Raw genomic sequence first — 56,374 nt, 5'->3', positions numbered from 1 at the left:
CCGACTCGTCCCGCGATTGCGCTTAGAGGGCCTTCTCGAAGATCTTCGAGTTGCGCTGATAGTTGTACAGCGATGCCCGCGCCGCCGGCAGCCGCTCGACCCCGCTCGGGGCAAAGCCGCGCTCACGGAACCAGTGTGCTGTACGCGTCGTCAACACGAACAAGGTGTTCAAGCCCATCTGCCGGGCCCGCGTCTCGATGCGCTCCAGCAGTTCGTCGCCACGCCCGCCATGACGGTACTCCGGGTTCACCGCCAGACACGCCAGCTCCCCCGCCTCCGAATCGGCAATCGGATACAGCGCCGCACAGGCGATGATCATCCCCTCGCGCTCGACCACACTGAACTGCTCGATCTCGCGCTCCAGCACCTCACGCGAACGCCGCACCAGGATGCCCTGCTCTTCCAGCGGCCGAATCAGCTCCAGCAGGCCACCGACATCCTCGATGCCCGCCTCGCGGACCTTCTCGAACTGCTCCTGGGCCACCAGCGTGCCGCCACCGTCGCGGGTGAACAGCTCGGTGAGCAGCGCGCCGTCTTCGCCATAGCTGACGATATGGCTGCGCGCCACCCCGCCACGGCAGGCTTCGGCCGCCGCATCGAGCAGCTCGCCCTGGTAATCCTTGCCCAGGCGCTCCAGGTGTGCCGGCACCTGCTGCGGACGCAGCTCGCGCACCAGTTTGCCATCGGCGTCGATCAGCCCGCGTTCGGCGCCGAACAGCAGCAGTTTGTCGGCGTTCAGCTCGATTGCCGCGCGGGTGGCGACGTCTTCGCAGGCCAGGTTGAAGATCTCGCCGGTCGGCGAATAGCCCAGCGGCGACAGCAGCACGATGGAGCGCTCGTCGAGCAGCCGATTGATGCCCTTGCGGTCGACCCGGCGCACTTCGCCGGTGTGGTGATAGTCGACGCCTTCGACCACGCCGATCGGCCGCGCCGTGACCAGGTTGCCCGAAGCCACGCGCAAGCGCGAACCCTGCATCGGCGAGGCGGCCAGGTCCATCGACAGGCGCGCCTCGATGGCGATGCGCAAGGCGCCAACCGCGTCGATCACGCACTCCAGGGTGGCCGCATCGGTGATACGCAGGCCGTGATGGTAGTGCGCACTGAGGCCGCGGGCGCTCAGCCGGCTTTCGATCTGCGGGCGCGAGCCATGGACCAGCACCAGGCGCACGCCGAGGCTGTGCAGCAGCACCAGGTCGTGGACGATATTGCCGAAGTTGGGATGCTCGACCCCATCGCCGGGCAGCATGACCACAAAGGTGCAGTCGCGGTGGGCGTTGATGTAAGGCGAAGCGTGACGCAGCCAGTTGACGTATTCGGGCATAACCAGAGCCTGTAGAGAAAGGGACAAGAACGGAACAGCACACAGCGCTCGAAGGGTTATCGTCGGTACAGGCTTGGCGTCACGCGCATGCTCCTCTTGGAAAAACGGATGGTCTCAGCGGGCACTTACCGGGCTGAGGCAATAATGTTCGATCAGGCCACGCACTAGACGCACGGTAGGCTCCAGACGTGACATTTCGAGGTACTCGCCCGGCTGGTGGGCACAGGCGATGTCGCCGGGGCCGAGGACCACGGTCTCGCAGCCCAGGCGCTGAAGATAAGGCGCTTCGGTGCCGAAGGCTACTGCTTCGGCGCGATACCCGCTAAGACGCTCGGCCACCCGCACCAGTTCGGCGTCGGCGGCCTGCTCGAACGGCGGCACTTCGGGGAACAACGGCTTATAGTCGATCTGCACCTGATGCTGCTCGGCAATCGGCACCAGCTTGCTGCGGATCGCCGCGCGCAGGGCCTCGCTGTCCATCCCCGGCAACGGGCGCAGGTCGAACTCCAGCGCGCACTGGCCGCAGATGCGGTTGGGGTTGTCGCCACCATGAATGCAGCCAAAGTTCATCGTCGGCTGCGGCACGCTGAACTGCGGGTTGTTGTACTGCTGCTGCCACTGCCGACGCAAGCCCATCATCTCGCCCATCACCTGGTGCATGGCTTCCATGGCGCTATGGCCCAGGCGCGGATCGGACGAGTGGCCGCTGCGCCCGAGGATATCGATGCGCTCCATGAGGATGCCCTTGTGCATGCGGATCGGCTTGAGCCCGGTCGGCTCGCCGATCACCGCCGCGCGACCCAGCGGACGGCCGGCCTCGGCCAGGGCGCGGGCGCCGGACATCGAGCTTTCCTCGTCGCAGGTGGCCAGGATCAGCAGCGGCTGCTTGAACGGTTGTGCCAGCAGCGGCCGTACCGCCTCGATCACCAGGGCAAAAAACCCCTTCATGTCGCAACTGCCCAGGCCCACCCAGCGGCCATCGACTTCGGTGAGCTTGAGCGGGTCGGTTTGCCACAGTTGCGGGTCGTACGGCACGGTGTCGCTGTGCCCGGCCAGCACCAGGCCACCAGGGCCGCTGCCGAAGGTGGCGAGCAGGTTGAACTTGCCGGGGCTGACTTGCTGGATATCGCAGCTGAAGCCCAGGTCGTCGAGCCAACTGGCCAGCAGGTCGATCACGGCGCGGTTGGACTGGTCCAGGCGCGGTTGAGTGCAACTGACCGATGGCGCCGCGATCAGGGCGGCAAACTGGTCTTTGAGCGACGGCAAGGGCATGCGCTTTCTCCTCGGTTCGAGGCCCATCATAGGGCCATCGGGCACCTGGAATAAACCGTCGGCGGCCGAGTCCTGTACACTGCACGGCCAAGACGCTCCCTGTCATCCGAGCCTGGATTACCCAGCAATGCACAAAGAAACCGAAATCAAACTGCGGGTCAGCCGCGAGACCCTCGCCGCGCTGCGCGACCACCCATTGCTGAAGAAGCGCAACAAGTCCGGCTGGCAGCAGCGCGAGCTGCTCAATCAGTACTTCGATACCCCGGAGCGCGATCTGGCGGCGGCCAAGGTCGCGCTGCGCCTGCGCCGCGACGGCGACGTGGTCATCCAGACCCTCAAGGCGCGCGGCCAGAGCGTCGCCGGCCTGTCACAGCGCAACGAGCACGAATGGCAGCTGGCCAAAGCCAAGCTCGACCTGAAGAAGCTCGACGACACCTGCTGGCCGGCGGAACTGGCCGAGCTGGACAAAAAAACCATCAAGCCGCTGTTCACCACCGATTTCACCCGCGAGTACGCGGAAATCGCCTGGGGCCGTGGCAAAGCCAAAGTGGTCATCGAAGCAGCCCTCGACCTCGGTCACGTGGTCGCCGGCAAGCAGAAGGAAGAAATCTGCGAGCTGGAGCTGGAACTGCGCGAAGGCGAACCTGAAGCCCTGCTGGAACTGGCTGCCGAGCTGTCCGCCAGCCTGCCGCTGATGCCGTGCGACATCAGCAAGGCCGAGCGCGGCTACCGCCTGCTCGACCCGGCCAGCTACGCCGTGAGCCTGCCGGCAGCGGAACTGAGCGCTGAGATGTCGCTGGACGACGCCTTCAACGCCCTCGCCTGGCAACTGCTCGGCGCCAGCCAACGCTTGGCCGAACAGTACCGTTTCAACGGCCACTGGCGCCTGCTGCAGGACTGGGTGCAAGCCCTCGCCGAACTGCGCGCCCTGGCCAGCAGCCTCGGCCAGGCCGCCCCGCGCAGCACGACCGCCGCCCTGCGCGCCAGCCTCGACGCACTGCTGGAAGACTGGCGCCCACTGGTGCTGGCCGGTAACGACGACGAAGACGTACGCCGCGCCGCGCCGGAGCAATTTGCCGAAGAGCTGCTCGACACCCGCTGGGGTCAATTCTCGCTGGAAACCTCGCGCTGGCTGCTGGCCCGCGGCTGGACCGCCGAACGCAACAAGCGGGGCGACCGCCAGGGCGCAGCACAGCTGAGCAACTGGCTCACGGTGCTGCTCGCCGACGAAGCCAAGGCCCTGCAACTGCCGCTGTACCAGCAGCAGCCGGAAGACCTGGCCGAACAACTGCCGCGCATCGAGCGCCTGCTGGCCTGGCTGCACCATGCCCGTCAGGTCCTCGAAAGCCCGGACCTCGACCGCCTGTTCGGCGAGCTGAACAAGTTGCACCAGCTGGCTAACCTGCCGCTTGGCGACGAAGTGCTTGAAGCCCGCGTGCAACATGCCATGGCCGTATTCCAGAGCCGCGGCTGGAAGCACCTGCTGCGCAAGTAAGGCCTAGCGCAGCACCGGTAGACTCGTCGTGGACTTGATTTCGGACAAGGCCACGATCGAGTTGACCTCCTGGATCCCCGGCACCATCGACAGCTTTTCGAAGAAGAATCGCTCGTAGGCTTCGATGTCCGGGGTGACGATGCGCAGCAGAAAGTCCACTGCGCCCATCAGCACATAACACTCCAGCACCTCGGGAAACTCGCGGATCGCCTCGGTGAACTCGGCGAAGTTGGTCCGGCCGTGGGCATTGAGTTTCACCTCGGCGAATATCTGCGTGTTCAGGCCGATCTTCTTGCGGTCGAGCAAGGTCACCTGAGCACGAATCACCCCCTCCTCCTTGAGCCGCTGAATCCGTCGCCAACACGGCGACTGCGACAGGCCCACCCGCTCGGCTACCTGTGCGCTGGACAGCGAGGCGTCCTCTTGCAGCAGGGCCAGAATGCGGCGGTCGTAGGCGTCCAGCTCGCTTTGCATGATCAATCCCCTATTTGCCACGTTGGCGAATTGTTTTATTCGAATGTTCGGCATATTGCCTGAACAAAGCGAAAAAATGCCCGCCTGCGCATGTAAAAATTTCTCCACTATTTCTGGAGACTGCCATGAGCGCACTCGAACGCCTGGACCGCCCCGTTACCCCGCTGCGCGCCGATGTCTGGGCCGCCAGCGCCGCGCACAGCCAGGTGCGTTTCAGTCTGATGATCGAAGCCGAACCGGACAGCTTGTGCCGCGTGCTCAACCTGTTCGCCTTGCAGTTCCTCACCCCGCATCAACTGCACATGACCCAGCAGGACGACCTGCTGGCGCTGGAGCTCGCCATTGGCGGCTTGAGTTGGCACCGCGCCGAGCTGATTGCACAAAAAATGCGCAACCTGATCTGTGTATGCGACGTGCGGCTCGACGCGGAAAAGCCCGGTAACCCTTACGGTCACCGTCAGCCCGACGCGGCAACTAGCCTTTGCAGTCCCGAGCCTGATTGCAAGGATGCACCATGCCCAATTCCCGCCCCGAGCGCCGCCTGGCCCTCGACGAGCTGCTGCAGCAACTGATTGCCGACCAACGCATCGGCGCCAGCGACCGCCAGCAGTTCCCGAGCAGCACCGACGACGGCATCCACCCGCTGGAGCGGATCGCCGCGCAGCAGTTGAACGACCTGCAGCACCCCGGCCAGTCGCTCGACCTCGACAGCCTCGGCGAATGGCTGGCGACAAAGGTCGGCCAACCCTATCTGCGCATCGACCCGCTGGCGCTGGACCTGGCCGGGGTCGCCGGGCTGATGTCCGCCGCATTCGCCCGCCGCCACGGCATCCTGGCCATCGCCCAGGATGCCGACAGCGTTACCGTGGCCAGCGCACAACCCTACCTCAGCGGCTGGGAGACCGACCTCGGCCTGGTGCTCAAACGGCGCATCCGACGGGTGCTGGCCAGCCCGCTGCAGATCCGCCAGCTGGGCCAGGAGTACTTTCGCCTGGCGCGTTCGGTAAGCAGCGCCAGCCGCAGCGACAAGCCGGGCGAGACGCAGGCCAGCCTGGAGCAATTGCTCGACCTGGGCAGCGGCGCCGCACAGGCCGACGCCAATGACGCGCATATCGTCAGCATCGTCGACTGGCTGCTACAGCACGCCTTCGAGCAGGGCGCCAGCGATATCCACATCGAACCGCGTCGCGAGCAGGGCCGCCTGCGCTTGCGCATCGACGGCGTGCTGCATGAGGTCTACCAGTTCCCGCCGACGGTGACCCTGGCGGTGGTCAGCCGGCTGAAAAGCCTGGGGCGAATGAATGTGGCAGAGAAACGCCGGCCGCAGGATGGCCGGATCAAGACCAAGGCACCGGACGGCGACGAAGTGGAGCTGCGCCTGTCGACCCTGCCAACCACCTTTGGCGAAAAACTGGTGCTGCGCATCTTCGACCCGCGCCTGCTGCACACCAACTTCGCCGCACTGGGCCTGGACGGCGCCGAGCTGGCCTGCTGGCAGGCGATGCTGCGCCAGCCCCACGGGATCATTCTGGTCAGCGGGCCGACCGGCTCGGGCAAGACCAGCACCCTGTACACCACGCTCAAGCAGTTGGCCACGCCGCAGGTGAACCTGTGCACCCTCGAAGACCCGATTGAAATAGTCGAGCCGGCGTTCAACCAAACCCAGGTACAGCCGGGCATCGACCTCGGCTTTGCCAATGGCGTGCGTGCGCTGCTGCGCCAGGACCCGGACATCATCATGATCGGCGAGATCCGTGATGTGGAAACCGCCCAGGTGGCGATTCAGGCGGCGCTCACCGGGCACCTGGTGCTGTCGACCCTGCACACCAACGACGCCTGTGGCGCCATCGGCCGACTGCTGGAGCTGGGTGTGGCGCATTACCTGATCCGCGCCACGCTGATCGGGGTGATGGCGCAGCGCCTGGTGCGCACCTTGTGCCCGGCGTGCAAGGCCCCGCAGGCAGACGGTGCGATGGCGCCAGTGGGTTGCCGGGCGTGCCGGCAAACCGGCTACCGCGGGCGCACCGGGTTGTACGAGGTGTTGGCGATCAGCGCAGCGCTCAAAGCCCGCCTGAGCGCCGATGTCGACCATCAGGCGCTGCGCCAGCAGGCGCTGGCCGAGGGGCTGCGCAGTTTGCGCGAGAACGGCGCGCAGAAGGTTGCCGCCGGACTGACCACCCTGGGCGAGGTACTGCGGGTGGTTCAGTAGACAGCCCTGGGAACTTGATTGGGGGAATGACGATCCAACTTTGCATATCACCAAACGCGGAGTCACCCACCATGCGCCTCAAACTAGCAGTCGCAACCCTTGCCCTGTTGTCTCTCCCTGTCGGTTCGGCCATGGCCGACAGTTTCTGGCGCAACGTCATTTCCTCCGGTGCCACGACCGCCTCGACCTACCTGACGTTCAAGGACCACAAACTGATTGTGGCGGCACAGGACGATGCCGGCAGCTATGTCGCCAGCGAAGGCGCGATTCGTGGCCCGTACCTGGAGGCAGCGATACAGAAGGTTCGTGCCGACAACCCGGGCTTGAAGGCCAGCGACATGGAGCTGGCGAATGCGATTCTGGCGAAGAATGCCATAGCCGACCCACAGTAAAACGCGCATCGCGGGACGCGTCGGGGCGGCGATGCCGCGACCCGACGCGTCCCGTGATCTGAGCGCAAAGCCCTTAGCGATATTCCCCCACCGGCACACAGGCACAGAACAGGTTGCGGTCGCCGTACACGTTATCCACCCGATTCACCGCCGGCCAATACTTGTGCATCCGCGCATGCGCACTCGGCGCCACCGCCTGCTCGATACTGTACGGGCGCGCCCACCCCCCCAGCACATCCGCCAGCGTATGCGGCGCATGCTTGAGCGGATTGTCTTCCGCCGGCCAGTTACCCTTCTGCACTTCGGCGATCTCGGCCCGGATACTCAGCATGGCCTGTACGAAGCGATCCAGTTCGGCCTTCGACTCGCTCTCGGTCGGCTCCACCATCAATGTCCCCGGCACTGGGAACGACATGGTCGGGGCATGGAAGCCGTAGTCCATCAGGCGCTTGGCGACATCCTCCTCGGTAATCCCGGTCTGCGCCTTCAACGGCCGCAGGTCCAGAATACATTCATGTGCCACCCGCTCGTTGCGCCCGCGATAGAGCACCGGGAAGGCCCCGCTCAGTTGCTGCGCCAGGTAGTTGGCGGAAAGGATCGCCACCTCGCTGGCGTCGGCCAGCTGCGGGCCCATCATCGCGATGTACATCCAGCTGATCGGCAGAATGCTCGCACTGCCCCACGGCGCCGCACTCACGGCGCTGTTCAGCGGGTCCGGTCCGGGCACCGGCACCACCGGGTGGCTGGCCACGAACGGCGCCAGGTGCGCGCGCACGCCTATCGGGCCCATGCCCGGCCCGCCACCGCCATGCGGGATGCAGAAGGTCTTGTGCAGGTTCATGTGCGAGACGTCCGCGCCGATGTCCGCCGGCCGCGTCAGCCCGACCTGGGCATTGAGGTTGGCACCGTCCATGTACACCTGACCGCCATGGCTGTGGATAACTTCGCAGATCTCGCTGATGCCCTCCTCGTACACACCATGCGTCGACGGATAGGTTGCCATCAGGCACGACAGCCGCTCACCGGCGGCCTTGGCCTTGGCCTTGAGGTCGTCGAGGTCGACGTTGCCGTCCTCGTCGCATTCGACGATCACCACATGCATCCCGGCCATCTGTGCCGAGGCCGGGTTGGTGCCGTGCGCCGACGACGGGATCAGGCAGATATCGCGCTGAGCCTGCTTGCGGCTGCGGTGATACCTGGCAATCGCCAGCAACCCGGCGTATTCGCCCTGGGCGCCGGAGTTGGGCTGCATGCAGATCGCATCGAAGCCGGTGATCGCGCACAGCCAGCTTTCCAGCTCGTCGATCATCGCCTTGTAGCCCTGGGCCTGGCCCAGCGGCACAAACGGGTGCATATCGGCAAAGCCCGGCCAGGTGATCGGGATCATCTCGCTGCTGGCGTTGAGTTTCATCGTGCAGGAACCCAGCGGGATCATCGACTGGTTCAGCGCCAGGTCCTTGGTTTCCAGCTGCTTGAGGTAACGCAGCATCTCGGTTTCGCTGTGGTGCAGGTTGAACACCGGGTGGCTGAGGATCGGCGAGGTGCGCAACAGGGTTTCCGGGAGACCGGCCGGCAGGCGCTGGCCGTCGAGTTCGGCGACGTCGAGGCCATGGTCGGCCCCGAGGAATATGTCGAACAGACGTCGCACCGTGCGCTCGTCGCAGGTTTCGTCGAGGCTGACGCCCAACTGGCCACGGCCGAGGATGCGCAGGTTGATCTGCTGCGCTTCGGCGCTCTGGATGATGGCGGTCTGGCTGCCACCGACGTCCAGGGTGAGGGTGTCGAAGAAATGCTGGTTGAGCCGGCGCAGGCCCTTGCTCTGCAAACCGGCAGCGAGGATCGCCGTCAGCCGGTGCACTCGCTGGGCGATCCGACGCAGCCCGTCGGGGCCGTGATACACCGCATAGAACCCGGCGATGTTGGCCAGCAGCACCTGCGCCGTGCAGATGTTCGAGTTGGCCTTCTCGCGGCGGATATGCTGCTCGCGGGTCTGCAGGGCCATGCGCAGCGCCAGGTTGCCGCGAGCGTCCTTGGACACGCCGATGATCCGCCCCGGCATCGCTCGCTTGAACGCGTCGCGGCAGGCAAAGTACGCCGCATGCGGGCCACCGTAGCCCATCGGCACGCCAAAGCGCTGGGTCGAACCCAACACCACGTCGGCACCCTGCTCACCCGGTGGCGTCAGCAACACCAGGCTGAGCAGGTCGGCCGCCACGCAGGCAATCGCCTGCTGCTCGTGCAGTTGGCTGATCGGCAGGCGCAGGTCATGCACCCCACCGTGGGTATTGGGGTAGTGCAGCAAGGCCCCGAACACCTGGTGCTGGGCAAGGTTGGCCAGCGCATCGACCACCAGCTCGATGCCGAAGCCTTCGGCACGGGTCTGCAGCACCGAGAGGGTTTGCGGGTGACAATGCTCGTCGGCGAAGAAGCGATTGCTCTTGGACTTCGACACCCGGCGGGCCAGGGCCATGGCCTCGGCAGCGGCCGTGGCCTCATCGAGCAGCGAGGCGTTGGCCAGGTCCAGGCCGGTCAGGTCGATGACCATCTGCTGGAAGTTCAGCAATGCTTCCAGCCGGCCTTGGGCGATTTCCGGTTGATACGGCGTGTAGGCGGTGTACCAGCCGGGGTTCTCCAGCACGTTGCGCAGGATCACCGTCGGCGTCAGGGTGCCGTGGTAACCCATGCCGATCAGGCTGGTCCAGCGTTGGTTCTGCTCGGCGTAGCCGCGCAGCTTGGCCAGCGCTGCCTGCTCGTCGAGCGCCGGCGGCAAGGCCAGCGGCCGGTTCAGGCGAATGCCTGGCGGGACGGTCTGTTCGATCAGTTCGCTGCGGCTGGCAACGCCGAGGGCGGTGAGCATGGACTGCTGCTCGGCAGCGTCCGGGCCGAGGTGGCGGCGCAGGAACGGGTTGGGGTCGTGCAGTTGGCTCAGGGACGGCAACAAGGACATAGCGGCTCTCTCTTCCTAGACCAAGCCTCGAAAGGTCGAGGCTTATAGAGTCTAGGAAGGGATTGCCGATCGTGTGGGAAAAACTACTCGCCGATGAGCGCGGCGTAGCCGGCGGCGTTCAGCAGCTTGTCGAGTTCGGCAGGGTTGCTTGGCTTGAGTTTGAAGATCCAGTTGACGTACGGATCTTCGTTCAGCAGCTCAGGGCTGTCGGCCAGTTCCTCGTTGACCGCGATCACTTCGCCGCCCACCGGCGCGTAGATGTCGGAGGCAGCCTTGACCGACTCGACCACACCGGCAGCGTCGCCGGCAGCGAACACCTTGCCGACGTCGGCCAGCTCGACGAACACCACATCACCCAGGGCTTCCTGGGCGTGATCGCTGATGCCTACGGTAACGCTGCCATCGGCTTCCAGGCGAGCCCACTCGTGGCTCTCGGCGAAACGCAGGTCGGCGGGGATATTGCTCATTGTGATTGTCCTCAACAGGTCAGCGGTCGGCCCGCCGGAATGGGTTCAGATCAGGGTCTTGCCATGGCGCACAAAGGTCGGTTTGACCACCCGTACCGGGTACCACTTGCCGCGAATTTCCACCTCAGCGCGGTCGGCGGTAGCCACCGGTACACGGGCCAGGGCGATTGCCTTGCTCAGCGTAGGAGAGAAACTACCACTGGTGATCTCCCCTTCGCCAATTTCTGCGATGCGCACCACCTGATGGGCACGCAGCACGCCGCGCTCCTCCAGCACCAACCCCACCAGTTTGAGCTGCACGCCGGCGGCTTTTTCCCTCTCCAGCGCAGGGCGGCCAATGAACTCGCGGTCGGTTGGCTCCCAGGCAATGCTCGACGCCAGGTTGGAGGTGAGGGGCGAATGTGCTTCGTCGGTGTCCTGGCCGTACAGGTTCATCCCAGCCTCCAGGCGCAACGTGTCACGCGCGCCGAGGCCACTTGGGGCGATACCGGCGCCGACCAGGTCGTTGAAGAAATCGGCGACCTGCGCCGCCGGCAGGATGATTTCCAGACCGTCTTCACCGGTGTAGCCGGTACGGGCGACAAACCAGTCGCCGTCGCTGCGCCCGTGGAAAGGCTCCAACTCACGGATCAGCTCGGCGCGGGCCGCGTTGACCAGCTTGGCGACCTTCTGCCGGGCATGCGGGCCCTGGATGGCGAGCTTGGCCAGCTCCGGGCGCTCGCGCACCTGCACCTCGAAGCCGTTGGCGCGGGCGTTTAGCCAGGCCAGGTCCTTGGCCCGGGTAGCGGCGTTGGCAACCAGTCGATAACCGTCTTCACAGCGGTACACCAGCAGGTCGTCGATCACCCCGCCCTGCTCATTGAGCAGGGTGCTGTAGAGGGCCTTGCCGGGTTCGCTCAGGCGCGCCACGTCGTTGGCCAGCAACTGCCGCAGCCAGGGCGTGGCCTGAGCACCGTCGATGTCGATCACGGTCATGTGCGAAACGTCGAACACCCCGCAGTCGCTGCGCACCTGGTGGTGCTCCTCGACTTGCGAGCCGTAATGCAGGGGCATGTCCCAACCGCCAAAATCGACCATTTTGGCGCCCAGCGCCAAATGCAGGTCATACAGAGGCGTACGCTGTCCCATGGGTTTCTCCTTCCGGGCGTGGCGAGGCTACGGCTGTCGGCAGCGATTTCAGCTACCCGGTCAGAGGACCGGCCGCAGAATGCCGCGCATTGTAGCCGCAAGGGCGCAGGCTGGCACCCTCAGTGACGATGACCCGGGTGACGCGCCGAACGCCGTATCAGCCCGATGACCGGCAGCAGGCCGACCAGCACCAGCGTCAGTGCCGGCAGCGAGGCACGTGCCCACTCGCCTTCGCTGGTCATCTCGAACACCCGCACCGCCAGCGTGTCCCAGCCGAACGGGCGCATCAGCAGGGTGGCCGGCATCTCCTTGAGCACGTCGACGAACACCAGCAAGGCGGCGCTGAGAGCACCAGGCACCAGCAATGGCAGATACACCTTGAAAAATAAACGTGGGCCGCCGACCCCAAGGCTGCGCGAAGCCTCCGGCAGCGACGGGCGGATGCGTCCCAGGCTGTTTTCCAGTGGCCCGTAGGCCACCGCAATGAAGCGCACCAGATACGCCAGCAACAGCGCCGCCAGGCTGCCCAGCAGCAGTGGCCGGCCGGCCCCGCCGAGCCAGCTGGACAGCGGCACCACCAGTTCGCGGTCCAGGTAGCTGAAGGCGAGCATGATTGACACCGCCAGCACCGAGCCGGGCAAGGCGTAGCCGAGGTTGGCCAGGCTGACCCCGGCGCGGATCATCGGGGTGGGCGCCTGGCGGCGGGCGAAGGCCAGCAGCAGCGCGGCGGCAACGGTGATCAATGCGGCCATGCTGCCCAAGTACAGCGTGTGCAGGATCAGCCCGGTGTAACGCTCGTCGAGGTCGAAGCGCCCGCGCTGCCAGAACCACACCAGCAGTTGCAGCAGCGGGATGACGAAGGCGCAGGCAAATACCAGCAGGCACCAGCCGCTGGCGGCGAACGCCTTGAGCCCGCGCAGGTGATACAGCGCCTTGCCGCGTGGCCGTTCGTTGCTGGCGCGCACCGCGCCACGGGCACGGCGCTCGCCGTAGAGCACCAGCATCACCGCCAGCAGCAACAGGCTGGCCAGCTGGGTGGCGCTGGCGAGGCTGAAGAAGCCGTACCAGGTCTTGTAGATAGCGGTGGTGAAGGTGTCGAAGTTGAACACCGACACCGCGCCGAAGTCGGCCAGGGTTTCCATCAGTGCCAGCGCCACCCCGGCCCCAATCGCCGGCCGGGCCATCGGCAACGCAACGCGCCAGAACGCTTGCAGCGGGCTTTGCCCGAGGGCCCGGGCGGCTTCCATCAGGCCCTTGCCCTGGGCCAGGAAGGCAGTGCGCGCCAGCAGGTAGACGTAGGGATAGAACACCAGCACCAGCACAGTGATCACCCCGCCGGTGGAGCGTACACGCGGCAGACGCATCGGCCCGAACCATTCGCGCAGTAGGGTTTGCACCGGACCGGAGAAGTCCAACAGGCCGACGAAGACGAAAGCCAGCACGTAGGCAGGAATGGCGAAGGGCAGCATCAACGCCCAGTCGAGCCAACGTCGGCCGGGGAACTCGCAGAGGCTGGTAAGCCAGGCCAGGCTTACCCCGAGCACGGTGACGCCGATGCCGACACCGAGCACCAGGCTCAGGGTGTTGCCGAGCAGGCGGCCCATCTGGGTATCGAGCAGGTGCGACCAGATTTGCCCGTCGATGGTTTGCCAGGACAGCAGCAGCACGCTCAGGGGCAGCAGCACCAGAGCGGCGATGGCGTAAACCAGGGGGTACCAGCGGCGTTGGGCGGGGTGGGCCAAAACGAGGGATCTCTAGGGAAGATTAGGGCCTCATCGCGGGACGAGCCCGCTCCCATAGAAGAGCAACCCGGTCGTCCCGCGATAACGGCCCCCGCAGAATAAGGCCTTGGGCTCAGTTCCAGCCAGCCCGATCCATCAAACGGATAGCCTCGGCCTGACGCTTGCCGGCCAGTTCCACCGGGATGGTGTCGGCCTTGAACGTGCCCCAGGCGGCCACTTCTTCAGACGGCGCGACCTTCGGGTTGGCCGGGAACTCCTGGTTGATACCGGCAAACATCTTCTGCGCCTCTTCGCCGGTCATCCACTCCACCAGCTTCACCGCCGCTTCCGGGTGCGGCGCGTACCGGGTCAGGCCGATGCCCGACAGGTTCACATGCACGCCACGATCAGCCTGGTTCGGCCAGAACAGTTTGACCGGCAACTGCGGGTTGTCCTTGTGCAAGCGGCCGTAGTAGTAGGTGTTGACGATGCCCACGTCGCACTGCCCGGCATTGATCGCCTGCAACAGCGCGGTATCGTCGGAGAACACGTCGGTGGACAGGTTGTTCACCCAGCCCTTGATGATGGCTTCGGTCTTCTCGGCACCGTGGGTTTCGATCAGGGTGGCGGTCAACGACTGGTTGTAGACCTTCTTCGCCGTGCGCAGGCACAGGCGCCCTTCCCACTGTTTGTCGGCCAGCGCCTCATAGGTGCTCAACTCTTCGGGTTTGACCCGCTCGGTGGAGTAGGCGATGGTCCGCGCGCGCAAGCTCAGGCCAGTCCAGTCACCGGACGAAGCACGGTACTGCTTGGGAATGTTGGCATCGATCACCGCCGACTTGATCGGCTTGAGAATGCCCATCTGCTCGGCCTGCCAGAGGTTGCCGGCATCCACGGTCAGCAACAGGTCGGCGGTGGCGTTCTCGCCCTCGGCCTTGATCCGCTGCATCAGCGGCGCTTCCTTGTCGGTGATGAACTTGATCTTCACCCCGGTCTTGGCGGTGTAGGCATCGAACACTGGCTTGATCAGCTCGTCGATACGCGAGGAATACACCACCACCTCGTCCGCCGCCTGGGCGACACCGCCAAACAGCGTGAGTGTCAGGGCGGCCAATAGATGCTTGCGTGACAACATGGGAGCGATCCTCGGTATGCAAGTGAGGTGCAAATGGTAGTGAATGCCATTTGCGCGCTCAACCAAACTCCCAGCGGAACAATTACCAGATGTTGCAGCGCCCTCAGGCGCGCGCCAGCGCCGGTAGATCGCCGCTCAAGCCCAAAGCCTGGCGAACGAACAACGCCTTGGCTTCCGGCAGTTGCTCAACCCACTTCAGGCCGCTGTTGCGCAGCCAGCGCAGGGGCAGCGGATCGGCCTGGAACAGTCGCTCGAAGCCTTCCATCGCGGCCATCAGCGCCAGGTTGTGCGGCATCCGCCGGCGCTCGTAACGGCTCAGCACCCGCACATCGGCCAGGCGTTCGCCGCGCTCGTAGGCGTGCAGCAGCTCTTCGGCCAGCACCGCAGCATCGAGGAACCCCAGGTTGACGCCCTGCCCGGCCAGCGGGTGAATGGTGTGCGCCGCATCGCCGATCAGCGCCAGGCCTTCGGCCACGTAGCGCTTGGCATGACGCTGGCGCAGCGGCACGCAGAGCCGCGGGTCGGCTTCGAGCACCGCGCCCAGGCGGCCTTCGAACGCCCGTTCCAGCGCTGCGCAGAATGCGCTGTCGTCCAACGCCATGAGCCGCTCGGCCTGTTCCGGGGTGGTCGACCAGACAATCGAGCACCAGTCCTGGCCGCCGTCGCGCGCCAGTGGCAGGAAGGCCAGCGGGCCGTCGTCGGTGAAGCGTTGCCAGGCCGTGGCCTGGTGCGGCGCAGCGCAGCGCACACTGGTAACGATGGCGTGATGCAGGTAATCCCACTCACGGGTTTCGCAGCCAGTCAGCCGGCGTACTGCGGAATTGGCCCCATCGGCGGCAATCACCAGCGGCGCGCGCAGGGTGCGGCCGTCGGCCAGGGTCAGCAGCCAGTCGTCGCCGGAGCGGCGCATCTGCTCCAGACGGGCGTTGGCCAGCAAGCCGATTTCGCTGTCGTGCAGGCGTTCCAGCAGGCCGTCCTGAACCACACGGTTCTCGACGATATGGCCGAGCACGTCGGCATGCACGCTGGCCGCCGAGAAGTGGATCTGCCCGGTGCCGCTGCCATCCCACACGTGCATGTCGGAGTAAGCGCTAACCCGCCGCGCGTGCATGCCCGGCCAGGCGCCGAGGCGTTCGAGGATTCGCTGGCTGGCCGCCGACAAGGCGCTGACCCGCGGTTCGAATGGCGCCTGGGCGTCGAACGGCTTGACCGTCAACGGGCTGCCGTCGAGCAGGAGAATTTCCAGGCCGCTGTGCTGCAAGGCCAACGCCAGGGCGCTGCCGACCATACCGGCACCGACAATCAACAGATCTGCGCGCATTTCCATGCTTTACGCCTGTATCGCGGGCGGCCGTGGCCGCCGATGAAGGGAAAAAGGGCTCATGCCTTGCCCTGCAGGTCCGGGCGGGTGCCCAAGCCCATGGCCTGACGGGCAAACCAGCGCTTGGCCGGCGGCAGCAGGTCAAGACCGAGCAGACCGAGGTTACGCCCGGTAGCCAGCAAGGGCTGCGCGGTGCCGAACAGCCGGGTGACCTGGTCGGAGAAGCCGACCGTCAGTTCCTGGTCCAGGCGCTGGCGTTCGCGGTAGCCCTGCAGGGTGGCGAAGTCGCCTGGCTGCTGTGGCCCGGCGAGCAACGCATCGGCCAGCGACTGCACATCGCGCAGCGACAGGTTGAAGCCCTGCCCGGCAATCGGATGCAGGCTGTGCGCGGCATTGCCGAGCACCACCAGGTGCGGACGGACCTGCTCCTGCGCTTCCACCAGGGCCAGCGGATACAGGTGCCGCGCGCCGACCTGACGCAAGGCACCCAGCCGGTAACCGAACACGCCCTGCAATTCCGCCAGGAAGCTACGCTCGTCCAGCGCGGCGAGGCGCTTAGCGTCCATCCCGACGCGGGTCCAGACCAGCGCGCAGCGGTTTTCCGGCAGCGGCAGCAGGGCCATCGGGCCATCGTCGGTGAAGCGCTCGAACGCCTGCCCGCAATGCGCTTCGCTCGGGGTGATGTTGGCGATCAGCGCGCTCTGGTTGTACGGCCGCTCGCGCACGTGAATGCCCAGCTGTTCGCGCAGCCCGGAACGGCCGCCATCGGCGAGCACGGCGAGGTCGCACTCGATGCTGGTGTCGTCGTTCAGGGCCAGCCGGTAACCGTCTTCGAGCACCTGCATGGCGGTGACTTCCGCCGGGCAGCGCCAGCTGACCACGTCAGCGTCCAGGCCCTGCCACAGGCATTGCCCGAGCCAGGCATTCTCGACCACATAACCCAGCGCCGGCACGCCTTCCTGGATCGCATCCAGGCGCGTCGCGCCGAAGCGGCCGCGGTCGGACACCTGGATCTGCCGGATCGGCTCCGCGCGACGGCTGATCGCCTGCCACAGGCCGAGGCGTTCGTAGATCTGCCGGGTGCCGAACGACAGCGCCGAGGAACGCGCATCGTAGCTGGGCTGGAAACTGTCGCCGGGCGCGAAGGGTTCGATCAGCAGGATGTTCCAGCCGCGCGCCTTGGCCCCGGCCTGCAGCGCCAGGGCCAGGCTCGCGCCGACCAGGCCGCCGCCAATGATTGCAAGGTTGACCCGGTTCATGCGGCTTCGCTACGCGCAGCGGCCATCAGGGCCTCGATGTCGGCGACCGTTTTCGGCACGCCGTTGGTCAGGATTTCACAACCGTGTTTGGTCACCACCACGTCATCCTCGATGCGTACGCCTATGCCGCGCCATTTCTTCGCGACGTTCGGGTTGTCCGGCGCAATGTAGATGCCCGGCTCGACGGTCAGCGCCATGCCCACTTCGAGCACCCGCCATTGACCGCCAACCTTGTACTCGCCGACATCGTGCACATCCATGCCCAGCCAGTGTCCGGCGCGGTGCATATAGAAGGCACGGTAGGCCTCGGTTTCAATCAGTTCGCCAACGTCGCCCTTGAGCAGGCCAAGCTCCACCAGCCCTTCGGTGATCACCTGCACGGTGGCCTCATGGGCGTGGTTCCAGTGCTTGCCCGGGGCGATCACGGCAAATGCCGCTTCCTGCGCCTTGAGCACCAGTTCGTAGATCGCCTTCTGCTCTGGCGAAAACCGCCCGCTGACCGGGAAGGTGCGGGTGATATCACTGGCATAGCAGTCGATCTCGCAACCAGCGTCGATCAGCACCAGGTCGCCGTCCTTGAGCGGGGCGTTGTTCTCCTGGTAATGCAGGATGCAGCCATTGCGCCCGGCGGCGACAATCGAGCCATACGCCGGCATCCGTGCCCCACCCTTGCGGAACGTGTAGTCGAGCTCGGCTTCCAGGCTGTATTCATGCAGGCCGGCGCGGCAGGCTTGCATCGCCCGCACGTGGGCCTGCGCAGAAATCGCCGCGGCCTCGCGCATCACCTTCACTTCCGCCGCCGATTTATACAGGCGCATGTCGTGCAACAGATGATCCAGGGCAACGAATTCGTTCGGTGGCTGGGCGCCCAGGCGCGCCTTGGAACGGATCACGTTGATCCATTCCATCAGGTGGCGATCGAACTCGGGGTTGCTGCCCATGGCCGAATACACCCGGTCGCGGCCTTCGATCAGGCCAGGGAGGATGTCGTCGATATCGGTGATAGGGAAGGCGTCGTCGGCACCGAAGTCGCGGATGGCGCCTTCCTGGCCGGCGCGCAGGCCATCCCAGAGCTCGCGCTCGGGGTTGCGCTCGCGGCAGAACAATACGTACTCGCCGTGCTCGCGGCCGGGGATCAGGGCAATCACCGCCTCGGGCTCGGGGAAGCCGCTGAGGTACTGGAAGTCGCTGTCCTGGCGGTACACGTGCTCGACGTCGCGGTTGCGGATGGCCACCGCGGCGGCGGGCAGGATGGCGATGCTGTTGGGTTCCATCTGCGCCATCAGCGCCTTGCGACGCCGGGCGTACTCCGCTTTCGGAATGTGAGCTATTGGCACGAGGAACCCCTGAGCAACATTAATGCAAGGAAGGCTTGGCGGCAGGTGCGGCCGGCTTGGCCAGCTCGGTGAAGAGCAAGAGCGGTGCGACGCGCAGGTACTCCATCACTTCCATATAGTCGTTTTCGGCGTCTTCGGACTCTTCCAGCGCGTCCTGGATCTGCGAAATTGCATCCAGGTCGCCGAGCACTTCGCGGGCCTCGGTGCTCAACGTCAGGCCGCCGGAGTTCACCCCGAAGCCGGTCAGGAAGCCCTGGCACCATTGGCCCAGCGCGGCAGCGCGCTCGACCAGCGGCAGTTCGTCGCCTGGCAGCAACAGCACGACGGCGATGTCGTCGCCGGTGAGTTCGCCCTTGACCATCTCCTGCAAGCCGATCAAAGCGTTACGAACATTGTCAGAAGGGTCGACCTCCAGCAGCTGCGCCGCATCGGCCAGCCAGCCCTCGGTATCGAAGCCGGCGCCCGCACAGCTGCGCCCGAGCAACAGCCCGTGCAGTTCGGCAGGAGAAACGGGGTGGCCATTGCTGGATAGCAAAGTGGCGAATGCGGTGTACGGCGAATTGGTATTGGGCATGGGCAGCTAGGCGCCAGACGGCGCAATGACTAGAATGAAGACCTTGTATCCTAGCACCGGCAGGCGCGCCAAGACCATCGACGCAGCCAACTCGCGCCGGCGCGCAGGCATAACGGCCAGGGCAACCACCAGTCAGACGAGTCGAGTGGCAAGCAATGCAAGAGAACGAGCTGCAAGCGCTGATGGGGCGGTTCGAGCTGCTGATCGAGCGGGTCGAGCAACTAAAACGGCAAAACGCACTCCTACAAGCTCAGGAAAAATCCTGGCGCGAGGAACGCGCCCACCTCATCGAAAAAAACGAAGTCGCGCGGCGTAAGGTCGAATCGATGATTTTGCGGCTCAAGGCCCTGGAGCAAGACTCATGAGTTCAAGCAATAGCGTCACTGTGCAGATCCTCGACAAGGAGTACTCGATCATCTGTCCACCCGAGGAGCGCAGTAACCTGGTCAGCGCGGCGCGCTACCTGGACGGCAAGATGCGCGAAATCCGCAGCAGTGGCAAAGTGATCGGTGCCGACCGCATCGCCGTGATGGCCGCCCTGAACATCACCCATGACCTGCTGCACAACCAGGAACGCCCTGAAGTGCAAGGCGCCGGGGTCAATCGCGAACAGGTGCGCGACCTGCTCGAACGTGTCGATGCGGCCCTGGCCGACGATGCCGATTCAAAAACCAACTGAGTTTCGGGTATACTCGCGCCACTCCCTGGAGTGCTTGCCAGTCGGTCATGTCCCTGAGCCGATACGCACAACCACGGGGGTTGCACGTGGGGCCGGTGTGCATGTCCGCTTGACGGAAAGCCTTAACGCCTCCTGCAATCTCCACCTTGAACTTTCGGGTTCAAGGGCTACACCGACAGCGGTTCGTCGGGGAGCCTGTTTCTGATCGCCCACGCCTGTTGTTCCCCCGCGTGGGTGCTGTGTTGCCCTTCTGCGAGCAACCCGATGGGACCGCCCGTGCCATGACCGACACCGCCTCGCTTACTCGCCCCCAGCTCCGCCGCGTATTGCGCGATGCACGCCGCGCCCTGAGTCCGGCCGAACAACGTCTGGCCGCTCGCGGCCTGTACCGGCAACTGGCCCAGCACCCGTTATTCCGCCGCGCCCGGCACATCGCCCTGTACCTGCCCAACGACAGCGAGATCGACCCGCGGCTGCTGCTGCGCGAAGCCCAGCGGCGCGGCAAGCGCACCTACCTGCCGGTGCTGCACGCCTGGCCAAAAACCAAGATGGCCTTCCAGCGCTTCGAGCAAGGCGAAAAGCTGCGCCCGAACCGCTTCCGTATTCCCGAGCCACGGGTGAGCCTGGCCCGACAGCGGCCGGTGTGGGCGCTGGACCTGATTCTGCTGCCCTTGGTGGGCTTCGACGAAGTGGGTGGACGGCTGGGCATGGGTGGCGGCTTCTATGACCGCAGTCTGGCCTATCAAGGCCGGCGCAAAGCCTGGAAAAAACCCCGGCTGCTAGGGTTGGCACATGAATGCCAGAAAGTCGAACGGCTGGCACAGGCCAGTTGGGACGTACCTTTACAGGGCACGGTGTCGGATCGGGGCTGGTACCTGGCGCCCTGAACGGGACGCCGCTTCACTCAACGCTGGGTTGGCGCGACGGGCAGTTCGTAGTTGGCAGTTTCAAGCTTGCGTTCCCACAGGCTCTGCGCGTAACCGGTGGTGACTACACCCAAACCGAACAGAAAGACGAGTACCCAGAGCAGATCCGGTTTGCGTTTCATCGATTGCCCCCCTAAGGCAAACTGATCACGATGACAGCAACGGTTTTTCTTATAGGCCGTGCAGCAACGTCAAGCTTAAAATCCGCGCATTCTCCGACAACCTGCGGCGACACGCAAACCTTGACGCCAACCGTATGTCGGTTTCATGCAACAGCTTATTTCAAACCCCGGCAGGAGCTGAATCCATGGCCTATTGGCTGATGAAATCCGAACCCGACGAGCTCTCGATCCAGGACCTGGCGAGGCTCGGCGAGGCCCGCTGGGACGGCGTGCGCAACTATCAGGCACGCAATTTCCTGCGGGCGATGGCGGTCGGCGACCTGTTCTTCTTCTACCATTCCAGCTGCCCCGAGCCGGGTATCGCCGGCATTGCCCGGATCAGCGCGGCAGCCTACCCCGACCAGACCGCGCTCGACCCGCAAAGCCACTACTTCGACGCCAAGGCCAGCGCGCAGAAGAACCCCTGGAGCGCCGTGGATGTGGCCCATGTGGAAACCTTCGGCAAGGTGCTCGGGCTGGGCTACCTAAAGCTGCAAGCGGCGTTGGCGGAAATGCCGCTGGTACAGAAAGGCAGCCGCCTGTCGGTGATGCCGGTCACCGCCGAACAGTGGGCGGCGGTTCTCGCTTTGCGCTGAACGCGTTAGGATTGACGCTCATTTGATGCGTATCAAGTCGCCAAGGTCGGCGAAACGTCACACTCTGACGCTAATGCAGCTGGATGCAGATCACCATGTCGATGAGCCAACACACCCCCAAACTCTTCGCCGGCGCACTGATTGCGTTACTCCTGGCGGCCGGTGGCCTGGGCTACTGGAAATCGCTACACGACCGCCTGCCCGAGGGCCTGCACCAGGGCAACGGCCGGCTCGAAGCCACCGAAGTGCAGATCGCCAGCAAAATCCCCGGGCGCCTGGCCGAGGTGCTGGTGAATGAAGGCGACAAGGTCGCTCAGGGCCAATTGCTGGCCCGTATCGATACCCGCACCCTCGAAGCCCAGCGCGCCCAGGCCGAGGCCGAAGTGCTGCGCGCCCGCGAAAACTATGCGGCGGCCCAGGCCAACGTACAGTTGCGCCAGAGCGAACAGCTGCTGGCCAGCCAGGAACTCAAGCGCATCCGTGAGCTGAACCAGCGCAAGTACGCCAGCCAGCAGTTGCTCGACCAGCAGCAGGCGCGCTTCGATACCAGCAACTCCGCCGTGGTCGCCGCCCGCGCCCAACTGGCCGCGATCAAGGCGGCCATCGGCGCAGCCCAGGCCCAGGTGGCCCAGCTCACCAGCGAGATCGACGACAGCAGCCTGCGCGCACCGATCAACGGGGTGATCCAGCTACGCCTGGCCGAACCCGGCGAAGTGCTCGGTGCCGGTGGTCGGGTGCTGCTGCTGATCGACCCCAGCGACCAGTACATGAACCTCTACCTGCCCGCCTCCACCAGCGGCCAGCTGACCGTTGGCGATGAGGCGCGGATCGTTCTCGATGCCTTGCCCGAGCAAGCGCTGCCGGCCAAAGTGGCGTTCGTCGCGGCCAAGGCACAGTTCACCCCCAAGCAGGTGGAAACCCGTGACGAGCGCCAGAAGCTGGTGTTCCGGGTGAAACTGCGTCTGAGCGACCCCAGCGCGGTGCCGCAAGCCAAGCCCGGCATGCCCGGCGCCGGCTTCGTGCGCACCGCCCCCGTGGACTGGCCGGCCAACCTGCAATGAGCGCTCTGGCGCTGCAGGCCCGTGGCGTCGGGCATCGCTACGGCCACCTCGAAGCCCTGCAGGAGATTGCCTTCGAATTACCGGCCGGCACCCGCTGCGGGCTGATCGGCCCGGATGGCGCCGGCAAATCGAGCCTGCTCGGGCTGATTGCCGGAGTCAAACAGCTACAGCGCGGTGAGTTGCAAGTGCTCGGCGGCGATATCCGCCAGCGCCGCCACCGCAACAGCCTCTACCCGCGCATCGCCTTCATGCCCCAGGGCCTGGGTGGCAACCTCTACCCGGAACTGTCGATCAGCGAAAACATCCGCTTTTTCGCCACCCTGTTCGGCCTGTCGCGTACCGAGTGCGAGCAGCGCATGCAGTCGTTGCTGCGGGCCACCGACCTGGCGCGGTTTGCCGAACGCCCGGCCGGCAAGCTGTCCGGCGGCATGAAGCAGAAGCTCGGGCTGTGCTGTGCCCTGATCCACGAACCCGACCTGTTGATCCTCGACGAACCCACCACCGGCGTCGACCCGCTGTCGCGGCGGCGTTTCTGGGAGCTGGTCGAGCAAGTGCGCAGCGAGCGTCCACAACTGACCCTGCTGGTGGCCACCGCCTACATGGAAGAAGCCGAGCAGTTCGAACACTGCCTGATGCTCGACCGTGGCCGGCTGATTGCCGCCGGGCTCAGCCGCGCGCTGGCGGCAGCCACCCCCAGCGGCAAGCTCGACGATGCGTTCACCCACTTCCAGGGCGACCGCCGGCACAGCGTGCAGCCGCTGCAGATCCCACCGCGCCAGACCGGCGACAACCCGATCGCCATCGAGGCCCACGAACTGACCCTGCGCTTCGGCGATTTCACTGCGGTGAACAAGGTCAGCTTCGCCATCGGCCGCGGCGAGATCTTCGGCTTCCTCGGCTCCAATGGCTGTGGCAAGACCACCACGATGAAAGTACTGACCGGGCTGATGCCGGCCAGCGAAGGCAGCGCCACCCTACTCGGCCGCCCGGTCGACGCCAAGGACCTGGCGACCCGCAAGCGGGTCGGCTTCATGTCACAGAGCTTCTCGCTGTACGGCGAACTGAGCGTGCGGCAGAACCTTGAGCTGCATGCGCGGCTGTTCGATCTGGCCAAGGCCGACAGTGCCCCGCGTATCGCCGAGCTGATCGCGCGCTTCGACCTCGGCGAGGTTGCCGAGCAGCAGTCCGGTGGCCTGCCGCTGGGCTTGCGCCAGCGACTGTCGCTGGCGGTGGCAGTGCTGCACCGGCCGGAAGTGCTGATCCTCGACGAACCCACCTCCGGCGTCGACCCGGCCGCCCGCGACGACTTCTGGCGGCTGCTGATCGAGCTGTCGCGGGAGCAAGGGGTGACCATCTTCCTCTCCACCCACTTCATGAACGAGGCGCTGCGCTGCGACCGCATTTCGCTGATGCACGCAGGCAAGGTGCTGGCCTGCGACACGCCGGCGGCACTGCAAGCGCAATTCGCTGGTGCCACCCTCGAAGATGCGTTTGTGCGCTGCCTTGAACAGGCACAGGGTAGCCAGGAACCGCTGTCCGCCGCCGCGACCGTCGACACCAGCGTCTCCAGCAGCCCACCACCGCGACGTGGCTTCAGCCTGACCCGGCTGCTGGCGGTGGCCACCCGCGAAGGCAAGGAACTGTTGCGCGACAAGGTGCGCCTGGCGTTTGCCCTGCTCGGTGCGCTGTTCATGATGGTGATCTTCGGCTACGGCATTTCGCTGGACGTGGAGAACCTCGCCTTCGCCGTCTACGACCAGGACCAGAGCCCGCAAAGCCGTGCCTACCTGGAGGCATTCCGCAGTTCGCGCTACTTCGACGAACAGGCGCCGATCCACGACGCCACGCAGTTGCACCAGCGCCTGCAACGCTCGCAGATCAAGCTGGCCCTGGAGATCCCGCCGGGGTTCGGCCGCGACCTGTATGCCGGGCGCCAGCCGACCGTGGCCGCGTGGATCGACGGCGGCATGCCGTTCCGCGCCGAAACCAGCCGCAACTACGTCGAAGCGGTGCACCAGGCCAACCTTGAGCGACTGGCCGCCCTGGCCAGCCCAGCGCAACCACGGCAGGCGCCGGTGAAGCTGGAAACGCGCTTTCGCTACAACCAGGACGTGATCAGTGTGAACGCCATCGGCCCCGGGGTGATGGCGCTGATCCTGGCCTTCATCCCCGCGATGCTGACGGCGCTGGGCATCGTTCGCGAAAAGGAGCTGGGCTCGATCACCAACTTCTACGCCACCCCGCTGACTCGCCTGGAGTTCCTGCTCGGCAAGCAGGCGCCGTACCTGGCCGTCAGCCTGGTGAACCTGGCGCTGCTGGTGGCGATGAACCGCTGGCTGTTCGGCGTACCGTTCAAGGGCAGCGCCGTGGCCCTGGCCTGCGGCGGCGCGCTCTACCTGCTGGCGACCACCAGCCTCGGTCTGCTGATCTCGGCGTTCACCCGCACGCAGATCGCGGCGATCCTCGGCACCATGATCATCACCAGCCTGCCGACCATCCAGTTTTCCGGGCTGATCGTGCCGCGCTCATCGCTGGACGGCGCGGCGGCACTGATGGGGCAACTGTTCCCGGCCGGCTACTTCCTCGATATCGCCGTCGGCACCTTCACCAAGGCCCTCGGCCTGCGTGAGCTGTGGCCACAATGCCTGGCGTTGCTGGGGTTCTTCCTCGGTTTCACCGGCCTGAGCCTGGCCATGTTGAAGAAGCAGGAGGCCTGACATGCAGCGCTTAGCCCATACCCTGCGCCTCGGCCTGAAAGAGCTGACCAGCCTGCGCCACGACAGCGTGTTGCTGCTGTTCCTGCTCTACGCCTTCAGCGTGGCGATCTATATGCCGGCGGCCGGCTCGGTGATCGGCGTGCACAACGCCAGTGTCGCCGTGGTCGACGAAGACCACAGCCGGCTCTCGCGCAAACTCGGCGAGGCGCTGCAACCGCCGGAGTTCCAGCCGGCGGTGGCGCTGCCTTACGACCAGCTCGACAGCGCCATGGACAACGGCCTGTACACCTTCGTCGTCAACATTCCGCTGAATTTCCAGGCCGATCTGCTGGCCGGGCGCTCGCCAGCGTTGCAGGTAAACGTCGACGCCACGGCGATGAGCCAGGCGTTCATGGGCGCCGGGTACATCGGGCGGATCTTCGAGCGGGAGCTGCTCGAATACGCCAACCAAGGCGCGGCCGTCAGCAAAAGCCCGGCGCTGCTCGAACCACGCGCGCTGTTCAACCCGAACCTGGAGGGCGGCTGGTTCCTCGCGGTGATCCAGATCGTCAACAACATCACCATTCTGGCAATTGTGCTGACCGGCACCGCACTGCTGCGCGAGCGCGAGCACGGCACCCTCGACCACCTGCTGGTGCTGCCGCTGACGGCGGTGGAAATCATGCTGGCGAAAATCGGCAGCAACGCGCTGGTGGTGGTGCTGTGCACCTGGGTGTCGCTGGAGGTGGTGGTGAAGGGGTTGCTCGGGGTGCCGCTGGCTGGCTCGCTGGCGTTGTTCCTGGCGGTGACCGCGCTGTACCTGTTCGCCAGTACGGCGCTGGGGATTTTCCTCGCCACACTGGCGCGCTCGACGCCGCAGTTCGGCTTGCTGGCGATCCCGGTGATCATCCCGATGCTGCTGCTCTCGGGCGGCAGCACCCCGCTGGACAGCATGCCGCAATGGCTGCAATGGGTGATGCAACTGTCGCCGTCCACCCACTTTGTCAGCCTGAGTGCAGCGATCCTGTTCCGCGATGCCAGCGCCAGCGTGGTCTGGCCCGACCTGCTGGCACTGGCGGCGATCGGCCTGACGTTCTTTGCGATCGCCCTGGCGCGTTTCCGCCGCAGCCTGACCTCGTGATTACTGGACGATGAGGTTGTTGAACAGCAGGTCGGCCACCACCGGCTTGCCCTCTTCGCCTTCAAGCACCTGCTGGACCTGCTTCAGGGCTTCCTGACGCAGTTTTTCCTTGGCTTCGACGTTGCTCATGGCGTCCAGGCTTTGCTGGGTGAACAGCGCCACCAGTTGGTTGCGGATCAGCGGCTCGTGGCGTTTGACCACCGCCGCGTCGGCGTCGCTGTTGACCCGCAGGGCCACGTCGGCCTTGTACACGCGCAGTTTCGGGCCGCCGTCGAGGGCATAGTTGCCGACGAAGGGCGGACTCAGGGAGATATAGGAGACCTTCGGTTCCCCTTCCTTGGCTTCTTCGGCCATGGCCGCCGCTGGCAGCATCAGGGCCAGTACCATCAAGATCCACGCTTTCACGAATTCGCTCCTCAAACAGTTGGCGCCAGCATACCCAGCGCACCGGTCAAACCCAAGCCCGGGCTTATGCCGGCCTATCAGGCCGGGCCATGCTCGTTGACCCGAAACCTTGCCCACCTACACTTATCGGCCACACCTCGCAAAGGAATAGCCCCGATGAAAGCTGTGTTGTGCAAAGCCCATGGCCCGGGCAGCGACCTGGTGCTCGAAGACGTCGCCAGCCCGGCACCGAAGAACAACGAAATCCTGCTGGAGGTGCATGCGGCCGGGGTGAACTTCCCGGATACGCTGATCATCGAGGGCAAATACCAGTTCCAGCCACCGATGCCGTTTTCGCCGGGTGGCGAAGCCGCCGGGGTGGTGCGTGGCGTGGGCGAAAAAGCCGGGCCGTTCAAGGTGGGCGACCGGGTCATGGCGCTGACCGGCTGGGGCAGCTTTGCCGAGCAGGTGGCGGTGCCGGGCTACAACGTGCTGCCGGTGCCGGATGCGATGGACTTCCAGACTGCCGCAGCGTTTGGTATGACCTACGGCACCTCGATGCATGCGCTGACCCAGCGTGGCCAGCTCAAGCCAGGGGAAACCTTGCTGGTGCTAGGTGCGTCTGGCGGGGTTGGGCTGGCGGCGGTGGAGATCGGCAAGGCGCTGGGCGCCAAGGTGATCGCCGCCGCCAGCAGTGCCGAGAAGCTGGCGGTGGCCAGGGCGGCCGGCGCCGATGAGCTGATCGACTACAGCCAGGCCAGTTTGAAGGACGAGATCAAGCGTCTGACCGGCGGCCAGGGGGCCGATGTGATTTTCGACCCGGTCGGTGGTGACCTGTTCGATCAGGCGGTACGGGGCCTGGCCTGGAACGGCCGATTGTTGGTGATCGGCTTTGCCAGCGGGCGCATCCCGGAGCTGCCGGCGAACCTGGTGCTGCTCAAGGGTGCGGCGGTGCTCGGGGTGTTCTGGGGGGCGTTTGCCCAGCGTCAGCCGGCGGACAATGTGGCCAACTTCAAGCAGCTGTTTGCCTGGTATGCGCAAGGCAAGCTGAAGCCGCTAGTGTCGCAGGTTTATCCGCTGGCAAAGGCGGGCGAGGCGATCGAGCAATTGCGGCAGCGCAAGGCGCTGGGCAAGCTGGTGGTGGCCGTCAGGTGAATCGCGTGGCCTCTATCGCGGGACGCGCCCGCTTCCACAGAAGAGCAACCGGTGTGCTTTATGTGGGAGCGGGCGCTTCCGGCGATGGGGTCCTAACTGACTCACTGCCAACCTTGGCCCGCCACTCGGCCGGCCAGGCATCCACATACCGCTGCCGCGGATTCTTCTGGCAGCCCTGCTCGATCCCCGGCAGCGCCTGCTCGAACCGGGCCAGTGCCTCGCGAAACTGCCTGGCCGTCGCCGGGTTATCCCCAGTGCGCGCCAACAAACCCACGCTGCGCGCGACACTGCTCGACCGCCACAGCTCACGCTCGGCGTTCGGCGTGCGGAACGCCTTCATCTCGTCGCTGAATTGCTGGCAGGTCATCAATAGCTGCTGCGCCTGGCCATAAATCACCTTGGGCCACTCATCCGGCTTGATGCGAAAGCGCAGCACCTGCACCTTCTGCAGCGTCGCCGGCTGATCGCGCGCGACTTTCATCGGCTTGAACTGCCAGGCGGGCACCGAGGCCAGCGCCGTATCGCTGAACAGCTCGTCGTCGCTGCGCAAAATGCTTACCTTGCTGACCTTGCCATCGCGCGCGGTCACCACCAGCCTGGCCTGCAAATCGCCTTGCACCCCGGCGAGGAAGAACGGCAACGGGTAACCGAGCTTCGGTGGCACGGCATACATCGAATCGTCATCGGCCTGCGCCATGCAGCAGCACACCAGTAACACACCGGCAAACCCCTTCATCCCTGAACCTGCGCCTCGAAAAATTGAGCCACCATGATAGCTCAGCCAGCGAGAATAATTCTCATTGCTGTGCTTGCGATTGCGCGTGGCAGCGCTTGAAGCGCGCCTCCAGGTTGCGGTCGGGCATGGCGTGGGTGCGCAGTGCCTGCAGGGTTTGCTCGACGTACTCGCGGGTACTGCCGTAACGGCCCTTGGCACTGGCCAGGATGTGACTGAGCAGGTTATCCGGCAGGTTGCCGGCATAGCACGGCAAGTGCCGCTCCAGCACAAAGCCCAGGGCCTGGACCTTGCTGCCATCGTCGAGGCGGCAGTTCAGCCAGTGCGGCCGATACGCGGGGTAAGGCATTTCGCGCCGCCACAGCGCCAGCAGCGAATCCTGCAGGCATTCTTCCGGTAGTTTGTAGGCAAAGCCGCTGCACGAACCGCCACGGTCCAGACCGAACACCAGCCCCGGACACTCCGGTGTGCCGCGGTGTTCATGCGACCACAGGTACAGCCCGCGGTGATAGCCGTGTACCCGGCCACGGCGGCGTTCGGTGGATGAACATTCCGGGCGCCAGATCAGCGAGCCGTAGGCAAACAGCCACACGGGACCGCCACGATGGTGCGCCATGGTTTGCTCTAGCGAATGCAGAAGTTGCTCATGAGTCAGTTGCTGACCAAAGTCGAGCACTGGAGGGTACGCGTTGTGCGCTAACGCTGTTTCGATCGCCGACATAACCGCCGCCAATATTCCCCGTGAAATACCGAAGTAGCTCACGCTACGCTTAATCAAGTTTCGCGCAATTACCGTACGGCAGATAAGCCTATAAAAACAAGCAGTACCGCGCAGCAGTTGCAGTGATTTCGCGCTTCTGCAATCACTGTTTCAAGTGTAGTGAGGGTTTTTCAGCAGCGAGGTAACAATTATTTCATTGGCCCCGACTTATCACCGCCAGGCACCGAAAGGGTTATTTAAATCGGCGCGTTAGTGCAACGCGCCTTATTCCCAGCGTTAGCCGCGAGGGGCATAAGCAAATACGTCGGCGCGCATTTGATGTGCGTCCATGCCTTTCTCGACCAGGGCGTCGAGGGTCGCGTAGATCATGCTCGGCGAGCCGCTGGCATAAACATGCACGGTGGAAAGGTCGGCAATGTCCTCGGCCACCGCTTCGTGCAGCAGACCGCAGCGCCCTTCCCACCCACAGAGGTCGCTGACCACCTTGTGCAGGAACAGGTTCGGCAACTGTTGCCACTCGTCCCAGTGCTCAAGCTGGTAGAAATCTTCCGGCCGGCGCACGCCCCAGTACAGGTGCACAGGGTGCTTGAAGCCCTGGGCGCGGCAATGCTCGATCAGGCTGTACATCTGCGCCATACCGGTACCGGCCGCGATCAACACCAGCGGCCCGTCTGGCAGCTCGGCCAGGTGGGTGTCGCCGAACGGCAGCTCGACCCGCGCCATGCGGTTCGCCTGCAACTGTTGGATGAACGCGCGGGCGCTGTCTTCGCGCGCCAGCACGTGCAGCTCGAGATCGCGCCCACTGTGCGGCGCAGAGGCCAGGGAGAAGGCCGCCTTGTCGCTGCCGTCGCGCTCGACCATCAGGTACTGGCCCGCATGATAACGCGGCGGTTTGCCAGCCGGCGCGCGCAGACGCACACGCCAGACGTCGCCGCCGACATCCAGGCACTCGGTCAGCTGGCAGGCCAGTTTCCGTACCGGCAACTCGCCCAGGGCGAGCACGCCATCCCAGAGCACAATGCAGTCCTCCAGCGGTTCGGCGATACAGGTAAACAGTTCGCCATGATCACGCACTTCGCCGTTCTGGCGCACACTGCCCTCCACCAGCAGCGCCGCACAGACATGGCAATTGCCATTGCGGCAGCTCTGCGGACAGTCATAGCCCAGACGACGCGCCGCATCCAGGATCCTTTCCCCGGGTTCCACCGCCAACACGGCCCCGGACGGCTGCAAGGTTACCTGCATTTAGTCTATTCCCAACTGGTTCCACAGCTCATCGATACGCCGGGTGACCGCCTCGTCCTTGACGATGACACGGCCCCATTCGCGGGTAGTCTCGCCCGGCCACTTGTTGGTGGCGTCCAGCCCCATCTTCGAACCCAGGCCGGACACCGGCGAGGCGAAGTCGAGGTAGTCGATCGGCGTGTTGTCGATCATCACCGTATCGCGCTTGGGGTCCATGCGCGTGGTGATGGCCCAGATCACGTCGTTCCAGTCGCGGGCGTTGACGTCGTCGTCGGTGACGATAACGAATTTGGTATACATGAACTGTCGTAAAAACGACCAGACACCGAGCATTACCCGCTTCGCGTGGCCCGGGTACTGCTTCTTGATGGTCACCACCGCCATGCGGTACGAGCAGCCTTCGGGCGGCAGGTAGAAGTCGGTGATCTCCGGGAACTGCTTCTGCAGGATCGGTACGAACACTTCGTTCAGCGCCACGCCGAGGATCGCCGGCTCATCCGGCGGCCGGCCGGTGTAGGTGCTGTGGTAGATCGGCTGGGTGCGGTGGGTGATGCGCTCGATGGTGAACACCGGGAAGCTGTCCACCTCGTTGTAGTAGCCGGTGTGGTCGCCGTATGGACCTTCCGGGGCCATTTCGCCCGGGTGAATCACGCCTTCGAGGATGATCTCGGCCGTTGCCGGCACCTGCAGGTCGCTGCCCCGGCATTTCACCAGCTCGGTGCGGTTGCCACGCAGCAGGCCGGCAAAGGCGTACTCGGAGAGGCTGTCCGGCACCGGGGTTACCGCGCCAAGGATGGTCGCCGGATCGGCGCCCAGCGCCACGGCCACCGGGAACGGCTGGCCAGGGTTCTTGTCGCACCACTCGCGGTAATCCAGCGCGCCGCCACGATGGCTCAACCAACGCATGATCACCTTGTTGCGGCCGATTACCTGCTGGCGGTAGATACCAAGGTTCTGGCGCTCCTTGTTCGGCCCACGGGTGACGGTCAGGCCCCAGGTGATCAACGGCGCGACATCGCCAGGCCAGCAGTGCTGGATCGGCAACTGGGCCAAGTCGACGTCCTCGCCCTCGATGACCACTTCGTGGCACGGCGCGTCCTTGACCACCTTGGGCGCCATGGCGATGACTTTTTTGAAGATCGGCAGCTTCGACCAGGCGTCTTTCAGGCCCTTGGGCGGCTCCGGCTCCTTGAGGAAGGCCAGCAGCTTGCCGATTTCGCGCAGTTCGCTGATCGACTCGGCACCCATGCCCATGGCCACCCGCTCCGGGGTGCCGAACAGGTTGCCCAGCACCGGCATGTCGAACCCGGTGGGCTTCTCGAAGAGCAACGCCGGGCCCTTGGCACGCAAGGTGCGGTCGCAGACTTCGGTCATTTCCAGAACGGGAGAGATGGGGACCTGAATGCGCTTGAGTTCGCCGCGCTGTTCCAGGCCGCGGATAAAGTCGCGCAGATCGCGATACTGCATGCGTGAGCCTCGTGTTGGCCGTATCGGTCGGGGGGGTGCAAAGTGTAGCGTCAATAAACTGAAGACCGCAAAACGCATTGGGGCCGCTGCGCGACCCATCGCGGCACGAGCCCGCTCCCACAGGTTATCCGTCTGTGGGAGCGGGCTCGTCCCGCGATGGGCTGCACAGCAGCCCCAGGGGATCTCTCGCGGAGACCTTACTTACGCTTCATCGACAGGAAGAACTCGTCGTTGGTCTTGGTCTGCTTAAGCTTGTCGACCAGGAACTCGATGGCGGCGATCTCGTCCATCGGGTGCAGCAGCTTGCGCAGAATCCACATGCGCTGCAGTTCGTCGTCGGCAGTCAGCAGCTCTTCGCGACGGGTGCCCGCACGGTTGATGTTGATGGCCGGGAAGACCCGCTTCTCGGCAATCCGACGGTCCAGGGGCAGTTCCATGTTACCGGTACCCTTGAACTCTTCGTAGATCACTTCGTCCATCTTCGAGCCGGTTTCAACCAGCGCGGTGGCGATGATGGTCAGCGAGCCGCCTTCTTCGATGTTACGCGCAGCACCGAAGAAACGCTTCGGCTTCTCCAGGGCGTGGGCATCGACACCACCGGTGAGCACCTTGCCGGAGCTCGGGATCACGGTGTTGTAGGCACGTGCCAGACGAGTGATGGAGTCGAGCAGAATGACCACGTCCTTCTTGTGCTCGACCAGGCGCTTGGCCTTCTCGATCACCATCTCGGCCACTTGTACGTGGCGGGTTGGCGGCTCGTCGAAGGTGGAAGCAACCACTTCGCCACGCACGGTGCGCTGCATTTCGGTGACTTCTTCCGGGCGCTCGTCGATCAGCAGGACGATCAGGTGGCACTCAGGGTTGTTACGGGTGATGTTCGCCGCGATGTTCTGCAGCATGATCGTTTTACCGGCCTTTGGCGGTGCAACGATCAGGCCACGCTGGCCTTTGCCGATCGGGGCGCACAGGTCGATAACCCGGCCGGTGAGGTCTTCGGTGGAGCCGTTGCCGGCTTCCATCTTCAGGCGCTCGTTAGGGAACAGCGGCGTCAGGTTTTCGAACAGAATCTTGTTCTTCGCGTTTTCCGGCCGGTCGAAGTTGATGGTGTCGACTTTCAGCAGGGCGAAGTAACGCTCGCCTTCTTTTGGCGGGCGGATCTTGCCGACGATGGTGTCGCCGGTACGCAGGTTGAAGCGACGGATCTGGCTTGGCGAGACATAGATGTCGTCCGGGCCGGCCAGGTACGACGCATCCGCCGAACGCAGGAAACCGAAACCGTCCTGGAGAATCTCCAGCACGCCGTCACCGGAAATTTCCTCGCCGCTCTTCGCATGCTTTTTCAACAGGGAGAAAATCACATCCTGCTTGCGCGAACGGGCCATATTTTCTATGCCCATCTGTTCGGCCATTTCGAGCAGATCGGTAATCGGCTTTTGCTTGAGTTCAGTCAGGTTCATAAGGGGAATGACGTAATCATGTAAGAAGGGAGAATTAAGCTTCTGGCTTAATGAAGCCGCGCCGCAGAGAAGGCGACAGGATCGCGTACTAATTCGAATTGGGGTGCGTCGGCGACGGCGTGCAGGGGGCACTGAAAGAAACAGTGCGAGGCCGAATGTAACACCTGCATTTTCTGGCGTCTAGTCACCAGAAAGAGAAAAGCCCCGACAAATGCGGGGCTTTTATCGACTCAGATGTTGGCGTCGAGGAAGGCCGCCAGCTGAGATTTGGACAGTGCGCCGACCTTGGTCGCCTCGACGTTGCCGTTCTTGAACAGCATCAGCGTCGGGATGCCACGCACGCCGTGCTTGGCCGGGGTTTCAGCGTTGTCATCGATGTTCAGCTTGGCGACGGTCAGTTTGCCCTGGTAGGTAGCGGCGATGTCGTCCAGGACTGGCGCGATCATTTTGCACGGGCCGCACCATTCAGCCCAGTAGTCCACCAGCACTGGACCTTCAGCCTTGAGTACTTCGGCCTCGAAGGTGGCGTCAGTGACGTGTTTGATAAGATCGCTGCTCATGGAAGTCTCCAAGGTCGTAAGCAAAAAAACGTCGCCCATCATAGCCGCCATCGCCGTAGACAGGAAGCCGCTGACGATTGAGTGTAACTATAGTTGTGCATGACGCGGCATATCGACTGTCACACAAAAGTCATATTTCCCACCCGAAACTGCGTCATATCAAACCTTGATAAGCTGTGCGTTGGCGCGAGCACAGGATCATGGCACGATTGCCGGGTTATCGACCGAGAACTCCTGACCATGCCGCAAACAACAGCCAAGAATCTGTCCTTGATTGCAGCCATCGACCTGGGCTCCAACAGCTTCCATATGGTCGTGGCCAAGGCCCACCACAGCGAAATCCGCATCCTTGAGCGCTTGGGGGAGAAGGTTCAACTGGCCGCTGGCATCAACGAAGACCGCCTGCTCAACGAAGATTCCATGCAGCGCGGGCTCGACTGCCTGAAGCGCTTTGCCCAGCTCATCAATGGCATGCCAGCCGGCGCCGTGCGCATCGTCGGCACCAACGCCCTGCGCGAGGCGCGCAACCGCGGCGAATTCATCCGTCGCGCCGAGGATATTCTCGGCCACCCGGTGGAAGTGATCTCCGGTCGCGAAGAAGCCCGCCTGATCTACCTCGGCGTGTCGCACACCCTGGCCGACACCCCGGGCAAACGCCTGGTCGCCGACATCGGCGGCGGCAGTACCGAATTCATCATCGGCCAACGCTTCGAGCCGCTGTTGCGCGAAAGCCTGCAGATGGGCTGCGTGAGCTTCACCCAACGCTATTTCCGCGACGGCAAGATCACCCCGGCGCGCTACGCCCAGGCCTACACCGCAGCGCGCCTGGAGCTGATGAGCATCGAGAACGCCCTGCACCGCCTGACCTGGGATGAAGCCATCGGCTCCTCCGGAACCATCCGCGCCATCGGCCTGGCGCTCAAGGCCGGCGGCATGGGCAGCGGCGAAGTCAACGCCGAGGGCCTGGCCTGGCTCAAGCGCAAGCTGTTCAAGCTGGGCGAGACCGACAAGATCGACTTCGACGGGGTCAAACCGGACCGTCGGGCAATCTTCCCGGCGGGTCTGGCGATTCTCGAAGCGATCTTCGACGCGCTCGAACTGCAACGCATGGACCACTGCGACGGCGCCCTGCGCGAAGGCGTGCTGTACGACCTGCTCGGCCGCCATCACCATGAGGACGTGCGCGAGCGTACCCTCACCTCGCTGATGGAGCGCTACCACGTCGATCAGGGTCAGGCGGCGCGGGTCGAGCGCAAGGCACTGCACGCCTTCGACCAGGTGGCCAAGGACTGGGAGCTGGACGACGGGATCTGGCGCGAACTGCTCGGCTGGGCGGCCAAGGTGCATGAAGTGGGCCTGGACATCGCCCACTACCATTACCACAAGCATGGCGCCTACCTGATCGAGCACTCGGACCTGGCCGGCTTCTCCCGCGAAGACCAGCAAATGCTGGCCCTGCTGGTACGCGGGCACCGACGCAACATTCCCAAGGACAAGTTCGCCGAGTTCGGCGACGACGGAGTGAAGCTGATTCGCCTGTGCGTACTACTGCGCTTCGCGATCCTCTTCCATCACATCCGTGGCACCCAGCAGATGCCCACGGTCAAGCTGCACGCCAAGGACGACAGCCTCGACGTGGAGTTCCCGGACGGTTGGCTGGAAGAAAACCAGCTGACCCAGGCCGATTTCGGCCTGGAAGCCGACTGGCTGGCCCGGGTCGGCTTTACCCTCAGCGTACGATAAGTACCGGGTTGCTCAGCCGCTCCAACAGGGCGGCTTGCACGCTACGCGGGTTCTGGTTGCCGGTCGGCGTGCTGCGCACATAGCGGCCGTCCGACTGCAGGATCCACGCGTGGGTGTTGTCGCTCAGGTACCCTTCCAGTTCCTTTTTCACCCGCAGGATGAGCTTCTTGCCCTCGACCGGGAAGCAGGTCTCGACGCGCTTGTCGAGGTTGCGCTCCATCCAGTCGGCGCTGGACAGGAACATCTGCTCTTCGCCGCCGTTGAGGAAGTAGAACGCCCGCGTGTGCTCCAGGAAGCGCCCGATGATCGAGCGCACCTGGATGTTATGCGACACCCCCGGAATGCCCGGCCGCAGGCAGCACATCCCGCGCACCACCAGATCGATACGCACGCCGGACTGGCTGGCCTTGTACAGCGCGCGGATGATCTTCGGATCGGTCAGCGAGTTGAACTTGGCAATGATGTGCGCCGGTTTGCCGTCGAGGGCGAACTGGGTTTCGCGCGCAATCATGTCGAGCATGCCCTTCTTCAGGGTGAACGGCGCGTGCAGGAGCTTTTTCATGCGCAGGGTCTTGCCCATGCCGATCAGCTGGCTGAACAGCTTGCCGACGTCTTCGCACAGCGCGTCGTCGGAGGTCAGGAGGCTGTAGTCGGTATACAGACGGGCGTTGCCAGCGTGGTAGTTACCGGTGCCCAGGTGCGCGTAGCGGACGATCTCGCCGGCCTCGCGGCGCAGGATCAGCATCATCTTGGCGTGGGTCTTGAAACCGACCACGCCATAGATCACCACCGCCCCGGCCGCTTGCAGACGGCTGGCCATCTGCAGGTTGGACTCTTCGTCGAAGCGCGCACGCAGCTCGATCACCGCAGTGACCTCCTTGCCGTTACGCGCCGCATCAACCAGGGCGTCGACGATTTCCGAGTTGGCCCCGGAACGGTACAGGGTCTGGCGCACGGCCAGCACATGCGGGTCCTTGGCGGCCTGGCGCAGCAGGTCGACCACCGGGGTGAAGGACTCGAACGGGTGCATCAGCAGGATGTCCTGCTTGCTGACCACGCTGAAAATGTTCTCGGCATTCTGCAACAGCTTCGGGATCGCCGGGGTGAACGGCGTGTATTGCAGCTCCGGATGGCTGTCCAGGCCGGTGATGCTGAACAGGCGGGTCAGGTTGACCGGACCGTTGACCTGATACAGCTCGCTCTCGCTCAGGCTGAACTGCTTGAGCAAATAGTCGGACAGGTGTTTCGGGCAGGTGTCGACCACCTCCAGGCGCACCGCATCGCCGTAGCGGCGCGAGAACAGCTCGCCGCGCAAGGCACGGGCCAGGTCTTCGACGTCTTCGGAATCCAGCGCCAGGTCGGCGTTGCGAGTCAGGCGGAACTGGTAGCAGCCTTTTACCTTCATGCCCTGGAACAGGTCGTCGGCGTGCGCGTGAATCATCGACGAGAGGAACACATAGTTGTCGCCCGGGCCGCCAACGTCTTCCGGCACCTTGATGACCCGTGGCAACAGACGCGGCGCCGGGATGATCGCCAGACCCGAGTCGCGGCCGAAGGCATCGATACCTTCCAGCTCGACGATAAAGTTCAGGCTCTTGTTCACCAGTAACGGGAACGGGTGCGTCGGGTCGAGGCCGATCGGGGTGATGATCGGGGCGATTTCGTCGCGGAAGAAGCGCCGCACCCAGGTTTTCAGCTTGGTGTTCCAGTGGCGACGACGGATGAAACGGATCTGGTGTTTCTCCAGCTCCGGCAGCAGCACGTCGTTGAGGATCGCGTACTGGCGCTCCACTTCGCTGTGCACCAGTTCGCTGATGCGCGCCAGCGCCTGGTGCGGTTGCAGGCCGTCGGCGCCGGCCTGCTCACGGGCAAAGGTGATCTGCTTTTTCAGGCCCGCTACACGAATCTCGAAGAACTCATCCAGGTTGCTGGAAAAGATCAGCAGGAACTTGAGGCGTTCCAGCAACGGATACGACTCGTCCAGCGCCTGCTCCAGTACGCGGATGTTGAACTGCAGCTGCGACAGCTCGCGATGGATGTACAGGCTGCTGTCATCCAGGCCAGGGATGGCGATGGCCGGCGCCGCAGGCACCGGCGCGACTTCAACCACCGGGGCCGCCGGCACGGGAGCTTCTTCAAACTCCGGCGGCGTTTCAACCAACGGCTCCGGCACCGCCTGAGCTTCCTTGACCACAACTTCGTTCAGTACTTCGTTGTTACTCATCTAGCGTTCCTGAAGGGCGTTACTGCCCTCTCATCAATTGTGCGGCGCGAACAGCGAAATAGGTCAGGATGCCATCGGCGCCCGCCCGTTTGAAAGCGGTGAGCGACTCCAGGATGACCCCTTCGGAGAGCCAGCCGTTCTGGATGGCGGCCATGTGCATGGCGTACTCGCCACTGACCTGGTAGACGAACGTCGGCACCTTGAACTCGTCCTTGACCCGGGCAAGGATATCCAAGTACGGCATGCCTGGCTTGACCATCACCATGTCCGCACCTTCAGCCAGGTCGGCGGCCACTTCGTGCAGGGCTTCGTTGCTGTTGGCCGGGTCCATCTGGTACGAGGCCTTGTTCGCCTTGCCCAGGTTCAGCGCCGAGCCGACCGCGTCGCGGAACGGGCCGTAATAGGCGCTGGCGTACTTGGCCGAGTAGGCCATGATGCGCACGTTGACGTGACCGGCCAGCTCCAGCGCTTCGCGGATGGCCTGGATACGGCCGTCCATCATGTCCGACGGCGCGACCACCTGGGCGCCGGCTTCGGCATGCGACAGTGCCTGGCGGACCAGCGCGTCAACGGTGATGTCGTTCTGAACGTAGCCGTCCTCGTCAAGGATGCCGTCCTGACCGTGGGTGGTGAACGGGTCGAGGGCGACGTCGGTGATCACCCCCAACTCCGGGAAACGGTCACGCAGGGCGCGGGTGGCACGTTGAGCGATGCCGTCCGGGTTCCAGGCTTCGGCACCGTCCAGGGATTTATGCTCGCTGGGGGTGACCGGGAACAGGGCGAGGGCTGGAATGCCCAGCTTTACCCACTCTTCAGCGGCTTCCAGCAGCAGGTCGATCGACAGACGCTCGACGCCCGGCATCGAGGCGACTTCCTCGCGACGGTTCTCACCGTCCAGGACGAACACCGGCAGGATCAGGTCATCAACGGTCAGGACGGACTCGCGAACCAGGCGACGGGAAAATTCGTCACGGCGGTTGCGACGCAGGCGGGTGGCAGGAAACAAACGGTTAGCGGGGGTAAAGCTCACGGCAGACTCCTGAGCCCGCGCAGGCGGGCGAGCGCGACAGTTATAAGCAGCCATTATGACGCCCGTATGACAGCCTTGGGCAAGCCTGCGACTTATGGACGCATTCATTGTCCCCGGTGGAAATGTTCACGTCGAGACACATTTGGACACTTTCCCGAAAGGCGCTGAAGGGTTAGGCTGCGCGTTCATTTCGCCAGCACCCAGAAAATGCTCCAACAATTCCTGCAGGATTTTGGCTACTTTGCCCTTTTTCTAGGCACATTCTTCGAAGGTGAAACCATCCTGGTTCTCGCCGGATTTCTTGCGTTCCGTGGTTACATGGACATCAACCTGGTGGTGCTGGTGGCGTTCTTCGGCAGTTATGCCGGCGACCAGCTGTGGTACTTCATGGGCCGCCGCCATGGGCGCAAGCTGCTGGCACGCAAACCGCGCTGGCAACTGATGGGTGACCGGGCGCTGGAGCATGTCCGCCGCCACCCGGACATCTGGGTGCTGAGCTTCCGTTTCGTCTACGGTTTGCGCACGGTGATGCCGGTGGCCATCGGCCTGTCCGGCTACCCGCCGCGACGCTACCTGCTGCTCAACGGCATTGGCGCGGCGGTCTGGGCGCTGGCCCTCGGAGCGGCAGCCTATCACTTCGGCGCCATCCTCGAAGGCCTGCTCGGCAACGTGAAGAAGTACGAGCTATGGGTGCTCGGCGGCCTGCTGGTGCTCGGCGCCCTGCTCTGGCTGCGGCGGCGCTTCAAGGCCGCGCGCATTGCCCGCCGCGAGGCGGCTGAAGCGCAGGCCGATCAGGCTCAGCAGGCTGTAACTCAAGAGCGCGACCCAGGCCAGGGCGGCGACCGGCCATAGCCCGACCACGCCGGCCAACCACAGCGCCGGCAGGTTCAGCGCCAGGCGCAACAGCTCCAGGCGCAGCGCCCACGGGCGATTCTCCAGCGCCGTACCGAGCACGAACAAACCAAACGCCATCAGCCCCCAGCCGAGCACCAGCGCCGCCACCGGCAACTGCTCGCCGCGGTTGAGCAGGTAACTGCCCAGCGCCACGTACACGGCGAACTGCACCACCACATACAGCTGCTGCGGCCAGGCCAAGGGCACCTCGAACTTGCGGAAGCGACTCAGGTCCTGCTTGGCTTGTGGGTAACGCTGCGCGACATCCGCCGGACGCCAGCCGGTGGGCATGAACCAGATGCGCAGCTTGTCCCACCCACTGTTGGCCCGACGCGCATCGTCCCACAGCTGCACATAGAACTGCAGGTTGGCCCACAACGGGTTCCAACTGGCCAGGGCGGTGGTCACGCCGAACACCACCGGCTCGTTGTCGTCCTCTTCGAGGAAGGTGCCGAACAGACGGTCCCAGAGAATGAACACCCCGCCGTAGTTGCGATCTATGTAGATAGGATTCTGCGCATGGTGGACGCGGTGATTGGACGGCGTGACGAACAGCCATTCATACCAGCCCAGCTTGGGAATGTGCCGGGTATGCACCCAGAACTGGTACAGCAGGTTGAGGGCCGCGACGCTGACGAACACCAGCAGTGGCACACCGAGCACCGCCAGGGGCAAGTAGAAGATCCACGACAGCAGGAAGCCGGTGCTGGTCTGACGCAGTGCGGTCGAGAGGTTGTACTCCTCGCTCTGGTGATGCACCGAGTGCGCGGCCCAGAGGATGTTGCGTTCGTGGCCGAAGCGGTGCAGCCAGTAATAGCAGAAGTCGTAGGCGACGAAGGCCAGCACCCAGACCCACCAGGCATTGGCCGGCAACTTGAACAGCGCCAGGTGGTCGAGGGCGATGGCATAGGTGAGCAGACCGACGCCTTTGGTCAGCAGGCCGGTGGTGGTCGACAGCACACCCGTGCTGAGGCTGTTCACGGCGTCGGCGACGCGGTAGTTGCGCTGCCCGCGCCAGCGGTCGGCCAACAGCTCCACAGCGATCAGCACGAAGAAAAACGGCACGGCGAGCAGTATGAAGTCCATGGGAGTCCGCTTCCTGGTTGTCCACCAAGATTAGGCCGGGTTTGCGCCAAACCCTATGGCGACATCGGCCAAATTAGAGGACATTTAGCGCCTCGAATCGGGAGTAGTGAGCATGACCAAAAAAGTTGCGGTGATTCTGTCTGGCTGTGGCGTCTATGATGGCGCGGAAATCCACGAAAGCGTGATTACCCTGCTGCGCCTGGATCAACGAGGTGCGCAGGTGCAGTGCTTCGCGCCGAATATCGCCCAGATGCACGTCATCAACCACCTGAGCGGCGAAGCAATGCCGGAAGCGCGCAACGTGCTGGTCGAGTCGGCGCGGATCGCCCGTGGTGACGTCAAGGACCTGCGTGAAGCCGATGCCAGGGACTTCGACGCGCTGATCGTGCCGGGCGGCTTCGGCGCGGCGAAAAACCTCTCGAACTTTGCCGTGGAAGGCGCCAGTTGCAGCGTCCACCCGGACGTGCTCGCGCTGGCCGAGGCCTTTGCCGAGGCCGGCAAGCCGGTCGGCCTGATCTGCATCTCGCCGGCGCTGGCGGCGAAGATCTACGGACCGGGCGTGGTCTGCACCATTGGCAACGATGCCGGCACCAGCGCGGCGCTGGTGCAGATGGGCGCAACCCATGAAGAGTGCGATGTGCACGACATCGTCGAGGACACCCAGCGCAAGCTGGTGACCACCCCGGCCTACATGCTCGCGCAGAACATCAGCGAAGCGGCGAGCGGGATCTACAAGCTGGTCGATCGGGTGCTGGAGCTGACGCACGAGAACGATTGAGCACATGAGCAACACATGACCTGTAGGCGCTGGCTTGCCTGCGCCTACAGGTCACGCGTCAGGCCCGCGATGAGGCCAGCCGGGTCAGGATCCGGTCCAGCGCATTGGCGAACGCCTGCTTCTCGCGCTCGCCATACGGCGCCTGCCCGCCCCCTACCTGGCCCTGCTCGCGCAAGTCGGTGAACAGGTTACGCACCGCCAGGCGCTCGCCCATATTCCGCTCGTCGAACTCGCGACCGCGCGGATCGAGCGCCGCCACCCCCTTCTTGACCAGGCGATCGGCCAACGGCACATCGCTGCAGATCACCAACTCGCCCGGCACGGCATGTTCCACCAGGTAATCGTCGGCCGCATCCGGCCCGCTCGGCACGACAATCAGCTTCACACAGGCAAACGCCGGTTTGATCTGACTCTGCCCCGCCACCAGGATCACTTCCAGCTGGCGCTTCAGCGCAAATTTGACGACCTGATCCTTGGCCGCCTTCGGGCAGGCATCGGCATCGATCCAGACACGCATGGCAAGTTATCCACAACAGAAGACTAAACAGGCGAGCAGTATCCCTGCTCGCCTGCTGCGCTTCAAATCAGCCCGCCGAAACGCGCCGACGCTGCACCAGGTAACTGCGCCCATACAGCACGCAGATCGCCAGCAGTGCCAGCGCCTGCGCCGTCAGCGAGTAGGCGTCGGCATGAATGCCCAGCCAGTCGAACTCGAAGAACGGCACCGAACGTGTGCCGAAGATCCCCGCCTCCTGCAACGCCTTCACGCCATGCCCGGCAAACACCACCGACAAGGCACACAGCAGCGCCGCGTTGATGCTGAAGAACAGCGACAACGGCAGCTTCGCCGAGCCGCGCAAGATTACCCAGGCCAGGCCCACCAGCAATACCAGCGCCGTAGCACCGCCCGCCAGCACCGCCTGGTGCCCGGCCGGGCCGGCTTGCAGCCACAGGGTTTCGTAGAACAGGACCACTTCGAACAACTCGCGGTACACCGAGAAGAATGCCAGCAAGGCAAAACCGAAGCGGCCACCGCCACTGACCAGGCTGCGCTTGATGTAGTGCTGCCAGGCGGCAGCATGGCGGCGGTCGTGCATCCACACCCCCAGCCACAACACCATGACGCTGGCGAACAACGCCGTGCAGCCTTCCAGCAACTCGCGCTGGGCACCGCCGACGTCGATCACATACGCCGCCAGCGCCCAGGTGGCAAAACCGGCCAGCAGCGCCAGCAACCAGCCGACGTTGACGCTGCGCGCCGCCGCCTGCTGACCGGTGTTACGCAGGAAGGCCAGGATCGCCGCCAGTACCAGGATCGCCTCGATACCCTCACGCAACAGAATCAGCAGCCCGGAAATATAGCTCAGCGACCAGCTCAGGCTGTCGCCACCCAGCCGCTCGGCCGACACCTTGAGCTTGGCCTTGGCCACCTCCAGACGCTCACCCAACTGCGCCAGCGGCAAGCCGTCCTGCAGCCCCTGACGGTAAGCCATCAGCGACCTCTCGGTGTCTTTACGCACGCTGGCGTCGAGGTTGTCGAGCGAGCTTTCGACCAGTTCGAAGCCTTCCAGGTAGGCCGCGACGGACAAGTCGTAGGCCTGCTCATGGTCGCCAGCCTGGTAGGCCGCCAGGCTCTTGTCCAGGGTGGTCGCGGTGTAGTCGAGCAATTGCCCGGGGCCACGCTGGACCTGTGGCGGCCTGGCACGCTGGGCGCGGAAGCTGGCAGCCGCATCGGCACCGTCGCTGGCCTCGATTTCTGCCGGGGTGTGCCGGGCCAAGTCGGCCAGGCCATAGCCCGTGTTGCCAACGGCATGCGCCGGGTCGGCAGTGAAGCGGGCGATGTAGCTGGCCAGGTCCCAGCGCTGACGCTCGTCGAGCTGGTCGGCGAAGGCTGGCATGTCGGTGCCTTCGATACCCAGGCCAAGGGTGTTGTACAGGTCGTAGAGGCTCAAGCGGTCGAGCCGCGCATGGCTTTGCAGGTTCGCCGGTGGCGGCTCCAGGCCAACCCCGGCCGGGCCATCGCCGGCACCGCTGTCGCCATGGCAGATCGAGCAGTGCTGTGCATACAGCGGTGCACCACGCGCCGGATCGGGAGTGATCAGCGGCGCCTGACTCACTTCATACGTCACCGCCAGTTGCGCCCCCAGTTGCCGGGCCTGGCGCGCCACGCTGCTGCCGTCCTGACGCTGGTCGATGGCCTGACGCAGTTGCGCAATGCCCTCCTCCAGCGCCTGCTGCTCGGCGCGAGCCGGCAAGCCGGCCACCAGGCCATGCAGCACGCCGACAAACTCCAACTGCTCGCGATACTCGGCATCGTCGACCACCTTGCCGGCCGCCACAGTGTCCGGGTAGTCCGCCGCAATGTAATCGAGCAAGTGCAGCGCCTTGCCGGCGCCCTCGACGCTATCGGCCAGGGCGCCGGCACTGCACAAGGCCAGCAGCGGCCAGAACAGCCAGGCAAGTAAACGGTGACAGGGAGTCATGACTATCTCGAACAGGAATCGGAGGTTCTGCATTGTTCACTCCGATTGCCAACGGCTCAAGCGACTCAGTCGCATTCCTTGAAACTTTTTGTCACAACCTCGCGCAGCGCCCGTAGGAATGGGCCCTAGCCGTTCGTCGGGGGCTTCTGAAATGATGGCACCCGTCAAAATAATCACGTCAAAGAGCCATTAATTAGCCAGCAATTGCGCTTATAATGCCGCGCGTTTCGATATAGCGAACTGGAATTTGCGCACCTCCTTAGAGAGGGTTTGGAACTAACCAAAGGGCTAACCAGCCACCCGCGCGGGCTGCACCATTTATTCAGGGAAAGAAGACCAGATGGCCTCCCGTGTCCTCACCATTGCGACCCTCTGCGCCGCCGTCCAGCTCACCGGCTGCTCCGCGTTCCGCAACTACGACAGCGAGCTGCAGCAGACCAACCAGCACCTCACCAGCGGCAACGTCGACGCGGCCCTGGCCTTGCTGGAAAAGAACAACTCGGGTGATGACAAAGACCTGCTCTACTACTTCGAGAAGGGCGAACTGCTGCGTTCCAAGGGTGACCTGAACGGTAGCCAAACCGCCTGGCGCGAGGCCGACAACGTGGTCTTCAAGTGGGAAGAATCGGTCAAGCTCGACACCGACAAGTACCTCGGCCAGTTCGGTAGCTACCTGGTCAACGACAAGGTCCGCAAGTACGAAGGCTACGATTACGAAAAGGTCATGCTGACCACGCAGATGGCCCTGAACCTGCTGGCCCAGAACGACTTCGAAGGCGCCCGCACCGAGATCAAGAAAACCCACGAACGCGAAGCGGTGATCGCCGAACTGCGTGACAAGGAATACCTCAAGCAGGAACAGGAAGCCGAGAAGGAAGGCGTCAAGACCGAGTACAAAGACCTGCAGGGTTACCCGGTCGCCGCCCTCGACGCACCGGATGTGGTCGGTCTGAAAAACAGCTACCAGAGTGCTTTCAGCCACTACCTGTCGGGCTACGTGTACGAAGCGCTGGGCGAAAAAGGCCTGGCCGCGCCGGGCTACCGCAAGGCCGCCGAGCTGCGCCCGAACACCCCGCTGCTGGAAAAAGCCCTGATCGAACTCGACAAGCCTGCCGGCAAGAATGCCGACAGCGACGTGCTGATCGTGGTCCAGAGTGGCCTGGCGCCGGCCCGCGACTCGGTGCGCATTCCGCTGCCGCTGCCGATCAACGGCAATCTGGTGATCACCCCGCTGTCGTTCCCGGTGATCAAGGAAGACACCTCCACGGCGTCCTTCGCGCAGATCGAGCTGGACCAGAAAACCCTCGAACTGACCGGTCTTAACAGCACCAGCGCCATGTCCCGCCGCGCCCTGCGCGATGACATGCCAGGCATCATCCTGCGCACCAGCGTACGGGCCATCAGCCGTGGCGCCGCCCAGGACAAGATCAACCAGACCAACCCGCTGGCCGGCCTGGCCGTGGGTCTGGCTTCAGCAATCACCGAAGGTGCCGATACCCGTACCTGGCGCACCCTGCCAAATGCTACCCAGGTCGCCCGCGTGCGCCTGAGCAAAGGCGAGCACGTGCTGAACCTGCCATCGAACGTTGGCGGCACCAAGGTAAAGGTCACCATCGACCGTCCGTATCAAGTGGTGTCGGTACGTGTCGTCGGTAATCGTGTATTTGCCGGTGGCCCGGCGCTGCTGGTCGAACAGCCGGCTGCTTCGCAGTCTGTCGCCCTCAAGTAACTTAAGGAAAAGTCATGCGTTTCAAGCTTCTCGCCGTCCTCGCCGCCGCCGTCCTGGCCGGTTGCGCGACGCCTCCACCACCGGCCCCCGGCAGCGCTGCCAGCAAGGTCGTGGTCATGGGCAAACTGAAGAACATCGAAGTTGGCCCGATGCGGGTTGCGCGTGAAAACGGCTTCCTCACCGTCAAGGCCGCGCTGAACAACACCAGCAGCAGCAACAAGACGATGCTCTACCGCTTCGCCTGGCTGGGCGACGATGGGTTCCCGGTGGCCGGCGAAGAAGGCTGGAAGAGCCTGACCCTGTACGGATCGCAATCGAGCGTACTGCCGGCCATTGCCCCGGTTCCACAAGCGACCGACTTCCGCATCGAAGTGCAGTCGCAGTAATTATTTTCTAGGAGACACCTGACATGATGTTTGCCCGTTTTTCCCTGCTGGCCGTAGTCGTTGCACTGGCCAGCGGTTGCGCCAACAACTCCCCGGTTCTGGGTGGCAAGAACATCGGCTACGGCGACAGCAAGGCCGTTGAGCTGGTTACCAACGAGTTCGGTTCCACCGACCTGCAGATGATCGCCGAGAGCATGACCCGCTCCCTGGCCCAGTCCGGCATCCTGCAAGGCCGTCCGGTGGTTCAGGTCTACGACGTGAAGAACAAAACCAGCGAGTACATCGATACCCGCGAGATCACCACCTCGATCAAGACCCAGCTGATGAAGTCCGGCACCGCCCGCTTCGCCAGCGATAACACCCAGATGCAGAGCCAGGTCGACCAGCTGAAGCTGCAGAACCAGAGCGGCCTGTACAAGAAGAACAGCGTTGCCAAAACCGGCAACATGATCGCCGCCAAGTACCGCCTGGAAGGCTCGATCAGCTCGATCGTCAAGCGTAGCAGCGACTACAAGGACGTCTTCTACAAGTTCAGCCTGCAGTTGATCGACGTCGAAAGCGGCCTGGCCGAGTGGATGGACGAGAAAGAAATCCGCAAGACCACGGAGCGTTAATCGATGCGTGCATGGATGAGCATCATTGGCCTGGCCTGCGCGTTCGGCGTGCAGGCGGCCCCCAAGGTCGCGGTCACCGATCTGGCCTACCAGGAGCGTGTGGAGCAGTACATCCACATGGTCTCGGCGCAGAGCAGTTCGCAAGCCAGCATGTACAGCGCCAGCAGTTCGTCGAGCTACAACGAGTTCGAGAGCAGCCAGAGCTATATCGAGCAGACCGAGCTGCGCAAGTTCAGCGGCGACATCAAGGGCGAGATCCTCAAGTCCGGGATGTTCCAGCTGGTGCAGGGCAAGCCGTACACCGCCAAGTCCACCGAAGACGTCTATGACGTGATCGCGCGGATCAAGAAGGGCAGCTACCCTGGCGCTGACTACGTGCTGTTCGGCACCTTGTCGGACATCGACTTCCAGCGCGACATTACCTCGCTGGACAACACCAACAGCTATTCGGCGATCCTGGGCCTGACCCTGGTGGCCGACTTCAGCCTGATCAACACCAAGACCTTCGAGATCACCTCGGCGTTCACCGCCATGGGCGAGGGTCAGGACACCAAGCTGGTCAACAGCCAGGACGTGCGGGTCAGCCTGAACCGTCCGCGGGTGGTGCGTGAGGTGTCCAAGGAGCTGGGTCTGGATGTGGCCAAGCAGATGAAGGAACAGCTGGTCGGCGTGATGCCGGAGCAGGAACGTGCGCCACTGCGCAACAACCTGCCACCGGACGAGCCGGCGCGCATTCTGCGCTGATGGCGAGATGAAAAAAGGCGACCGGTAGGTCGCCTTTTTTTGTCCCGCAATGCCTTTAGACCGGCGCGCGGCGAATGGTCGCCAGCAAGGTCGCCGCACCGAGGAACAAGCCGGCAAAGGTCCGGTTCATCCGCCGCTGCTGTTTAGGCGTGCGCAGCAAACGCAACACCCGCGCCGCCAGCCCGGTATAACCGGCCATCACCAGCAGGTCGACGGTGACCATGGTCGCGGTAATGGTCAGGTACTGCGGTAGCAGGTCGGCATGCGGATTGATGAATTGCGGCAGCACCGCCAGCATGAAGATCAGCGCCTTCGGGTTGCTGACGTTGACCAGGAAGCCGCGGAACACCAGGCTCAGCGGCTTGCCGATCGGCCGCACCGCCGATTCGTCGGCCATGTCCGCCGGCAACGCGCGCCATTGTTTGACCGCGAGGTAGATCAGGTACGCCACGCCGAACCACTTGATCACCTGGAACGCCGTCGCCGACGCCGCCAGCACCGCGCCCACCCCGGCGGCAATGATCGCGATCTGCATCACCAGCCCCAGTTGCAGGCCCAGGGCGTTCCAGTAACCGCGCCAGAACCCATACTGCAGGCCGCAGGACATCGAGGCAATCGCCCCGGCCCCGGGAGAAAGGCTGATAACCCAACAGGCGGCAAAGAAGGCCAACCACGTTTCCAGTGACATCGCACACCTCGGCGCAAACGTTGTAGATGAAGCCCAACGCTAATCCGTCGCCGGAAAAATCACTACAATTTTCTTCCGCGGCCGATCAATTGCCACGAGCGGCCTTGTCCTCGCCTACCAGCGGCAGCGCATCGCTACCGCGCCAGCGGCGCACGCACTTCTGGAAGAACTGGCTGTTCGGCACCTGCACCAGCGCCCCGCCCGCCTCGGGCATTTCCACCAGGGTGGTGAACAGCAGGTTGATCGCCGTCACCCGGCCCTTTACCCCTGGCTTGTCGAGGGTTTCCACCAGTTCGACGACATCGCCGATGCGAAACGGCCCGACCGTGAAGATCAGCACCGCGCAAAGCAGATTGGACAGCACGCTCCACATCGCGAAGAAGGCCACCGCCGCCACCGCAACGAAGCCCGACAACGCCGTCCACAACACCGTCGCGGAAACGCCCAGGCGCTCCAGCACGAAGATCAGCGCGCTGCCCATGATCAGCCAGCGCAAGGCGCCGCGTAGCGGCACCATCAGCTCAGGTGGCAGCGGGTAGCGCTGGCTCAGGCGGATCAGGCAACGCGACACCAGCCGTTGCAGCACAAAGGCCGCGACCAGGATCAACAGGATCTGCAGACCCATCCAGAACGGGCCAATCCACTCGACCGGCAGGCTCAGCTCCAGCGCGTCCATCAAGACAATGCCTCCAGCTCCGCCTGCATCGTTTCAAGCGTTTCCAGGGCCACCATCCAGGCTTCCTCGACCTCGGCCTCACGCGACTTGAGCTGGGCCTGAAGGGCCAGCAGGTCGCGCAATTCGTCCTTGCGCCCGGCGTCGTACAACGCACTGTCGCCAAGGCTGGTCTCGATCATGGCGAGCTGTTCGTGCAGCTTGCCCAGCTCGGCTTCCAGCTTGTCGGCTTCGCGCTTGTGCGGCGCCAACTGCTGGCGCAGGGCCGCGGCGGCCTGACGCTGGGCCTTCTTGTCGGTCTTGTCCGGATTGACCGGGGTGTTGCTGACTGGCGCGTTGCGCTGACGGTACTCGACCAGCCAGCGGCTGTAGTCGTCGAGGTCGCCATCGAAGGTCTCGACCTTGCCGTCGGCGACCAGCAGGAAGTCGTCGGTGGTGCTCTTGAGCAGGTGCCGGTCGTGGGAAACCACCAGCACCGCGCCGCTGAACTCCTGCAAGGCCATGGTCAGCGCCAGGCGCATTTCCAGGTCGAGGTGGTTGGTCGGTTCGTCGAGCAGCAACAGGTTCGGCCGCTCCCAGGCGATCAGCGCCAGGGCCAGACGGGCCTTCTCGCCACCGGAGAAGTTCAGCACCGGCTCGTCGATCCGCGCGCCGCGGAAGTCGAAACCACCGAGGAAGTCGCGCAGGGTCTGTTCGCGCTCGGTCGGCGCCAGGCGCTGCAGGTGCAGCAACGGGCTGGCCTTGCTGTCGAGCGAGTCGAGCTGGTGCTGGGCGAAATAGCCGACTACCAGGTTCTCGCCGCGCACCAGGCGCCCGGCCAGCGGTTGCAGCTCGCCGGCAAGGTTCTTGATCAGGGTCGACTTGCCGGCACCGTTCGGCCCGAGCAGGCCAATACGCGCACCCGGCGTGAGCTGCAGCTTGACCTTCTCGAGGATGCTCTTGTCGCCATAGCCCAGGCGCGCGTCGGACAGATCGAGCAGCGGGCTGGAGATTTTCTCCGACTCGCGGAAGACGAAGTCGAACGGTGAATCGACGTGCGCCGCCGACAGCTCCTCCATGCGTTCCAGGGCCTTGATCCGGCTCTGCGCCTGACGGGCCTTGGTGGCCTGGGCCTTGAACCGGGCGATGTACTTTTCCATGTGCGCACGCTGCGCCTGCTGCTTCTCGTAGGCCTGTTGCTGCTGCGCCAGGCGCTCGGCACGGGCCCGCTCGAAGGCACTGTAGCCCCCGCGGTAGAGGGTCAGCTTGCACTGCTCGACGTGGGCGACATGGTCGACCACCGCATCGAGGAAGTCACGGTCGTGCGAGATCAGCAACAGCGTGCCCGGGTAGCTCTTGAGCCAGTCTTCGAGCCAGAGGATCGCGTCGAGGTCGAGGTGGTTGGTAGGCTCGTCGAGCAGCAGCAGGTCGGACGGGCACATCAGCGCCTGCGCCAGGTTCAGGCGCATCCGCCAGCCCCCGGAGAAGTCGCCGACACGGCGGTCCATCTGCTCGTTGCTGAAGCCCAGACCCGCCAGCAGCTTGCGCGCACGGGCGTCGGCGGTATAACCGTCGGCGCTGTCGAGCTCGATATGCAGGCGCGCCACCGCCGTGCCGTCCTGCGCGGTTTCGGCCACGGCCAGCTCGCGCTGCACCTTGCGCAGCAGCACGTCGCCGTCGAGCACATAGTCCACGGCCAGGCGGTCGAGGGTATCGACTTCCTGGCGCATGTGCGCGATGCGCCAGTCGCCGGGCAGCTGGCATTCGCCCGCGTCCGGGCTAAGCTCGCCACGCAAGAGCGCGAAAAGGCTGGATTTGCCGGCGCCGTTGGCACCGATCAGGCCGGCCTTGTGGCCGGCGTGCAAGGTCAACTCGGCGCCTTCTAGCAGGCGCTGGGGACCACGCTGTAAAGTGAGGTTCGAAAGTCTGATCATAATGGCCGCGGAGTCTACCAGCTTCGCCGGCAACTGGCGCGAGTGGGACCATGCACACCGACCTGTGGAATTTCGCCATCGCCCTCTACGCCCGCCCCGGCGTCGAGGCAGCCTGCCTGAACCTGCAGACGCAGGGCGCGGATGTCTGCCTGTTGCTTTGCGCAGCCTGGCTGGACAGCCGGCACATACCCGTGCAAGACCCCCGGGTCGAACAGCTCAGGCGCCTGGCCGGGCCCTGGCAGCGCGATGTCGTGCAGCCGCTGCGCAGCCTGCGCCGGCAATGGCGTGCGAGCGCCCAGCACGACGAAGCGCTGGCCGCCTTGCGCGAACAGGTCAAGAGCCTGGAAATGAATGCCGAACGGCAACTGCTGGAACGTTTGCAGCAGGCCTGTGCGGGCTGGCCAGCCAGCCCCTCAGGGGAGACGCAGGACTGGCTGGAGGCACTGACGCCGACCAGCGCTCGCCTGCACCACGACGCGCTGCACGTGCTGCGCGCCGCAGTGAAGTCGACTCAGGAAGCGGCCGACGGCGACTGAGCGGATGGCGTTGCGACCGGGCCACTGGTAGGCGCGGCGCTGGCTGCTGACGCGGTTGGCGCCGGCGTAGCAGGCTTGGCCGCCGGTTTCACGGGGGCTTTCACCACAGGTTTGGCGGCCGGCTTGGCAACTGCTTTCGCTGCAGGCTTGGCCGCAGGTTTTGCGGCGGCGGGTTTGGCGGCGGGTTTCGCCACAGCAGGTTTAGCCGCCGGTTTCGCGGCGGCGGGTTTAGCAGCGGCGGGTTTGGCCGGTGCTTTCGCCGCGGGCTTGGCGGCCGGTTTCGCGGCTACCGGTTTGGCGGCGGGCTTGGCAGCAGGTTTAGCCGCCGGCTTGGCAGCGGCCGACCTGGCCGGCGCTTTGGCAGCGACAGGCTTGGCAGCGGCTTTCGCAGCCGGCTTGGCCGCCGCTTTTGATACAGGTTTGGCGGCAGCAACTGCCGGTTTTGCCGCACGCGCGGTCAGTGCCTTGGCCGCCGCTTCCTTGACCTTGCCAACACCCTGAGCAAGTTTCAGGCTCTCTTGCGCGTCGCGCTTGAGTTGCACAATGTAGTTCCGGGTTTGCGTCTGGCGTTCTTTCAGCGAGTCGAGCAACGCTTCAAGTTCGCCCACTGCGCTCTTCGCCTTGCCTTGTGCCTTGGCTTTGCCAGCCGCCGCAGCGTCTTGCAGTTTCAAGCGCGACTTGTGCAGTTTCTCCTGGGCCTTGCCACGCTGTTTTTCCAACTTGGCCAACAGTTTTTCAGCATCAGCCAGCGCTTGCGAGCAGGCATTTTCCAAGTGTTCGAGCAAACTACCCGAGAGAGTCTGGAGCAGGTGCAACGGCGTACTTACTGGCTTCTTAGTGGCCGACATGGCTTACCTCCTGGCTGACGAAATTGCGGCTCATACTAGACCTGTGCTGCTACCGCCGCTAGGGCATGTTGACAGTAATGAACGCGCCGCGTTGCATGCCTGGGCAAGTTTGTAATCGCTGCAGCTGCGAGCAAGTGTAGTTGCTGGAAAATCGCCTGCTGATATTTGCCGGAAGTTCCGCCCGACACTGGCATACTTGCGCCCCTGTGAACTCTTCCTCTGTGACAGGAGCGAGCCTGTGTCGCGCACTCTATTGATCGCTTTTTTATGCCTGCTCAACCCGGCTTTCGCCGCCGAAGGCGAGGCCCCGGCCAGCCCCCACGACCTTGCCTACAGCCTTGGCGCCAGTCTTGGCGAACGCCTGCGCGAAGAGGTTCCGGACCTGCAACTGCAAGCGCTGCTGGAGGGCCTGCAACAGGCCTATCAGAACAAGCCGCTGGCCTTGAGCAAGGCACGTAGAGAGGCGATTCTCAGCCAGCACGACGCCCAGGCCAATGCGGCCGCAGCGCAGTCGCAAAGCGAACAGGCGCTCACCGCCGAGAAGCGTTTCCTGGCCACCGAGCGCGCCCGCGCCGGGGTTCGCGAACTGGCCGATGGCGTGCTGATGACCGAGCTGGCGGCAGGCACGGGCGCCAAGCCAAAACCAGGCGGCAAGGTGCAGGTACGCTATGTAGGAAAGCTGCCGGATGGCAGTGTTTTCGATCAGAACCAGCAGGCCCAGTGGTTCAACCTGGACAGCGTGATCGAAGGCTGGCAGAGCGCCTTGCCGCAGATGGCCAGCGGCTCCAAATGGCGCCTGGTGATCCCCTCGGCACAGGCCTACGGTGCAGATGGCGCCGGCGATGTCATCGCCCCCTACACACCGCTGACCTTCGAGATAGAACTGCTCGGAGTTGCCGACTGAGCGTCGGCAACGGCAGAGACTGAATCAGGCCTCGACCAGGCCTTCTTCCTTGTGCGAGTTGTGCAGCACTTCGATCAGGCAGTCTTCCAGTTCGAAGCGTTCGTGCAACAGGCTGCCGAGCTCGGTGAGCTTCTTGGCAAAACGCTCGGGGTCGTTACAGTTGCCCTTGTCGCAGTGGTCATTGAACGCCAGGGCAATCTGCGTGATGTCGTCGATCCGCGGGCTGATCCGCTGGGCCAGTTCCAGGCTGCGGGTGTCTTCGAAGGCCTTGGCCTCGCTGACCAACTGCTCGATGACCTCGAAGTGCCAGGCGGAGACATAGTCCACCAGGACCGCACAGAAGTCGCGGCTCTTGTCCTTTTCGGCAAACGCCGGCTTGGCATCGCGCAAGCTGCGAAAACCCTGGACCAGCTCTTCGCGCTCTTTTAGCCAGCGGTCAATCAGCTGATGAACTCCACCCCAGCGTTCCTGAGCATTCTGACAACTATCTAGCATGGCAATGTCATCCCTTCTGGGTAATGCCTCTGCCTCCCGGCGCGTGATCGTGCGGCACCAAGGGTGAAACCGGCAGACGACATCGAGCAGCTGTATTTTCGGTATGCGTGCAGGGGAGATTATTCCCGAGCGCCCTTGTCTTCAAGGTACGCAGGCGACAATGTTCATACAAGTGTTTAATGCCAGGCAATGTGGCCATCGGTCGCGCCAGCGGCGGCGCGGCATGCGTTCAGCCGCTGACATCACGCAACCGGCTTAGCAGGTCGGCCAGCGCCAGCGCCGCCAGCAGCAGGAAGGCCAGCAGGCTCCACTCCGGGACGCTGAGGTCGAGAAAGCTCCAGGTCATCGCCACACACTCACGGCTGCCCAGCAGCAATGCGGTGACCAACTCCTGCAGGGTGGAATGCTCGATCAGGTAGGTCAGCGGGTGCTGGCAGCCGCCCTGCGCCGCTTCCGTATGGCTCTGCAGCCAGATCTGCCGCCAGGCCAGCAACGCACCGCAGCCAGCCAGGCCCAAGGCCAGACCGGCGTAGAGCCTGGCCAGCAGACGGCCACGATGATGCAGCAACGCGCACAGGCAAACGATTGCAAAGGCACCCAGGAAAAAGCGCTGGCTCTGGCACAGCGGGCAGGGCCTGAGGCCAACCGCGAACTCCAGGTAGAACGCCGCACCCAGCACCAGCAAGGCCACCAGCAAGGCCAGGAAAAACAGTGAGCGCAAACAGGCCGACGGCATGGCAGGTCCAGGGCGGGAAGAGGTGTAACAACGGTAGGGAAAGCCACGCCACGTTTCAAGGAATCCCATGGCGGAGATATCCTCGATTCACTGGTGACGCTTCCAGATGGAAGATAAGACCTTTCCCCTGCCCTATAGAGAAAAATCGGCGCCGTTACATTTTGAATAAACACACGGGTTTGCCGCTGGCAAAACCCGTGCTTTTTCAGGCGCGAACCGCGTCCGGCAAGGGCGACGCCAGCAGACGTTCATCCAGCAGCCCCAGCCCTTCTTGAAACAATTGATTGCTTCGCTCGGTGTCGCCGAGGCTAGCCAGCAACCGTGCCAGTTCGGCACAAGCTTCCGGGTTACGCTGCAAGCGCAAGCTGCTTTCAAAGTAGTCGCGGGCTTTACCCCACAGACGATTCTGCAGGCACAACCGGCCCAGGGTGAGCAGCAGGCTCGGGTCGTCCGGGTGCCCTTTGAGCCAGGCTTCGGCGGTTTGCAGTTGGCGCGCCGGGTCGCTGCCACGGACCAGCCCGTAGAGCCGTGCCAGGTGGCTTTCATAATCGCGCTTGAGCGCCGTGCGCAGGGCCGCCTCGGCCTCGCCCTCGGCCCCCAGCTGACGCAGTTGCTCGGCATACGCCAGCACCAATTGCGGTTCCTGACGCTGCGCGTTGGTCAGTTGCTGCCAGGCCCGCTCCAGCGCTTGCCGGGCGCTCTCGCCCTCGCCTTCGCGTTGTACCGCCAGGCCCAGGTTGGCACCCCAGGCGCGCTTCTCCAGCTCGGCCAGTTCAGCGGCCGGCAGCACCTTGCCCTTGCGCAGCTCGGGCATCAGCCGGATCAGCGACGACCAATCGCCACGCTGCTGATACAGCCGCTGCAACTGGCGCAGCACCTGCGCGTTGTGCGGATGACGCTCGTGCATCGCTTGCAGGGTTTCCAGCGCGCCGTCGGTTTCGCCACGTTCCATCTGCAATTGCGCGTGGGTCAGGGCAATCGCCAGTTCGGCTTGCGGCTGGCGCTCAAGCGCTCGCTCAAGCAGGCTGTCGCTGTCTTCGCGGCGGCCCAGCTCGTTGGCCGCACGGGCCGCACCGAGGTAGTACAGCAGGGGTTGGCGTTCAGCTTCGGCGGCACGCTGCAGGTGCCGTTGGGCGCTGGCCCAGCGGCCTTCGGCGAGGTCCAGCTGACCCTGTTCGATGGCCAGGCGCGTGCGCTTGCTGCGGTTGCGCCGCGACCACGGGTTGACCACCCCGCTGGAGGTCAGGACGATGCCAACCAGCACGCGGAGCAGCCATAGCACCAGCACGATGGCCACCAGCAGGCCAAGGGTGGCCCACAGGCTCGACTCGTAGCGGAAGGTGTCATAGGCGATCAGCACGTAACCGCTGTGGCGGGCCACGGCGATACCCAGCAAGGTGGCGGCGACAATCGCCAGCACCGCCCACAGGTAGGCACGTTTCATGGGCGCGGCTCCTGGCGCAGGTTCGCTTCCTCGGCCGGCAGGTGCCGGCGTTCCAGGTACGCTTGCACGGCGCTCAGGCTGGCATCCAGGTCGGGGGTGACGACGCTGACGGTTTCCTTGGCCAGCGCATCGAGCTGGGCCAGCATCCGCTTGCTCTGTTCGTTGTCGCGGTTGAAGTTGGCCAACAGCACGCTGCGCGCTTCATCCAACGCCTGGGTGTAGACCTTGGGCTCGCCGTTCAGCGCCGCCCATTGTGCCTGTTCCAGGGTCAGGCTCAGGGCCAGGCGCACCTGGTTCAGGGCCTGCCCGGCAAGCAGCGGCTTGACGTTCTTGTCGGCATTGAAGTCGATGCGGAAGTAGCGCGAGATCTGCTCCCACCACTGCGACCAGCG

General features: G+C 64.3%; 52 protein-coding genes, 1 other RNA gene and 2 pseudogenes (1 of these 55 running past the window's edge). 22 read left to right on the top strand and 33 right to left on the bottom strand.

The genetic code is table 11. The annotated features are described in order from the left end of the window. Nucleotides 1–22: 22 nt before the first annotated feature. Together argA and argE are read right to left on the bottom strand one after the other, a co-directional pair. The gene (argA, locus tag DCO48_RS12880) at nt 23–1,321 is read right to left on the bottom strand and encodes an amino-acid N-acetyltransferase (RefSeq protein ID WP_116550986.1); all 1,299 of its coding nucleotides are present in this window, start codon (nt 1,319–1,321) and stop codon (nt 23–25) included. Nucleotides 1,322–1,435: 114 nt separating this feature from the next. Next, complete coding sequence (gene argE, locus DCO48_RS12875) at nt 1,436–2,593, bottom strand: acetylornithine deacetylase (protein ID WP_116550985.1); 1,158 nt, start codon at nt 2,591–2,593, stop codon at nt 1,436–1,438. 127 nt (nt 2,594–2,720) lie between these two features. Here argE and DCO48_RS12870 point away from each other — a divergent pair, with 127 nt between their 5' ends. Then, nucleotides 2,721–4,088, top strand: a complete 1,368-nt coding sequence (locus DCO48_RS12870; RefSeq protein WP_116550984.1) for an inorganic triphosphatase — start codon at nt 2,721–2,723, stop codon at nt 4,086–4,088. A 3-nt stretch (nt 4,089–4,091) separates the two neighbouring features. On the opposite strand, the gene DCO48_RS12865 is transcribed toward DCO48_RS12870, so the two are convergent. Then, nucleotides 4,092–4,562, bottom strand: coding sequence for an Lrp/AsnC family transcriptional regulator (locus DCO48_RS12865; RefSeq protein WP_116550983.1), 471 nt, complete (start codon nt 4,560–4,562; stop codon nt 4,092–4,094). A 125-nt stretch (nt 4,563–4,687) separates the two neighbouring features. Between DCO48_RS12865 and DCO48_RS12860 the strand changes: the two are divergent. The 3 genes and pseudogenes from DCO48_RS12860 to DCO48_RS12850 all read left to right on the top strand — a co-directional run. After that, a pseudogene (locus DCO48_RS12860) lies at nt 4,688–4,984 on the top strand (hypothetical protein); the annotation flags it as partial. Nucleotides 4,985–5,076: 92 nt separating this feature from the next. Beyond that, entirely contained in the window at nt 5,077–6,771 is a 1,695-nt protein-coding gene (locus tag DCO48_RS12855; RefSeq protein ID WP_116550982.1) for a GspE/PulE family protein, read from the top strand. A 71-nt stretch (nt 6,772–6,842) separates the two neighbouring features. Continuing rightward, on the top strand, nt 6,843–7,163 hold the full coding sequence (locus DCO48_RS12850) for a DUF2388 domain-containing protein (protein WP_116550981.1): 321 nt from the start codon (nt 6,843–6,845) through the stop codon (nt 7,161–7,163). A 73-nt stretch (nt 7,164–7,236) separates the two neighbouring features. Here DCO48_RS12850 and gcvP read toward each other — a convergent pair whose 3' ends face one another. The 9 genes from gcvP to DCO48_RS12805 all read right to left on the bottom strand — a co-directional run bounded on the left by gcvP (nt 7,237) and on the right by DCO48_RS12805 (nt 19,052). Then, the gene (gene gcvP / locus DCO48_RS12845; RefSeq protein ID WP_116550980.1) at nt 7,237–10,110 is read right to left on the bottom strand and encodes an aminomethyl-transferring glycine dehydrogenase; all 2,874 of its coding nucleotides are present in this window, start codon (nt 10,108–10,110) and stop codon (nt 7,237–7,239) included. Between the two features lie 83 nt (nt 10,111–10,193). Next, entirely contained in the window at nt 10,194–10,577 is a 384-nt protein-coding gene (gcvH, locus tag DCO48_RS12840; protein ID WP_116550979.1) for a glycine cleavage system protein GcvH, read from the bottom strand. A 45-nt stretch (nt 10,578–10,622) separates the two neighbouring features. Then, nucleotides 10,623–11,705, bottom strand: coding sequence for a glycine cleavage system aminomethyltransferase GcvT (gene gcvT / locus DCO48_RS12835; protein ID WP_116550978.1), 1,083 nt, complete (start codon nt 11,703–11,705; stop codon nt 10,623–10,625). 119 nt (nt 11,706–11,824) lie between these two features. After that, nucleotides 11,825–13,447, bottom strand: coding sequence for an iron ABC transporter permease (locus tag DCO48_RS12830; RefSeq protein ID WP_116550977.1), 1,623 nt, complete (start codon nt 13,445–13,447; stop codon nt 11,825–11,827). Between the two features lie 112 nt (nt 13,448–13,559). Then, on the bottom strand, nt 13,560–14,561 hold the full coding sequence (locus DCO48_RS12825; protein WP_116550976.1) for an extracellular solute-binding protein: 1,002 nt from the start codon (nt 14,559–14,561) through the stop codon (nt 13,560–13,562). Between the two features lie 103 nt (nt 14,562–14,664). Beyond that, nucleotides 14,665–15,882, bottom strand: coding sequence for a 2-octaprenyl-3-methyl-6-methoxy-1,4-benzoquinol hydroxylase (locus tag DCO48_RS12820; protein WP_177410613.1), 1,218 nt, complete (start codon nt 15,880–15,882; stop codon nt 14,665–14,667). A gap of 59 nt (nt 15,883–15,941) precedes the next feature. After that, a complete protein-coding gene (gene ubiH / locus DCO48_RS12815; RefSeq protein WP_116550974.1) occupies nt 15,942–17,141 on the bottom strand; it encodes a 2-octaprenyl-6-methoxyphenyl hydroxylase in 1,200 nt (399 codons plus the stop codon). Next, complete coding sequence (pepP, locus tag DCO48_RS12810) at nt 17,138–18,472, bottom strand: Xaa-Pro aminopeptidase (protein ID WP_116550994.1); 1,335 nt, start codon at nt 18,470–18,472, stop codon at nt 17,138–17,140. Before pepP ends, ubiH begins: the two co-directional genes overlap by 4 nt. A gap of 25 nt (nt 18,473–18,497) precedes the next feature. Next, on the bottom strand, nt 18,498–19,052 hold the full coding sequence (locus DCO48_RS12805) for a YecA family protein (protein ID WP_116550973.1): 555 nt from the start codon (nt 19,050–19,052) through the stop codon (nt 18,498–18,500). Nucleotides 19,053–19,207: 155 nt separating this feature from the next. Here DCO48_RS12805 and DCO48_RS12800 point away from each other — a divergent pair, with 155 nt between their 5' ends. The 4 genes from DCO48_RS12800 to DCO48_RS12785 all read left to right on the top strand — a co-directional run bounded on the left by DCO48_RS12800 (nt 19,208) and on the right by DCO48_RS12785 (nt 20,618). Then, complete coding sequence (locus tag DCO48_RS12800; protein ID WP_116550972.1) at nt 19,208–19,417, top strand: TIGR02449 family protein; 210 nt, start codon at nt 19,208–19,210, stop codon at nt 19,415–19,417. Continuing rightward, nucleotides 19,414–19,731 carry a cell division protein ZapA gene (locus DCO48_RS12795; RefSeq protein WP_116550971.1) on the top strand — a complete coding sequence of 106 codons (318 nt, stop codon included), beginning with the start codon at nt 19,414–19,416 and terminating at the stop codon, nt 19,729–19,731. The genes DCO48_RS12800 and DCO48_RS12795 overlap by 4 nt, the downstream gene beginning before the upstream one ends. Before the next feature lie 19 nt (nt 19,732–19,750). Continuing rightward, nucleotides 19,751–19,928, top strand: a non-coding RNA gene (gene ssrS / locus DCO48_RS12790) — 6S RNA. Nucleotides 19,929–20,012: 84 nt separating this feature from the next. Next, complete coding sequence (locus tag DCO48_RS12785; protein ID WP_116550970.1) at nt 20,013–20,618, top strand: 5-formyltetrahydrofolate cyclo-ligase; 606 nt, start codon at nt 20,013–20,015, stop codon at nt 20,616–20,618. Nucleotides 20,619–20,635: 17 nt separating this feature from the next. Here the strand turns inward: DCO48_RS12785 and DCO48_RS22730 are convergent, their stop codons facing one another. Then, entirely contained in the window at nt 20,636–20,779 is a 144-nt protein-coding gene (locus tag DCO48_RS22730; protein WP_165840769.1) for a hypothetical protein, read from the bottom strand. Nucleotides 20,780–20,964: 185 nt separating this feature from the next. Here DCO48_RS22730 and DCO48_RS12780 point away from each other — a divergent pair, with 185 nt between their 5' ends. From DCO48_RS12780 to DCO48_RS12765, 4 genes are all read left to right on the top strand, one after another. Continuing rightward, entirely contained in the window at nt 20,965–21,414 is a 450-nt protein-coding gene (locus DCO48_RS12780; RefSeq protein ID WP_116550969.1) for an EVE domain-containing protein, read from the top strand. Between the two features lie 95 nt (nt 21,415–21,509). Further along, nucleotides 21,510–22,475 (top strand): HlyD family secretion protein, encoded by a 966-nt coding sequence (locus tag DCO48_RS12775; protein ID WP_371919504.1) that lies wholly within the window; start codon nt 21,510–21,512, stop codon nt 22,473–22,475. Then, nucleotides 22,472–25,192, top strand: coding sequence for a ribosome-associated ATPase/putative transporter RbbA (gene rbbA / locus DCO48_RS12770; RefSeq protein ID WP_116550968.1), 2,721 nt, complete (start codon nt 22,472–22,474; stop codon nt 25,190–25,192). Before DCO48_RS12775 ends, rbbA begins: the two co-directional genes overlap by 4 nt. Nucleotide 25,193: 1 nt before the next feature. After that, nucleotides 25,194–26,312 (top strand): ABC transporter permease, encoded by a 1,119-nt coding sequence (locus tag DCO48_RS12765; protein WP_116550967.1) that lies wholly within the window; start codon nt 25,194–25,196, stop codon nt 26,310–26,312. On the opposite strand, the gene DCO48_RS12760 is transcribed toward DCO48_RS12765, so the two are convergent. After that, nucleotides 26,313–26,717: a flagellar basal body-associated protein FliL gene (locus tag DCO48_RS12760; protein ID WP_116550966.1), complete on the bottom strand. Its 405-nt coding sequence runs from the start codon at nt 26,715–26,717 to the stop codon at nt 26,313–26,315. A 156-nt stretch (nt 26,718–26,873) separates the two neighbouring features. On the opposite strand from DCO48_RS12760, the gene DCO48_RS12755 reads away from it, so the two are divergent. Next, the gene (locus tag DCO48_RS12755; protein WP_116550965.1) at nt 26,874–27,851 is read left to right on the top strand and encodes an NADPH:quinone oxidoreductase family protein; all 978 of its coding nucleotides are present in this window, start codon (nt 26,874–26,876) and stop codon (nt 27,849–27,851) included. A 58-nt stretch (nt 27,852–27,909) separates the two neighbouring features. Here DCO48_RS12755 and DCO48_RS12750 read toward each other — a convergent pair whose 3' ends face one another. The 6 genes from DCO48_RS12750 to trxA form a co-directional block, all read right to left on the bottom strand. Continuing rightward, nucleotides 27,910–28,548 (bottom strand): energy transducer TonB, encoded by a 639-nt coding sequence (locus DCO48_RS12750; RefSeq protein ID WP_165840768.1) that lies wholly within the window; start codon nt 28,546–28,548, stop codon nt 27,910–27,912. A 100-nt stretch (nt 28,549–28,648) separates the two neighbouring features. Next, the gene (locus DCO48_RS12745) at nt 28,649–29,305 is read right to left on the bottom strand and encodes a gamma-glutamylcyclotransferase (protein WP_116550963.1); all 657 of its coding nucleotides are present in this window, start codon (nt 29,303–29,305) and stop codon (nt 28,649–28,651) included. A gap of 276 nt (nt 29,306–29,581) precedes the next feature. Further along, complete coding sequence (locus tag DCO48_RS12740) at nt 29,582–30,550, bottom strand: CDP-6-deoxy-delta-3,4-glucoseen reductase (RefSeq protein ID WP_116550962.1); 969 nt, start codon at nt 30,548–30,550, stop codon at nt 29,582–29,584. Further along, entirely contained in the window at nt 30,551–32,017 is a 1,467-nt protein-coding gene (gene ubiD / locus DCO48_RS12735) for a 4-hydroxy-3-polyprenylbenzoate decarboxylase (protein ID WP_116550961.1), read from the bottom strand. It abuts the gene before it with no gap. 197 nt (nt 32,018–32,214) lie between these two features. Further along, nucleotides 32,215–33,474, bottom strand: a complete 1,260-nt coding sequence (gene rho / locus DCO48_RS12730) for a transcription termination factor Rho (RefSeq protein WP_116550960.1) — start codon at nt 33,472–33,474, stop codon at nt 32,215–32,217. Nucleotides 33,475–33,704: 230 nt separating this feature from the next. Next, nucleotides 33,705–34,034, bottom strand: coding sequence for a thioredoxin TrxA (gene trxA / locus DCO48_RS12725; RefSeq protein ID WP_116550959.1), 330 nt, complete (start codon nt 34,032–34,034; stop codon nt 33,705–33,707). 240 nt (nt 34,035–34,274) lie between these two features. On the opposite strand from trxA, the gene ppx reads away from it, so the two are divergent. Beyond that, on the top strand, nt 34,275–35,777 hold the full coding sequence (gene ppx / locus DCO48_RS12720) for an exopolyphosphatase (RefSeq protein WP_116550958.1): 1,503 nt from the start codon (nt 34,275–34,277) through the stop codon (nt 35,775–35,777). Here ppx and ppk1 read toward each other — a convergent pair. After that, the gene (ppk1, locus tag DCO48_RS12715) at nt 35,764–38,001 is read right to left on the bottom strand and encodes a polyphosphate kinase 1 (RefSeq protein WP_116550957.1); all 2,238 of its coding nucleotides are present in this window, start codon (nt 37,999–38,001) and stop codon (nt 35,764–35,766) included. The genes ppx and ppk1 overlap by 14 nt on opposite strands. A 19-nt stretch (nt 38,002–38,020) precedes the next feature. Beyond that, nucleotides 38,021–39,031 (bottom strand): porphobilinogen synthase, encoded by a 1,011-nt coding sequence (gene hemB, locus DCO48_RS12710; RefSeq protein ID WP_116550956.1) that lies wholly within the window; start codon nt 39,029–39,031, stop codon nt 38,021–38,023. A gap of 207 nt (nt 39,032–39,238) precedes the next feature. On the opposite strand from hemB, the gene DCO48_RS12705 reads away from it, so the two are divergent. Continuing rightward, the gene (locus DCO48_RS12705; protein ID WP_165840767.1) at nt 39,239–39,883 is read left to right on the top strand and encodes a DedA family protein; all 645 of its coding nucleotides are present in this window, start codon (nt 39,239–39,241) and stop codon (nt 39,881–39,883) included. Between the two features lie 501 nt (nt 39,884–40,384). On the opposite strand, the pseudogene DCO48_RS22980 reads toward DCO48_RS12705, so the two are convergent. Continuing rightward, nucleotides 40,385–41,011: pseudogene (locus DCO48_RS22980) on the bottom strand (sterol desaturase family protein); the annotation flags it as partial. A gap of 112 nt (nt 41,012–41,123) precedes the next feature. Between DCO48_RS22980 and elbB the strand changes: the two are divergent. Continuing rightward, complete coding sequence (gene elbB / locus DCO48_RS12695) at nt 41,124–41,789, top strand: isoprenoid biosynthesis glyoxalase ElbB (RefSeq protein ID WP_116550954.1); 666 nt, start codon at nt 41,124–41,126, stop codon at nt 41,787–41,789. A gap of 58 nt (nt 41,790–41,847) precedes the next feature. Here elbB and DCO48_RS12690 read toward each other — a convergent pair whose 3' ends face one another. Then, nucleotides 41,848–42,306, bottom strand: coding sequence for a YaiI/YqxD family protein (locus tag DCO48_RS12690; protein ID WP_116550953.1), 459 nt, complete (start codon nt 42,304–42,306; stop codon nt 41,848–41,850). A 67-nt stretch (nt 42,307–42,373) separates the two neighbouring features. After that, complete coding sequence (locus tag DCO48_RS12685; RefSeq protein ID WP_116550992.1) at nt 42,374–44,272, bottom strand: cytochrome c/FTR1 family iron permease; 1,899 nt, start codon at nt 44,270–44,272, stop codon at nt 42,374–42,376. Nucleotides 44,273–44,612: 340 nt separating this feature from the next. On the opposite strand from DCO48_RS12685, the gene DCO48_RS12680 reads away from it, so the two are divergent. The 4 genes from DCO48_RS12680 to DCO48_RS12665 are packed head-to-tail and all read left to right on the top strand — an operon-like array spanning nt 44,613 to nt 47,745. Further along, a complete protein-coding gene (locus tag DCO48_RS12680; RefSeq protein WP_116550952.1) occupies nt 44,613–46,001 on the top strand; it encodes a COG3014 family protein in 1,389 nt (462 codons plus the stop codon). 14 nt (nt 46,002–46,015) lie between these two features. Next, nucleotides 46,016–46,387 (top strand): YcfL family protein, encoded by a 372-nt coding sequence (locus tag DCO48_RS12675; RefSeq protein ID WP_116550951.1) that lies wholly within the window; start codon nt 46,016–46,018, stop codon nt 46,385–46,387. A gap of 26 nt (nt 46,388–46,413) precedes the next feature. Next, entirely contained in the window at nt 46,414–47,001 is a 588-nt protein-coding gene (lpoB, locus tag DCO48_RS12670; RefSeq protein ID WP_116550991.1) for a penicillin-binding protein activator LpoB, read from the top strand. Nucleotides 47,002–47,004: 3 nt separating this feature from the next. Then, nucleotides 47,005–47,745: a penicillin-binding protein activator LpoB gene (locus DCO48_RS12665; protein ID WP_116550950.1), complete on the top strand. Its 741-nt coding sequence runs from the start codon at nt 47,005–47,007 to the stop codon at nt 47,743–47,745. A 55-nt stretch (nt 47,746–47,800) separates the two neighbouring features. On the opposite strand, the gene DCO48_RS12660 is transcribed toward DCO48_RS12665, so the two are convergent. The 3 genes from DCO48_RS12660 to DCO48_RS12650 form a co-directional block, all read right to left on the bottom strand. Continuing rightward, nucleotides 47,801–48,433 (bottom strand): LysE family transporter, encoded by a 633-nt coding sequence (locus DCO48_RS12660; protein ID WP_116550949.1) that lies wholly within the window; start codon nt 48,431–48,433, stop codon nt 47,801–47,803. A gap of 85 nt (nt 48,434–48,518) precedes the next feature. Continuing rightward, a complete protein-coding gene (locus tag DCO48_RS12655) occupies nt 48,519–49,109 on the bottom strand; it encodes a mechanosensitive ion channel family protein (RefSeq protein ID WP_116550948.1) in 591 nt (196 codons plus the stop codon). After that, nucleotides 49,109–51,019 (bottom strand): ATP-binding cassette domain-containing protein, encoded by a 1,911-nt coding sequence (locus DCO48_RS12650; RefSeq protein WP_116550947.1) that lies wholly within the window; start codon nt 51,017–51,019, stop codon nt 49,109–49,111. The genes DCO48_RS12655 and DCO48_RS12650 overlap by 1 nt, the downstream gene beginning before the upstream one ends. A 50-nt stretch (nt 51,020–51,069) precedes the next feature. Between DCO48_RS12650 and DCO48_RS12645 the strand changes: the two genes are divergently transcribed. Further along, nucleotides 51,070–51,555 carry a TIGR02444 family protein gene (locus DCO48_RS12645; RefSeq protein ID WP_116550946.1) on the top strand — a complete coding sequence of 162 codons (486 nt, stop codon included), beginning with the start codon at nt 51,070–51,072 and terminating at the stop codon, nt 51,553–51,555. On the opposite strand, the gene DCO48_RS12640 is transcribed toward DCO48_RS12645, so the two are convergent. Next, nucleotides 51,531–52,403, bottom strand: coding sequence for an AlgP family protein (locus DCO48_RS12640; RefSeq protein ID WP_116550945.1), 873 nt, complete (start codon nt 52,401–52,403; stop codon nt 51,531–51,533). The two genes, DCO48_RS12645 and DCO48_RS12640, sit on opposite strands and share 25 nt — an antisense overlap. 238 nt (nt 52,404–52,641) lie before the next feature. Here DCO48_RS12640 and DCO48_RS12635 point away from each other — a divergent pair, with 238 nt between their 5' ends. Further along, the gene (locus DCO48_RS12635) at nt 52,642–53,307 is read left to right on the top strand and encodes an FKBP-type peptidyl-prolyl cis-trans isomerase (protein ID WP_116550944.1); all 666 of its coding nucleotides are present in this window, start codon (nt 52,642–52,644) and stop codon (nt 53,305–53,307) included. Nucleotides 53,308–53,331: 24 nt separating this feature from the next. Here the strand turns inward: DCO48_RS12635 and rsd are convergent, their stop codons facing one another. The 4 genes from rsd to DCO48_RS12615 all read right to left on the bottom strand — a co-directional run. Next, a complete protein-coding gene (gene rsd, locus DCO48_RS12630; protein WP_116550943.1) occupies nt 53,332–53,802 on the bottom strand; it encodes a sigma D regulator in 471 nt (156 codons plus the stop codon). Between the two features lie 229 nt (nt 53,803–54,031). After that, the gene (locus tag DCO48_RS12625) at nt 54,032–54,538 is read right to left on the bottom strand and encodes a disulfide bond formation protein B (protein WP_116550942.1); all 507 of its coding nucleotides are present in this window, start codon (nt 54,536–54,538) and stop codon (nt 54,032–54,034) included. 205 nt (nt 54,539–54,743) lie between these two features. Beyond that, entirely contained in the window at nt 54,744–55,982 is a 1,239-nt protein-coding gene (locus DCO48_RS12620) for a heme biosynthesis protein HemY (protein WP_116550941.1), read from the bottom strand. Further along, nucleotides 55,979–56,374: the end of a uroporphyrinogen-III C-methyltransferase gene (locus tag DCO48_RS12615; RefSeq protein WP_116550940.1), read on the bottom strand. It continues 714 nt past the right edge of the window; the window shows 396 of its 1,110 coding nt (coding positions 715–1,110); its start codon lies beyond the right edge, outside the window — the gene reads right to left on this strand; it ends in the stop codon at nt 55,979–55,981. Before DCO48_RS12615 ends, DCO48_RS12620 begins: the two co-directional genes overlap by 4 nt.

It is taken from the genome of Pseudomonas sp. SDI, from assembly GCF_003105155.1.
In the GTDB taxonomy this organism is placed as follows: Bacteria; Pseudomonadota; Gammaproteobacteria; order Pseudomonadales; family Pseudomonadaceae; genus Aquipseudomonas.
This window is presented reverse-complemented; position numbering and strand designations above follow the sequence as displayed.

Coding starts and splice junctions, on each gene's coding strand:
- DCO48_RS12620 (WP_116550941.1), bottom strand. CDS start 55,982: ATGAAACGTGCCTACCTGTGGGCGGTGCTGGCGATTGTCGCCGCCACC.
- DCO48_RS12745 (WP_116550963.1), bottom strand. CDS start 29,305: ATGTCGGCGATCGAAACAGCGTTAGCGCACAACGCGTACCCTCCAGTG.
- DCO48_RS12800 (WP_116550972.1), top strand. CDS start 19,208: ATGCAAGAGAACGAGCTGCAAGCGCTGATGGGGCGGTTCGAGCTGCTG.
- DCO48_RS12850 (WP_116550981.1), top strand. CDS start 6,843: ATGCGCCTCAAACTAGCAGTCGCAACCCTTGCCCTGTTGTCTCTCCCT.
- rho (WP_116550960.1), bottom strand. CDS start 33,474: ATGAACCTGACTGAACTCAAGCAAAAGCCGATTACCGATCTGCTCGAA.
- gcvP (WP_116550980.1), bottom strand. CDS start 10,110: ATGTCCTTGTTGCCGTCCCTGAGCCAACTGCACGACCCCAACCCGTTC.
- DCO48_RS12740 (WP_116550962.1), bottom strand. CDS start 30,550: ATGCAGGTAACCTTGCAGCCGTCCGGGGCCGTGTTGGCGGTGGAACCC.
- DCO48_RS12825 (WP_116550976.1), bottom strand. CDS start 14,561: ATGTTGTCACGCAAGCATCTATTGGCCGCCCTGACACTCACGCTGTTT.
- ppx (WP_116550958.1), top strand. CDS start 34,275: ATGCCGCAAACAACAGCCAAGAATCTGTCCTTGATTGCAGCCATCGAC.
- gcvH (WP_116550979.1), bottom strand. CDS start 10,577: ATGAGCAATATCCCCGCCGACCTGCGTTTCGCCGAGAGCCACGAGTGG.
- DCO48_RS12870 (WP_116550984.1), top strand. CDS start 2,721: ATGCACAAAGAAACCGAAATCAAACTGCGGGTCAGCCGCGAGACCCTC.
- DCO48_RS12625 (WP_116550942.1), bottom strand. CDS start 54,538: ATGCCGTCGGCCTGTTTGCGCTCACTGTTTTTCCTGGCCTTGCTGGTG.
- DCO48_RS12680 (WP_116550952.1), top strand. CDS start 44,613: ATGGCCTCCCGTGTCCTCACCATTGCGACCCTCTGCGCCGCCGTCCAG.
- trxA (WP_116550959.1), bottom strand. CDS start 34,034: ATGAGCAGCGATCTTATCAAACACGTCACTGACGCCACCTTCGAGGCC.
- DCO48_RS12690 (WP_116550953.1), bottom strand. CDS start 42,306: ATGCGTGTCTGGATCGATGCCGATGCCTGCCCGAAGGCGGCCAAGGAT.
- DCO48_RS12640 (WP_116550945.1), bottom strand. CDS start 52,403: ATGTCGGCCACTAAGAAGCCAGTAAGTACGCCGTTGCACCTGCTCCAG.
- lpoB (WP_116550991.1), top strand. CDS start 46,414: ATGTTTGCCCGTTTTTCCCTGCTGGCCGTAGTCGTTGCACTGGCCAGC.
- DCO48_RS22730 (WP_165840769.1), bottom strand. CDS start 20,779: ATGAAACGCAAACCGGATCTGCTCTGGGTACTCGTCTTTCTGTTCGGT.
- DCO48_RS12805 (WP_116550973.1), bottom strand. CDS start 19,052: ATGCCCAATACCAATTCGCCGTACACCGCATTCGCCACTTTGCTATCC.
- DCO48_RS12780 (WP_116550969.1), top strand. CDS start 20,965: ATGGCCTATTGGCTGATGAAATCCGAACCCGACGAGCTCTCGATCCAG.
- DCO48_RS12685 (WP_116550992.1), bottom strand. CDS start 44,272: ATGACTCCCTGTCACCGTTTACTTGCCTGGCTGTTCTGGCCGCTGCTG.
- DCO48_RS12865 (WP_116550983.1), bottom strand. CDS start 4,562: ATGCAAAGCGAGCTGGACGCCTACGACCGCCGCATTCTGGCCCTGCTG.
- ubiH (WP_116550974.1), bottom strand. CDS start 17,141: ATGAACCGGGTCAACCTTGCAATCATTGGCGGCGGCCTGGTCGGCGCG.
- DCO48_RS12645 (WP_116550946.1), top strand. CDS start 51,070: ATGCACACCGACCTGTGGAATTTCGCCATCGCCCTCTACGCCCGCCCC.
- DCO48_RS12675 (WP_116550951.1), top strand. CDS start 46,016: ATGCGTTTCAAGCTTCTCGCCGTCCTCGCCGCCGCCGTCCTGGCCGGT.
- DCO48_RS12650 (WP_116550947.1), bottom strand. CDS start 51,019: ATGATCAGACTTTCGAACCTCACTTTACAGCGTGGTCCCCAGCGCCTG.
- DCO48_RS12705 (WP_165840767.1), top strand. CDS start 39,239: ATGCTCCAACAATTCCTGCAGGATTTTGGCTACTTTGCCCTTTTTCTA.
- DCO48_RS12820 (WP_177410613.1), bottom strand. CDS start 15,882: ATGCGCGCAGATCTGTTGATTGTCGGTGCCGGTATGGTCGGCAGCGCC.
- DCO48_RS12855 (WP_116550982.1), top strand. CDS start 5,077: ATGCCCAATTCCCGCCCCGAGCGCCGCCTGGCCCTCGACGAGCTGCTG.
- ubiD (WP_116550961.1), bottom strand. CDS start 32,017: ATGCAGTATCGCGATCTGCGCGACTTTATCCGCGGCCTGGAACAGCGC.
- DCO48_RS12750 (WP_165840768.1), bottom strand. CDS start 28,548: ATGGCGCAGGCCGATGACGATTCGATGTATGCCGTGCCACCGAAGCTC.
- rsd (WP_116550943.1), bottom strand. CDS start 53,802: ATGCTAGATAGTTGTCAGAATGCTCAGGAACGCTGGGGTGGAGTTCAT.
- DCO48_RS12655 (WP_116550948.1), bottom strand. CDS start 49,109: ATGGACGCGCTGGAGCTGAGCCTGCCGGTCGAGTGGATTGGCCCGTTC.
- rbbA (WP_116550968.1), top strand. CDS start 22,472: ATGAGCGCTCTGGCGCTGCAGGCCCGTGGCGTCGGGCATCGCTACGGC.
- gcvT (WP_116550978.1), bottom strand. CDS start 11,705: ATGGGACAGCGTACGCCTCTGTATGACCTGCATTTGGCGCTGGGCGCC.
- ppk1 (WP_116550957.1), bottom strand. CDS start 38,001: ATGAGTAACAACGAAGTACTGAACGAAGTTGTGGTCAAGGAAGCTCAG.
- DCO48_RS12775 (WP_371919504.1), top strand. CDS start 21,510: ATGTCGATGAGCCAACACACCCCCAAACTCTTCGCCGGCGCACTGATT.
- DCO48_RS12665 (WP_116550950.1), top strand. CDS start 47,005: ATGCGTGCATGGATGAGCATCATTGGCCTGGCCTGCGCGTTCGGCGTG.
- DCO48_RS12785 (WP_116550970.1), top strand. CDS start 20,013: ATGACCGACACCGCCTCGCTTACTCGCCCCCAGCTCCGCCGCGTATTG.
- argE (WP_116550985.1), bottom strand. CDS start 2,593: ATGCCCTTGCCGTCGCTCAAAGACCAGTTTGCCGCCCTGATCGCGGCG.
- DCO48_RS12755 (WP_116550965.1), top strand. CDS start 26,874: ATGAAAGCTGTGTTGTGCAAAGCCCATGGCCCGGGCAGCGACCTGGTG.
- argA (WP_116550986.1), bottom strand. CDS start 1,321: ATGCCCGAATACGTCAACTGGCTGCGTCACGCTTCGCCTTACATCAAC.
- DCO48_RS12765 (WP_116550967.1), top strand. CDS start 25,194: ATGCAGCGCTTAGCCCATACCCTGCGCCTCGGCCTGAAAGAGCTGACC.
- elbB (WP_116550954.1), top strand. CDS start 41,124: ATGACCAAAAAAGTTGCGGTGATTCTGTCTGGCTGTGGCGTCTATGAT.
- DCO48_RS12795 (WP_116550971.1), top strand. CDS start 19,414: ATGAGTTCAAGCAATAGCGTCACTGTGCAGATCCTCGACAAGGAGTAC.
- DCO48_RS12660 (WP_116550949.1), bottom strand. CDS start 48,433: ATGTCACTGGAAACGTGGTTGGCCTTCTTTGCCGCCTGTTGGGTTATC.